Origin of the sequence: Blastococcus atacamensis, from assembly GCF_002938425.1 — a bacterium.
Taxonomy (GTDB): Bacteria; Actinomycetota; Actinomycetes; order Mycobacteriales; family Geodermatophilaceae; genus Blastococcus; species Blastococcus atacamensis.
In genome coordinates this window covers 1-45,519 of the sequence record NZ_POQU01000020.1, presented here as the reverse complement: position 1 = coordinate 45,519, position 45,519 = coordinate 1, and the positions used below count along the sequence as shown (strand labels likewise).

General features: G+C 73.8%; 44 protein-coding genes and 3 pseudogenes. 21 read left to right on the top strand and 26 right to left on the bottom strand.

Annotated elements, in window-relative coordinates; translation table 11 throughout:
- A partial coding sequence (locus tag C5508_RS07495; RefSeq protein WP_198597948.1) for a bifunctional hydroxymethylpyrimidine kinase/phosphomethylpyrimidine kinase occupies positions 1-325 on the top strand: 325 nt, incomplete at its 5' end.
- Between the two features lie 10 nt (positions 326-335).
- Here C5508_RS07495 and C5508_RS07490 read toward each other — a convergent pair.
- Positions 336-1,628: an Nramp family divalent metal transporter gene (locus tag C5508_RS07490; protein WP_104524311.1), complete on the bottom strand. Its 1,293-nt coding sequence runs from the start codon at positions 1,626-1,628 to the stop codon at positions 336-338.
- A 175-nt stretch (positions 1,629-1,803) separates the two neighbouring features.
- Here C5508_RS07490 and C5508_RS07485 point away from each other — a divergent pair, with 175 nt between their 5' ends.
- Positions 1,804-2,610: an SDR family NAD(P)-dependent oxidoreductase gene (locus C5508_RS07485; protein ID WP_104524310.1), complete on the top strand. Its 807-nt coding sequence runs from the start codon at positions 1,804-1,806 to the stop codon at positions 2,608-2,610.
- 23 nt (positions 2,611-2,633) lie between these two features.
- Positions 2,634-3,182 (top strand): GNAT family N-acetyltransferase, encoded by a 549-nt coding sequence (locus tag C5508_RS07480; RefSeq protein WP_232796985.1) that lies wholly within the window; start codon positions 2,634-2,636, stop codon positions 3,180-3,182.
- A gap of 2 nt (positions 3,183-3,184) precedes the next feature.
- Here C5508_RS07480 and C5508_RS07475 read toward each other — a convergent pair whose 3' ends face one another.
- The 3 genes from C5508_RS07475 to C5508_RS07465 are packed head-to-tail and all read right to left on the bottom strand — an operon-like array spanning position 3,185 to position 5,140.
- Entirely contained in the window at positions 3,185-3,871 is a 687-nt protein-coding gene (locus C5508_RS07475) for an alpha/beta fold hydrolase (RefSeq protein WP_104524309.1), read from the bottom strand.
- On the bottom strand, positions 3,868-4,077 hold the full coding sequence (locus tag C5508_RS07470) for a hypothetical protein (protein WP_104524308.1): 210 nt from the start codon (positions 4,075-4,077) through the stop codon (positions 3,868-3,870). Before C5508_RS07470 ends, C5508_RS07475 begins: the two co-directional genes overlap by 4 nt.
- Before the next feature lie 40 nt (positions 4,078-4,117).
- On the bottom strand, positions 4,118-5,140 hold the full coding sequence (locus tag C5508_RS07465) for an NADP-dependent oxidoreductase (RefSeq protein WP_198597947.1): 1,023 nt from the start codon (positions 5,138-5,140) through the stop codon (positions 4,118-4,120).
- A gap of 69 nt (positions 5,141-5,209) precedes the next feature.
- Here C5508_RS07465 and msrA point away from each other — a divergent pair, with 69 nt between their 5' ends.
- Together msrA and C5508_RS07455 are read left to right on the top strand one after the other, a co-directional pair.
- On the top strand, positions 5,210-5,872 hold the full coding sequence (msrA, locus tag C5508_RS07460) for a peptide-methionine (S)-S-oxide reductase MsrA (protein ID WP_104524307.1): 663 nt from the start codon (positions 5,210-5,212) through the stop codon (positions 5,870-5,872).
- Between the two features lie 48 nt (positions 5,873-5,920).
- Positions 5,921-7,039, top strand: a complete 1,119-nt coding sequence (locus C5508_RS07455; protein ID WP_104524306.1) for a class I SAM-dependent methyltransferase — start codon at positions 5,921-5,923, stop codon at positions 7,037-7,039.
- Positions 7,040-7,477: 438 nt separating this feature from the next.
- Here C5508_RS07455 and C5508_RS20580 read toward each other — a convergent pair.
- Positions 7,478-7,768: pseudogene (locus tag C5508_RS20580) on the bottom strand (phosphoribosyltransferase); the annotation flags it as partial.
- A 124-nt stretch (positions 7,769-7,892) separates the two neighbouring features.
- Here C5508_RS20580 and C5508_RS07445 point away from each other — a divergent pair.
- Positions 7,893-8,885, top strand: a complete 993-nt coding sequence (locus C5508_RS07445; protein ID WP_104524305.1) for a sensor histidine kinase — start codon at positions 7,893-7,895, stop codon at positions 8,883-8,885.
- A gap of 18 nt (positions 8,886-8,903) precedes the next feature.
- Here C5508_RS07445 and C5508_RS07440 read toward each other — a convergent pair whose 3' ends face one another.
- The 4 genes from C5508_RS07440 to C5508_RS07425 all read right to left on the bottom strand — a co-directional run bounded on the left by C5508_RS07440 (position 8,904) and on the right by C5508_RS07425 (position 13,769).
- Complete coding sequence (locus tag C5508_RS07440) at positions 8,904-10,745, bottom strand: sensor domain-containing diguanylate cyclase (protein ID WP_104524304.1); 1,842 nt, start codon at positions 10,743-10,745, stop codon at positions 8,904-8,906.
- 64 nt (positions 10,746-10,809) lie between these two features.
- Positions 10,810-11,823 carry an ATP-dependent DNA ligase gene (locus C5508_RS07435; RefSeq protein ID WP_104524303.1) on the bottom strand — a complete coding sequence of 338 codons (1,014 nt, stop codon included), beginning with the start codon at positions 11,821-11,823 and terminating at the stop codon, positions 10,810-10,812.
- Positions 11,824-11,910: 87 nt separating this feature from the next.
- Entirely contained in the window at positions 11,911-12,291 is a 381-nt protein-coding gene (locus tag C5508_RS07430; protein WP_104524302.1) for a MerR family transcriptional regulator, read from the bottom strand.
- Positions 12,291-13,769, bottom strand: coding sequence for a SulP family inorganic anion transporter (locus tag C5508_RS07425; RefSeq protein ID WP_104524301.1), 1,479 nt, complete (start codon positions 13,767-13,769; stop codon positions 12,291-12,293). Before C5508_RS07425 ends, C5508_RS07430 begins: the two co-directional genes overlap by 1 nt.
- A 138-nt stretch (positions 13,770-13,907) precedes the next feature.
- Here C5508_RS07425 and C5508_RS07420 point away from each other — a divergent pair, with 138 nt between their 5' ends.
- Positions 13,908-14,411 carry a DnaJ family domain-containing protein gene (locus tag C5508_RS07420; protein ID WP_104524300.1) on the top strand — a complete coding sequence of 168 codons (504 nt, stop codon included), beginning with the start codon at positions 13,908-13,910 and terminating at the stop codon, positions 14,409-14,411.
- A 4-nt stretch (positions 14,412-14,415) separates the two neighbouring features.
- Here C5508_RS07420 and C5508_RS20475 read toward each other — a convergent pair whose 3' ends face one another.
- From C5508_RS20475 to C5508_RS07405, 4 genes are read right to left on the bottom strand one after another with little or no spacing between them, the layout of a single operon-like run.
- Positions 14,416-14,541 carry a hypothetical protein gene (locus C5508_RS20475; protein ID WP_269801772.1) on the bottom strand — a complete coding sequence of 42 codons (126 nt, stop codon included), beginning with the start codon at positions 14,539-14,541 and terminating at the stop codon, positions 14,416-14,418.
- Between the two features lie 10 nt (positions 14,542-14,551).
- Positions 14,552-14,914: a hypothetical protein gene (locus C5508_RS07415; protein WP_104524299.1), complete on the bottom strand. Its 363-nt coding sequence runs from the start codon at positions 14,912-14,914 to the stop codon at positions 14,552-14,554.
- Between the two features lie 45 nt (positions 14,915-14,959).
- The gene (locus tag C5508_RS07410) at positions 14,960-16,057 is read right to left on the bottom strand and encodes a DNA glycosylase AlkZ-like family protein (protein ID WP_104524320.1); all 1,098 of its coding nucleotides are present in this window, start codon (positions 16,055-16,057) and stop codon (positions 14,960-14,962) included.
- Positions 16,058-16,089: 32 nt separating this feature from the next.
- Positions 16,090-16,506, bottom strand: a complete 417-nt coding sequence (locus C5508_RS07405; protein ID WP_198597945.1) for a MarR family winged helix-turn-helix transcriptional regulator — start codon at positions 16,504-16,506, stop codon at positions 16,090-16,092.
- 67 nt (positions 16,507-16,573) lie between these two features.
- Here C5508_RS07405 and C5508_RS07400 point away from each other — a divergent pair, with 67 nt between their 5' ends.
- From C5508_RS07400 to C5508_RS07390, 3 genes are all read left to right on the top strand, one after another.
- Entirely contained in the window at positions 16,574-18,415 is a 1,842-nt protein-coding gene (locus tag C5508_RS07400) for an ABC transporter ATP-binding protein (RefSeq protein WP_269801771.1), read from the top strand.
- Between the two features lie 121 nt (positions 18,416-18,536).
- Entirely contained in the window at positions 18,537-19,619 is a 1,083-nt protein-coding gene (locus C5508_RS07395; RefSeq protein WP_104524298.1) for an alkene reductase, read from the top strand.
- A gap of 159 nt (positions 19,620-19,778) precedes the next feature.
- On the top strand, positions 19,779-20,687 hold the full coding sequence (locus tag C5508_RS07390) for a GGDEF domain-containing protein (protein WP_104524297.1): 909 nt from the start codon (positions 19,779-19,781) through the stop codon (positions 20,685-20,687).
- Between the two features lie 7 nt (positions 20,688-20,694).
- Here the strand turns inward: C5508_RS07390 and C5508_RS20260 are convergent, their stop codons facing one another.
- The 3 genes and pseudogenes from C5508_RS20260 to C5508_RS07380 all read right to left on the bottom strand — a co-directional run bounded on the left by C5508_RS20260 (position 20,695) and on the right by C5508_RS07380 (position 23,122).
- Positions 20,695-21,381 (bottom strand): EAL domain-containing protein, encoded by a 687-nt coding sequence (locus tag C5508_RS20260; RefSeq protein ID WP_232796987.1) that lies wholly within the window; start codon positions 21,379-21,381, stop codon positions 20,695-20,697.
- Positions 21,382-21,541: 160 nt separating this feature from the next.
- A pseudogene (locus C5508_RS20255) lies at positions 21,542-21,952 on the bottom strand (GAF domain-containing protein); the annotation flags it as partial.
- 528 nt (positions 21,953-22,480) lie between these two features.
- The gene (locus C5508_RS07380; RefSeq protein WP_104524296.1) at positions 22,481-23,122 is read right to left on the bottom strand and encodes an NAD(P)-dependent oxidoreductase; all 642 of its coding nucleotides are present in this window, start codon (positions 23,120-23,122) and stop codon (positions 22,481-22,483) included.
- Positions 23,123-23,278: 156 nt separating this feature from the next.
- On the opposite strand from C5508_RS07380, the gene C5508_RS07375 reads away from it, so the two are divergent.
- Together C5508_RS07375 and C5508_RS07370 are read left to right on the top strand one after the other, a co-directional pair.
- Positions 23,279-24,412 (top strand): serine hydrolase domain-containing protein, encoded by a 1,134-nt coding sequence (locus tag C5508_RS07375; RefSeq protein WP_104524295.1) that lies wholly within the window; start codon positions 23,279-23,281, stop codon positions 24,410-24,412.
- A gap of 46 nt (positions 24,413-24,458) precedes the next feature.
- A complete protein-coding gene (locus tag C5508_RS07370; protein ID WP_232796984.1) occupies positions 24,459-25,016 on the top strand; it encodes a hypothetical protein in 558 nt (185 codons plus the stop codon).
- Between the two features lie 69 nt (positions 25,017-25,085).
- Here C5508_RS07370 and C5508_RS07365 read toward each other — a convergent pair whose 3' ends face one another.
- The 3 genes from C5508_RS07365 to C5508_RS07355 form a co-directional block, all read right to left on the bottom strand.
- Complete coding sequence (locus C5508_RS07365; RefSeq protein WP_104524294.1) at positions 25,086-26,015, bottom strand: oxidoreductase; 930 nt, start codon at positions 26,013-26,015, stop codon at positions 25,086-25,088.
- 54 nt (positions 26,016-26,069) lie between these two features.
- Positions 26,070-27,281, bottom strand: coding sequence for a sensor domain-containing phosphodiesterase (locus C5508_RS07360; RefSeq protein WP_232796983.1), 1,212 nt, complete (start codon positions 27,279-27,281; stop codon positions 26,070-26,072).
- 136 nt (positions 27,282-27,417) lie between these two features.
- Positions 27,418-27,816 (bottom strand): hypothetical protein, encoded by a 399-nt coding sequence (locus C5508_RS07355; RefSeq protein WP_104524292.1) that lies wholly within the window; start codon positions 27,814-27,816, stop codon positions 27,418-27,420.
- 170 nt (positions 27,817-27,986) lie between these two features.
- Between C5508_RS07355 and C5508_RS07350 the strand changes: the two are divergent.
- Positions 27,987-28,553 (top strand): annotated as a pseudogene (locus C5508_RS07350) (peroxiredoxin family protein); the annotation flags it as partial.
- A 161-nt stretch (positions 28,554-28,714) separates the two neighbouring features.
- Here the strand turns inward: C5508_RS07350 and C5508_RS07345 are convergent.
- From C5508_RS07345 to C5508_RS07335, 3 genes are all read right to left on the bottom strand, one after another.
- The gene (locus C5508_RS07345; RefSeq protein ID WP_104524316.1) at positions 28,715-30,208 is read right to left on the bottom strand and encodes a uracil-xanthine permease family protein; all 1,494 of its coding nucleotides are present in this window, start codon (positions 30,206-30,208) and stop codon (positions 28,715-28,717) included.
- Between the two features lie 71 nt (positions 30,209-30,279).
- Positions 30,280-30,690, bottom strand: coding sequence for a DUF4345 domain-containing protein (locus C5508_RS07340; protein WP_104524290.1), 411 nt, complete (start codon positions 30,688-30,690; stop codon positions 30,280-30,282).
- 46 nt (positions 30,691-30,736) lie between these two features.
- A complete protein-coding gene (locus C5508_RS07335; RefSeq protein WP_104524289.1) occupies positions 30,737-31,492 on the bottom strand; it encodes a DUF2470 domain-containing protein in 756 nt (251 codons plus the stop codon).
- A gap of 61 nt (positions 31,493-31,553) precedes the next feature.
- Here C5508_RS07335 and rpsD point away from each other — a divergent pair, with 61 nt between their 5' ends.
- From rpsD to C5508_RS07320, 3 genes are all read left to right on the top strand, one after another.
- The gene (gene rpsD / locus C5508_RS07330; RefSeq protein WP_104524288.1) at positions 31,554-32,156 is read left to right on the top strand and encodes a 30S ribosomal protein S4; all 603 of its coding nucleotides are present in this window, start codon (positions 31,554-31,556) and stop codon (positions 32,154-32,156) included.
- Positions 32,157-32,423: 267 nt separating this feature from the next.
- A complete protein-coding gene (locus tag C5508_RS07325; protein WP_104524287.1) occupies positions 32,424-34,109 on the top strand; it encodes a SpoIIE family protein phosphatase in 1,686 nt (561 codons plus the stop codon).
- A 19-nt stretch (positions 34,110-34,128) separates the two neighbouring features.
- Positions 34,129-34,650, top strand: a complete 522-nt coding sequence (locus C5508_RS07320) for an RNA 2'-phosphotransferase (RefSeq protein ID WP_104524286.1) — start codon at positions 34,129-34,131, stop codon at positions 34,648-34,650.
- 3 nt (positions 34,651-34,653) lie between these two features.
- On the opposite strand, the gene C5508_RS07315 is transcribed toward C5508_RS07320, so the two are convergent.
- Positions 34,654-35,742: a PP2C family protein-serine/threonine phosphatase gene (locus tag C5508_RS07315; RefSeq protein ID WP_232796982.1), complete on the bottom strand. Its 1,089-nt coding sequence runs from the start codon at positions 35,740-35,742 to the stop codon at positions 34,654-34,656.
- A gap of 98 nt (positions 35,743-35,840) precedes the next feature.
- Positions 35,841-37,082 (bottom strand): Cache 3/Cache 2 fusion domain-containing protein, encoded by a 1,242-nt coding sequence (locus tag C5508_RS07310; protein WP_232796981.1) that lies wholly within the window; start codon positions 37,080-37,082, stop codon positions 35,841-35,843.
- A gap of 325 nt (positions 37,083-37,407) precedes the next feature.
- Here C5508_RS07310 and C5508_RS07305 point away from each other — a divergent pair, with 325 nt between their 5' ends.
- Positions 37,408-37,818 (top strand): hypothetical protein, encoded by a 411-nt coding sequence (locus C5508_RS07305; protein WP_104524285.1) that lies wholly within the window; start codon positions 37,408-37,410, stop codon positions 37,816-37,818.
- Positions 37,819-37,881: 63 nt separating this feature from the next.
- On the top strand, positions 37,882-39,600 hold the full coding sequence (locus C5508_RS07300; protein WP_104524284.1) for a signal peptidase I: 1,719 nt from the start codon (positions 37,882-37,884) through the stop codon (positions 39,598-39,600).
- Between the two features lie 9 nt (positions 39,601-39,609).
- On the opposite strand, the gene C5508_RS07295 is transcribed toward C5508_RS07300, so the two are convergent.
- Positions 39,610-40,146 (bottom strand): GNAT family N-acetyltransferase, encoded by a 537-nt coding sequence (locus C5508_RS07295; RefSeq protein ID WP_104524313.1) that lies wholly within the window; start codon positions 40,144-40,146, stop codon positions 39,610-39,612.
- Positions 40,147-40,188: 42 nt separating this feature from the next.
- Here C5508_RS07295 and C5508_RS07290 point away from each other — a divergent pair, with 42 nt between their 5' ends.
- Positions 40,189-41,346 (top strand): benzoate/H(+) symporter BenE family transporter, encoded by a 1,158-nt coding sequence (locus C5508_RS07290; protein WP_104524283.1) that lies wholly within the window; start codon positions 40,189-40,191, stop codon positions 41,344-41,346.
- A 10-nt stretch (positions 41,347-41,356) separates the two neighbouring features.
- Here C5508_RS07290 and C5508_RS07285 read toward each other — a convergent pair whose 3' ends face one another.
- Positions 41,357-42,208, bottom strand: a complete 852-nt coding sequence (locus C5508_RS07285; protein WP_104524312.1) for a PHP domain-containing protein — start codon at positions 42,206-42,208, stop codon at positions 41,357-41,359.
- Between the two features lie 62 nt (positions 42,209-42,270).
- Here C5508_RS07285 and C5508_RS07280 point away from each other — a divergent pair, with 62 nt between their 5' ends.
- Both C5508_RS07280 and C5508_RS07275 read left to right on the top strand, forming a co-directional pair.
- The gene (locus tag C5508_RS07280) at positions 42,271-44,505 is read left to right on the top strand and encodes a RecQ family ATP-dependent DNA helicase (RefSeq protein ID WP_104524282.1); all 2,235 of its coding nucleotides are present in this window, start codon (positions 42,271-42,273) and stop codon (positions 44,503-44,505) included.
- Positions 44,506-44,616: 111 nt separating this feature from the next.
- Positions 44,617-45,243, top strand: a complete 627-nt coding sequence (locus C5508_RS07275; protein ID WP_104524281.1) for an alpha-ketoglutarate-dependent dioxygenase AlkB — start codon at positions 44,617-44,619, stop codon at positions 45,241-45,243.
- The last annotated feature ends 276 nt before the right edge of the window (positions 45,244-45,519 follow it).

Genomic DNA, 45,519 nt, shown 5'->3' with positions numbered 1-45,519 from the left:
TTTTGTATATTATGTTACCGGGACCCCCCGAGCTCTGCCCTACCCTTGTCTTCGGAAGCGCCAGGGTCTGGTCCGGACCGTCCGGCCCAGGATCGCGACGTCGGCCACGCACGGCACCGGCTGCACCCTCTCCGCCGCGATCGCGGCACTGCTGGCCCGGCGCCGGGCGGGTGTCGTGGCAGGAACGGCCGACGTTCCGGACTGGATGCCCGTGGTGGAGGCCGCCCGCGACTACCTGCAGGCGGCACTGGCCGGCGGCGAAGTGCTGGCGATCGGCTCCGGGCACGGGCCGGTGCACCACTTCGCCGGCACCTGGGACGTCTGAGCCGACGCGGTCAGCCGAGGGCGAGGCCCAGGATCAGGTGGGCGTTGAGCCCGATGATCAGAGCCGCGACACCGCAGCCCGCCAGGGTGGTTCCCCGCCGGTTCACCCAGCCGCCCATGAGGTCGCGGCGGCTGGTGAGCCACAGCAGCGGGACCAGCGCGAACGGGATGCCGAAGGAGAGCACCACCTGCGACCACACGAGCGCGGTGGTCGGGTCCCCGCCGAACACCAGGACGGCCAGCGCCGGGGTCAGCGTGACGAGCCGCCGGGCCAGGACCGGGATGTGCCGGCGCAGGAATCCGGCCATGACCACCTGGCCCGCGTGCGTGCCCACCGACGAGGACGCGAAGCCCGAGGCGAGCAGCGCCAGCGCGAAGGCGATCGCGGCACCCGAGCCCAGCTGGTCGCCCAGGCCGGTGTGCACGCCCTCCAGGGTGTCGGCCTGGCCGCCGCCGGTGAACAGCTGCGCGGCGATGATGAGCATCGCGGCGTTGACCAGACCCGCCAGGCCCATGGCCAGCACGACGTCGAGCCGCTGGGCCCGCAGCAGCCGCCGCCGTCCGCCCTGGGTCCGCCCAGCGGTGACGACGTCGCCGTAACGACCCGGCGTGAGGGCGGAGTGCACGTAGATGACGTGCGGCATGACCGTGGCGCCGAGGATGCCGGTGGCCAGGACGATGCTCTCCTGGCCCTCGAAGCTGGGCACCATGCCCCCGGCCACCCCGCCCAGGTCCACCCCGGCGCCGACGAGCGTGTAGCCGAAGCCGAGTCCGACGACGAGCAGCAGGCCGGTGATGACCCGCTCGAACGGGCGGTGGCCGCGGGACTGCGCGGCCAGGAGCGCGAACGCGACGACGGCGGTGATCAGCCCGCCGACGGGGAGCGGGACGCCGAACAGCAGGTGGAGCGCGACGGCGCCGCCGACGATCTCGGCCAGGTCGGTGGCGATGGCGACCGCCTCGGCCTGGAGCCACAGCACCCACGTCAGCCGGCGGGGAAGGCGCTCCCGGCAGAGCGTGGCGAGGTCGCGGCCGGTGGCCAGCCCGAGCTTCGCCGTCAGGGTCTGGATCAGCATCGCCATGAGGTTCGCCGCGACGATGACCCACAGCAGCGTGTAGCCGAAGGCCGCCCCACCCGAGAAGTTCGTGGCGAAGTTGCCGGGGTCGACGTAGGCGACCGCCGCCACGAACGCCGGGCCGAGCATCGGCCAGATCCGCCGCTTGGCCGCCGGGGGAGCGGGGGGCCGCGGGGCGGCGACGAGCGTCGTCGGCAGGACGGCGGCCTCGGTCTTCGACAGGTACACGGCAGCCTCGCAGGGTGGAGCGGGAGGTGGTCGCTCCTGTCCTGCCCGCGGGGGGTGTCACACCGGGGCCGACCCGTGGCCCCCGTGGGCCAAGGTCAGCCTGACCTCACGGCCAGGCGTGCATGGCAGGGGAACCGGGAAGGGACGGTCCGTCCGCCCCGACTCTGGAGGTCCCGTGACCGAAGCAGCACCGCCCCGTCCCCTCGCCCTCGTCACCGGTGCCTCCAGCGGCATCGGGCTGGAGCTCGCCAAGCAGTTCGCCGACAACGGCTTCGACCTCATCGTCGTGGCCGAGGACGACGAGCTGGACGCGGCGAAGCTCCAGCTCCAGCAGCGCGGCGCCGCCGTCTCCGACGTCCGGGCCGACCTCACGCAGCGGGCGGAGGTGGAGAGGGTCGTCGCGGCGGTACGCGGATCCGGCCGACCGCTGGCCGCAGCCGCGCTCAACGCGGGAGTCGGCGTGGCCGGGCGCTTCTCCGAGACCGACCTGGAGGCGGAGCTGGGCATCGTGGAGCTGAACTGCGCCTCCACCGTGCACCTCGCCAAGCGGGTGGTGCAGGACATGGTGGCCCGCGACGAGGGGCGGATCCTGTTCACCTCCTCGGTCGCCTCGCAGGCGCCGGAGCCCTTCCAGGCGGTCTACAGCGCGTCGAAGGCGTTCGTGCAGTTCCTCGCGCTCGGCATCCGCGAGGAGCTCAGCGACACCGGGGTCACCGTCACGGCGCTGCTCCCGGGGCCGACCGACACGGAGTTCTTCGACCGTGCCGACGCGACCGACACGAAGCTGGGCGCCAGCGACTCCAAGGACGACCCGGCCCAGGTCGCCCGGCAGGGCTTCGAGGGCCTGATGAAGGGCGAGGCGTCGGTGTTCGCGGGCTCGGTGACCAGCAAGCTCATGGGCAAGCTCTCGGCCGTCCTGCCCGACGCGATCGCCGGGAAGAGCCACAAGCCGATGACCGCGCCCGGGTCGGCGGAGAGCTGACCCGCGGAGGGCAGGATCGCGGGGTGCGGATCCCGCCCCTGGACCTCGGACCGCTGCTCCTGCGGCCCTGGCGGGATGAGGACGTCGACGCCGTCCTCGCCGGTCAGGGCAGGGACCCGGCTTCCCGGCTGTGGGCCGGGGGCGGCGCTCTCGACACCCGGGAGGACGCCGTCGCTCTGGTGGACCGGCTGCGCACCGAGGAGAACCGGGCGTCCTGGGCGGTGGTGGACGCCGCGACGGGCGAGCTTCTGGGCTCGGTGACCGTGCACTCCATCGACCTGCGGCAGGGCGACGCCCAGGTCGGCTACTGGACCGCGGCCCCGGCCCGGGGACGCGGAGTGGCGCCCCGGGCGGTGGACGCCGCGTGCCGCTGGGTGTTCGGAACGCTCGCCGTGGACCGGATCGGGCTGTGCCACGCGGTGGAGAACGCCACCTCTGGTCGGGTGGCGGAGAAGGCGGGCTTCACCTTGGAGGGCCGCCTGCGCCGCTCGTTCCGCTACGGCGACGGCGTCAAGCACGACGAGCTGCTGTGGTCCCGGCTGTCCGACGACCCCGCACCCGCGCTCGGCTGAGCTCAGAGCGGGACGTCGACCCGTTCGGCGGCGGGGCGGTCCAGCGCGCGGGCGACGTCGGCCGGGACCGGCGCGAGCCCGGCTCCGGCCAGGACGACGTCGCGGACGAAGCTGTGCCAGCGGTGCGCGTGGCGCAGCATGCTGTGCCCGCCGGCGACGGTGAACCGGGCGACGTGGGCGCCGGCGGCCACGGCCCGGCCGGCGAACTCCTCGGACAGGCTCGCCGGCACCCATCGGTCGCCGCGCCCGTGCAGGATCGTCACCGACCGGCCGCGCAGGTGCTCCACCGGTTCGCCCGGCGGCGTCCAGGGCGCCAGCGCGCACACCGCCGTCACGCCGTCGTGCCCGGCGGCCCGCAGCACCGCGCGGCCACCCATGGAGTGGCCGACCAGCACCACCGGTAGGTCGGGGTGCTCGGCGCGGATGGTGTCGAGCGCCCAGCGGACGTCGGCGTAGGCGTCCGCGGCGGCGCCGTTCCAGCCGGCCACGCGGTACCGGAGCAGGTGCGTGGTGAGCCCCGTGTCCGCGCCCGCCGCGGCGACGAACTGCTCGATCGCGCGCATCCGCACCAGCGAGAGCGCCCGTTCCTTGGGCGGCTCCACGCTGGCGACGGTCCCGCCGTGGCAGAACAGCGCGACGGCGCGGGCGGTCCCCGGCGCCGGACGGGTGTCGAGGACCGGGCCGGTCATCGCCGGCGTCCGCGGCGGCCGCCGCGCAGCGTGGCCCGTGCCCGGTCGCCGAGGTCGCCGGCCTTGAGCAGGGCGTTGCTCGCCGCCGACGGGCCGCGACGGCGCTGCAGTGCCAGGCCCAGCCGGCGCAGCAGACCGGTGGCCAACGGGACGACGACGGTGAGCAGCAGCCACGTGCGCAGCCGGCTGGTCAGGAAGAGCCACATGCGCCGCACCTTCCCCGACCGGCCGTCACGGAATCTTCGGTCATGCCGGGTCGTCGGCGAGGCGGACGATCATCTTCCCGGTGTTGCCGCCACGGAGCAGGTCGAGGAACGTGTCGACGGCGCTGTCGAGCCCCTCGCGCACGGTCTCGCGGACCACGAGCCGGCCGTCGCGCAGCCATCCGGAGACGGCCTCGGCGAAGGCCGGCTGCAGGTCGGCGTGGTCGCCGACGATGAAGCCCCGCAGGCTCAGCTTCTTGGTCACCATCATGAACATGTTGCGCGGTCCCGGAGCGGGCTCGGTGGCGTTGTAGCCGGAGATCGCCCCGCACAGCGCCCCCCGCCCGTGCTCGCGGAACGCGCCGATGGCGGCCTCAAGGTGCTCCCCGCCGACGTTGTCGAAGAAGACGTCGATGCCGTCGGGCGCCGCCTGACGCAGCAGTTCGGCCACCGGGCCGTCGTGGTAGTCGAAGGCCGCGGTGAACCCGAGCTCCTCGGTCACCCAGCGGACCTTGTCCGGTGTCCCGGCGCTGCCGATGACCGCCGAGGCGCCGCTGAGCCGGGCGAACTGCCCGACCAGGCTCCCCACCGCGCCGGCGGCGCCGGACACGAGGACGGCGTCGCCCTCGCGGAAGTCGGCGAGCCGGAAGAGGCCGGCCCAGGCGGTCAGCCCCGGCATCCCCAGGACGCCCAGGTGGTAGCTCGGCGGGATGCCCGGCAGGTCGGGCAGCACCCGCACCTGCCGGGCATCGAGGACGGCGACGTCGCGCCACGCGGCGTCGGCCAGGACCAGGGAGCCCTCGGGGACGTCGGGGGAGCGGGACTCGACCACCCGGCCGACCGCGCCACCCTTCATCGTCTCGCCGATCTCCCAAGCCGCGGCGTAGGACTTCCCGGCGTTCATCCGGCCCCGCATGTACGGGTCGACGGACATGACCAGCATGCGGACGACGACCTGCCCCTCGGTCGGATCGGGCCGGTCGAGCTCGACCAGCCGGAAGTCCTCGGGGGTGGGTTCGCCGACGGGGCGGGCGGCCAGCTGCCCTTCACGCGTGTGCACGGTCACGCCGCGATCATGCGCCCGACCAGGTGCATCGCGCCGCACCGGGTTGCGGGCCCGTCATACGCTCGCGGCATGTTCTTCTCCCGGTCCAAGATCCAGCCGGTCGCCCCCGAGGACGCGCTGCCCGGTCGTCCTGCCGCGCTGCCGCACGTGCCCGAGGTGCACGCGGTGAACGGCAACCGCATCCAGCCGCCGTTCCCCGACGGCATGCAGACCGCGGTCTTCGGCGCCGGCTGCTTCTGGGGCGTGGAGAAGGTCTTCTGGGAGACCCCGGGCATCTACTCGACCGCCGCGGGTTACGCCGGTGGGTACACCCCGAACCCGACCTACGACGAGGTCTGCTCGGCGCGCACCGGGCACACCGAGGTCGTGCTCGTGGTCTTCGACCCGTCGGTGATCAGCTACGAGCAGCTGCTCAAGGTCTTCTGGGAGGACCACGACCCGACGCAGGGGATGCGCCAGGGCAACGACATCGGCACGCAGTACCGCTCGGCGATCTACTACGCCTCGCCCGAGCAGGAGAAGGCCGCGCGGGCCACCCGGGACGCCTACCAGCAGCGGCTCTCGGCTGCCGGCTACGGCGAGATCACCACGGAGATCGAGCCGCTGGGCGACTTCTTCTACGCCGAGGACTACCACCAGCAGTACCTCTACAAGGTGCCGAACGGCTACTGCCCGGTGCACTCGACCGGCGTCTCCTGCCCGGTCGGCCTGGGCGTCGACAGCAGCGAGTAACCATCCGGGCCACGCCGGCTGCCGAGCGGCATCGGGCAGAGTGGGGGCATGTCCGGCCCCCCTCTTTTCGACCTGCTCCGCCGCGAGCCCGACATCGAGGCGCCGGACCTCGTCGCCGTCGACGCGACCGACCGGTTGCTGCTGGACGAGGCTGCGGCGGCCCTCGCCCTCGCCGGGCCGGGCGAGGTCGCGGTCGTCGATGACGCCTACGGCGCGCTCACCCTGGGTGCCGTCGCGCTGCACGGGGCCGGCGACGTCCGAGTGTCCCAGGACCTGCTGGTGGGGGAGCTCGCGCTGGCCGCGAACGCTGAGCGCGCCGGCCTGACCGGGCGCTACCGCTCGCTGCCGCTGGCCGAGGTGGCCACCGGGGCCCGGGTGGTGCTCGTGCAGGCGCCCAAGGCGCTGGAGGCCCTGCGGGAGATCGCCGAGTCCGTCGCCGCCGTGGCCGCACCCGACGTCACCCTGCTGGTCGGCGGGCGGGTCAAGCACATGACGCACGCGATGAACGACGTCCTGCGCGCCTCGTTCGACGACGTGTCGGCCACCCTCGCGCGGCAGAAGTCGCGGGTGCTCGTCGCCCGGGGGCCCCGGCCCGGCGTGCCGTCCTTCCCCCGCCGGCAGGAGCACGCCGACCTGGGGCTCACGGTCTGCGCGCACGGCGCCGCCTTCGCCGGCACCAAGGTCGACATCGGCACCCGGGCCCTGCTGGGCTGCCTGGACCGCATGCCCGACTCGGGCACGGCGCTTGACCTGGGCTGCGGAACCGGCGTCCTCGCGGCCGCGCTGGCCCGGAGCCGGCCCGGCCTCGAGGTGATCGCGGCCGACCAGTCGGCCGCCGCCGTCGCCTCGACGCAGGCGACCGCCGAGGCCAACGACCTGACCGAGCGCATCAGCGTCGTCCGGGACGACCGCGCCGGCTCGCTGCCCGACGCGAGCGTGGACCTCGTCGTCCTCAATCCCCCGTTCCACGTCGGCGCCTCCGTCGTGACCACCGCCGCCGATCGGCTGTTCGCCGCCGCGGCCCGGGTGCTCCGGCCGGGCGGTCAGCTGTGGACGGTCTACAACAGCGCGCTCCGCTACAAGCCGGCGCTCGCCCGCGTCGTGGGGCCCACCCGGCTGGCGGAGCAGACGCCGAAGTTCACGGTCACCGTCTCCACGCGACGCTGAACCGGAATTCCGGAACGAGGAAGGTTCAACGTTCGGGTGATTCTGCTGTAGTTCCTCCGTCCACATGTCGATGAAGGGGTCGACGGCACGGGGAACCCCGGTACCGCGAACTTGGTCGCGGGGCCCGGCGCAAGACGCGGCGCCGGGGCGACCTGGGGGGACGACGGCGGCAGGAGTGATCCTGCCGCCGTCGGTCTGTTCGGGGGGCGCCAAGGCCCCGGGGCGACCGCTCGCCGCGGGATCGGCGGCTCGGCCGACCAGGGGAAGTCGATCCACCGGTCGGTCCCGCGCCACACGTAGTCGCACCGCACCAGCGAGCCCGGCTTCTCGTGGACCACCGCCGTGCCGCACCTCGGCCACGTAGTCGGCGCAGAAGTTCCGGACCAGCTCCAGCGTCTTGCCGGTGTCGGCGACGTCGTCGGCGACGAGGACCTCCGCGCCGGTCAGGGCGACGACGTCCAGGGTGGATGGGAGCACCACCGGCAGGTCCAGCCGCTGGTCCACGCCGGTGTGGAACTCGATGCTCATCACGAAGAGGTTCTTCACGTCCAGCGCGTAGCCCAGAGCTCCGCCGAGGAACAGGCCGCTCCGGGCAATGCACAGCACCAGGTCGGGAACGAACCCGTCGTCGACCGCCTGGGAGGCCGGTGCGCGGGCGGCCGCTCCGAGAGCCTCGTACGTCAGCACCTCGCGGTCGTGGTCCGCATCGGGATGGTGCACGTGAAACATCGGGCGCGGGAGCCCGGGCCGCGGCGGTCGTTCGCGGGGCCGGTGGCGACACCGTCGCGAACATGTCCCACAATGTTCAACCAACCGGCCGGGAACGCTCTGGCCCGCGAAAGCAGAGGGCGGCATGGCTGAGGCGGCGGACGCGGGTGCACCCCCCGCCTCGCATTGCGCGCCCGGCGCGCGGGGCCACGAGCACGTCGGCCTGGTGGCCTCCTCCGACGAGGAGATCCTCGCCGGCGTCGTGCCCTATCTGGAAGACGGGCTCCGGGCGGGGGACACGGTGCTCCTCAGCTGTCCGGCGGAGACGGTCGCGCTGATCACCGCCGCGCTCGGGGAACACGCCTCCGACGTCGAGAGCGACGCCCGCATCTCCCTGGTCGACGCACGCATACCTGACGCGCTCACCGCCACCCGGGAGTGGGTGCGGCGGGCGGCGGCCGGCCGATCCGGCCGGCTGCGGCTCACCGGGCAGGTCCACTTCGGCGCGGAGCCCCGGGACTGGCGGGACGGACTGCGTTACGAGGCTGCCGCGAACGGGCTGCTCGCCGGGGACCCGATGTCGGTGATGTGCTTGTTCGATGCCCGCGTGCTGCCCGCCGAGGTCATCGCGGGGGTCGGCGCCACCCATCCGGAACTGCTCAGCCGGGGCGAGCTGGTGCGCAGCGAGACGTTCGCCGACCAGCGGGAGTACGCGCGCCTGCTCCCGCTGCCCCGTGAGCCGATGGAGGACGACCGGCCGGCGGTCACGATCGTCGATGCGCCGTCGCTGGCCGATCTCCGGGCCGAGCTGCGGACGGTGATCAACGCCCGGGTCGCCGACCCCGACCAGGCCGAGGACCTGCACTTCGCGGCCAGCGAGGTGGCCTCCAACGCGTTCCGGCACGGTGCGCGCCCGGTCTCGGCGCGGCTGTGGGTCGACGCCGACCGGCTGGTCTGCGCCATCACCGACAGCGGTCGCGGCTTCGACGACCCGTTCGCCGGCTTCTGCCCCGCCCACGGCGAGGACCTCGCGCGCGGTGGCATGGGGCTGTGGCTGGCTCGCAAGCTGTGGGATCACGTCGACGTGCTGCCGCAGCCGCGCGGTGTGACCGTCCGGTTGAGCGCCCGCCTGCGCTGAGACGCGAGGGCGGCGCCGTCAGGCGAGCACGGCCTCCGAGGCGTCGAGCAGGGCGCGGCTGTCCTTACCGGCGCGCTTCGCCGTGTACATGGCCGTGTCGGCCCGGTGCAGCAGCCGCTCGGCGGAGCACCCGGGCTCGGCCAGCGCGCCGCCGATGCTCGCCGTGACGGTGACCGCCCGCCCGGCGATCTCCAGCGGGGCGCGCATCGCGGTCAGCAGCCGGTCGGCGACGTCGCGCAGCCGCTCGCCGTCGGCACCGGTGAGCAGCAGGGCGAACTCGTCGCCGCCCAGGCGGGCGACGACGTCGCCGCCGCGGACCTGGGCCGACAGGCGGGACGCGACGACGAGCAGCAGCTCGTCCCCGGCCGCGTGGCCCAGCGTGTCGTTGATGTTCTTGAAGTCGTCGACGTCGACGAACAGCACCGCGGGGGGTGCGGCGGGGTCGACCTCGTTGGTCGCCGCGGCGAGCTGCTCGTTGAAAGCGGTGCGGTTGAGCAGCCCGGTCAGCGGATCGGTGCGGGCCTGACGGCGGAGTTCGTCCTCGAACAGCTTGCGGTCGGTGACCTCGCGGAAGTTGACGACCCAGCCCGCGATGCCGACGGCGTCCACCCGCCCGCTGATCCGCATCTCCACCCACCGCGTACCGCCCGAGCTGTGCTGGACGCGGATGTCGGTGTCGGCGACCCCACCGCTGGCGGCGTCACCGGCGGAGGCGACGACGGCGCGGAGCCGGGCCTGGTCGCGCGGGTCGGCGAGCTGGATGGCGGTGCGGCCCACGTAGTCGGACGCGGGCCGGCCGAGCAGCGACTCCACCGCCGGGCTCATGTAGGTGATGATGCCGTCGGCGTCGACGATCCCGATGACGTCGGCGGAGTTGGCCAGCAGCAGCTCCAGGCGCGTCTGGCTCTCGTCGAGCTCGGCACGGACGCGCTCGCGTTCCCGGTTCAGGGCGACCAGCCGCCACAGCGCCATGCCGGTGAGCAGGGCGCTCCCGGCGCCGACGAGGTAGCCGGCGCCGCCGTCGCGCACGCCCCAGAGGAGGAGCAGGGCGGGGCTGATCAGCAGGGCCGCACCGAGGCCCAGGACGCGGGAGGAGGCGGCGTCCTGGTCGGACTCGGGCCGCCGGCCCATGGAGGCGGCCGCTGGATGCCGGCCGGCGAGGACGAGTGCGGCGATGGCGAGCAGCGGGAGCGGATCGAGGAGAGCGGACTCTCGCAGGGGGGTGTCGGCCAGCAGGCGGCCGCCGTACCCGGCGACGGTGAGGACACCCGCGGCCAGCAGCGCCATCGTGCTGGCCGACCGGGCGCCCCGGGACATGGCCAGCGGCACGCAGACGATCAGGAGCACGACGGTGATCACCGGCGTGCCGAAGCCCATCTCCACCAGGTCCGCCGACATCGGGTCGGCCTGTCCGGCCCGCACGGCGACCAGGGCCAGGGCCGCGGCCAGCAGCAGCGTCGCGGTGTCGGTCCAGGACTCGCGGTCCCGCCGGCGACGGTCCCGTCGGACCACGCCGAGTGCGCCGGCCACCACCGCGGCGTAGGCGGCGATGTCCAGCGCGGATTCGACGGTGCCCGACACCTCGGGCGCGATGCCGGCGAGCTCGAGCACCTCCGCGAGGCAGCTCAGCGTGAAGAAGCCCAGGCCCAGACCCAGTCCGAGCCAGGCGGTGCGCAGCGGGGTCCCGTGGACGACCACCGCGGTCCGGACGGCGAGGATGCCCAGGAGGAAGAGGACGACCTCTGCCGCCGGCCGCCCGGGGCCCATCGGGACGACGGTGACGATCGCGCCCACCGCGAGCACGGCGAGTGCCGCGTGCAGCCAGGCGGCACGGGCGGTCGGGGCGGGTGAACCGGTCACGTACCCCCCATCGACACGGGCGCGGGAGCTCTTGACCGGTTTCTCCCTCGGATGGAGGGATCGCTCAGGGGAGGACGGGCAGGTCGGAGGCCTGCAGGTCCGGGCGCACCCGGACGAAGCGCAGCGGGTGCCGGAACACCCCGGCCTGGAGGGCCGCGTCGGCGGACACCTCGACGACGCTGGTCGGCTCCACCCGGGTGAGCGGCACCGACAGCCGGCCGCCGCCGAAGCGGCCGGTTCCGATGCGGTCGGGCCAGGGATGGTCGTCGCCCGCGGGCCGCAGGACGCCGGACAGTTCGGCGGACTGCTGGGGGGACAGCGGGCTGGTCCGGCCGACGACGACGAGCTCGCCGTCGCGGTAGCGGCCGGCCACGAGCTGACTGGGCCGGCCGATCGGCCCGATGACCCCGCCGGCCAGGACCTCGGTGGTCTCCCAGCTCTTCACCTTGAGCCAGTCCCGTCGGCCCGGGGCGTAGCGGGTGGCAGCACCCTTGACGACCAGCCCCTCGATGCCGGCGGGCCGGAAGTCGGCGAACCACTGCTCGGCCTCGGCGCGGTCGGCGGTGAGGGGCGAGATCTGCAGCGGCGGTGCCCAGCGATCGGCCAGGTCCTCCAGCCCGGCGCGGCGGCGGGTGAACGTGCGCCGACGCAGGTCCTCGCCGCCGGCGGCGAGGAGGTCGAACGCGACGTAGGAGGCCGGGGCCACGCTCACCTGGGCGGCGATCCGGCCCGCCGCGGTGATCATGCGGCGCTGCAGCAGGCCGAAGTCGAGGCGCTCGCCGTTCCAGATGACGACCTCGCCGTCGATCACCGACCCGGCCGGGATCTGGGCCAGCGCCGCGGCGGCGACGTCCGGAAAGCGGTCGGTGAGGTCCCGGCCCTGCTTCGACCACAGCCGGGTGGAGCTTCGGTCGCGCACGATGACCAGGCGGTAGCCGTCCCACTTGGGCTCGTACCGGCATCCGCCGGCCAGCGCCGCCGGCGGGGGGATGTCGCGGACCGGTTTCGCGAGCTGCACCGCCACGGGCCCGCTCAGTTCGGGCGGCAGCCCGGGCAGGCCGGGGGCGGACAGGGGCACCCCGACAGCCTGTCGTCCCGACGGCCCGCGTGCACCCCGGTCACGGCAGGTCACACCCGTTCGGGGCGTGGGTCGCGACGGCCGGCCTCAGCCGAGCCGCACGGCCAGGTCGGCGGCGAACCCCTCCGCGATCGACAGCTGCTCGCGCAGGGCGTGCACGCGGGCGGTGGTCGCCTCGTGGAACATGCGGAGCCGGTCCGCCAGCGCGGCGTCGCCGGGCCGCTCGGCCAGGCCGGAGAGCAGGGTGAGCAGCTCCTGCATCTCCTCCAGCGTGAAGCCGAGCGGCTTCATCCGCTTGATGACCTCCAGCCGGGCGACGTCGTCGTCGCTGTACAGCCGGAACCCGCCGTCGCTGCGCGAGGTGGGGCGGACCAGCCCGTGCTCCTCGTAGAAACGGATGGTCCGCAGGCTCAGCCCGGTCCGCTCGGCGACCTGTCCGATCTGCAGCAGACCGGTGCGGGCGGCCATCAGTGCGCCGCGCCCAGCTGACCGGTGTGCCGCTCGAACCGGTCGAAGGAGTGGTCGTCGAGCCCGACGATCGTCGCCGTCTTGCCCCGGGTCGAGTACTTGTGCGTGATGGCGTCCAGCGTGGCCACGGTCGAGGCGTCCCAGACCTGGGCGTTCGACAGGTCGATGACGACGTCCCGCGGGTCCTCGGCGTACTCGAACTGGGTGTAGAGGTCGTTGCTCGACGCGAAGAACAGCGCACCGGTCACGGAGTAGCGGGCGGTCCCGTCGGCCTCGACGACGCGTTCCACGTCGACCAGGTGCGCGATGCGCTGGGCGAACAGGACGCACGCGACGAGCACCCCGACGCCGACGCCGATCGCCAGGTTGTGCGTGACCAGGGTGACCACGACCGTCGAGAGCATCACGGTGGTCTCGCTCTTCGGCATCTTGTGGATGGTCTGCAGGCTGTGCCAGTCGAAGGTGGCGATCGACACGAAGATCATGACGGCGACCAGCGCGGCCATCGGGATGACGCTGACGATGTCGCCGAGGGCCACCACGAGGATCAGCAGGAAGACGCCGGACAGGAACGTGGAGAGGCGGGTCCGGGCACCGGAGGCCTTCACGTTGATCATCGTCTGGCCGATCATGGCGCAACCGCCCATGCCGCCGAAGAAGCCCGACGCCATGTTGGCCACGCCCTGGCCCCAGGACTCGCGGGTCTTGTCCGACTGGGTGTCGGTGATGTCGTCGACGAGCTTGGCCGTCATCAGCGACTCCATGAGCCCGACGAAGGCGACGCCGAGGGCGTAGGGGGCGATGATGCCCAGGGTTCCGGCGGTGAACGGCACGTCGGGCAGCAGGAAGAACGGAAGGCTGTCGGGCAGTTCGCCCTCGCCGCCCACGTCGGGCAGATCCCAGCCGACGGCCACCACGAGGGCCGTGAGCACGATGATCGCGACCAGCGGCGCCGGGATCGCCGAGGTGAGTCGGGGCAGCAGGAAGATGATCGCCAGTCCGGCGGCGACCAGCGGGTAGACCAGCCACGGGACGTCGGTCAGCTGCGGCAGCTGGGCGGTGAAGATGAGGATCGCCAGGGCGTTGACGAAGCCGACCATGACGCTGCGCGGGATGAAGCGCATGAGCCGGGCGAACCCCAACAGCCCCAGCAGCACCTGGAAGATGCCGCCGAGGATGACGGCGGCGAACAGGTACTGGACGCCGTACTCCAGGGCCAACGGGGCGACGACGAGGGCGATCGCGCCCGTCGCGGCGGTGATCATCGCCGGGCGGCCGCCGGTGAAGGCGATGACCACGGCCATGACGAAGGAGGAGAACAGGCCCACCTGCGGGTCGACCCCGGCGAGGATGGAGAAGCTGATCGCCTCCGGGATCAGCGCGAGGGCGACCACGAGGCCGGCCAGCACCTCCGTGCGGGCGACGCTCGGCTTCAGCCAGGTCGGGCGGGTGGGGCGGAGTGCAGGCAGGACGGACATGCTCCCGTTTCCGGACGAGGGTTGGTGGCGGCCCCGGCAGCAGTCACGGGAACGCGGGCTGCATCCAGTCTGCCCCAGACCTGACTCTCACGTAAGAGGAGAGTGCTGAGTCGCCGGTCACTCGTACCGTGGAGTGCGATGACCGAGCGGAAGCCGCCGGGGGTCTCGTTCGAGACCTGGGTGGACAACCAGATCGCCCGTGGGCAGGCGCGCGGCGATTTCGAGAACCTGCCGGGAGCCGGTCGGCCGTTGTCGCGCGAGGCCCTGTCCGGGAACGCCTACGACTGGGCGGTCGCCAAGGCCCGTCGCGAGGGTGTGGACACCGCCGCGATGCTGCCGCCGGGTCTGGCGCTGCGCCGGGAGCGGGACGAGCTGCCCGAGCGGGTGGCCCGGCTCGCCGCCGAGGCGGAGGTGCGGGCGGTGGCCGAGGACTACAACGCACGGGTCGAGGCGTTCTGGCGGCAGCCCCAGGAGAGCCGGTGGTCACCGGTGCCGGGGCTCGCCGACGTCGAGGCGCTCGTCGCCGGCTGGCACCTCGCGCGTCCGGTCGAGCCGCCCGCCCCAGCCCCGGCGGAAACGGAGGTGCGGCCCGGGCGCGCCGCCTGGCTCGCCGCCCGGTTCCGACGCCGCCGCGGCCGCTGAGGCCTCAGTCCTCCCGGTCGTCCCGCACGTGCGCGGCCACCTCGCGGGTGGCCATTCCTCCCTCGCCGCCCTCGTCGTGCTGCCCGGGCTGAAGGTTCGGCTCCTCGGCGCGGTGCGCGGGTTCGGTCACGGGCGCAAGCCTAGAAGCTGGTCGTGGCCACGGTGGTGGTGGCGACGAAGACCACCGCCGCGAGCGGCCCCAGCACCAGCGCGGCCCGGCGCACCACGGGCATTCGGACCCGCCGGGCGGCCAGGACCGCGAGGACGACGCCGGCTCCCAGCAGCACGCCCTGGGCGATCCAGCCGCCGGTCAGCCAGCTGGTGGCGGCGGCGCACGGCGAGCAGTCGGTCGAGGTGCAGCTGAACGTGTTCGTGCAGTCGGTCATGACGCCGAAGCCCGCGCCGGAGCTGCCGAACGTGGCGAGGAGCAGCGCGACGAGGAGGGAGCGCGCCAGCGGGACGCGGACCGACCGCGCGGTCTCGTCGTCCCTGGTGCCGGTCATGGGCCGACTGTGGCAGAACGACCCGCGGGTAGGGGCCTGGCGCGCTCAGTCGACGAGCTCGAGGGCCCGCAGCGACAGTCCTCGGAAGGCGGCCAGCCTTTCGGCCTGCTCGCCGATCCGCTCGCGCAGGCCGGGAGGCAGCGGCTGCCACGCCTGCACGGTCACCGTGAGCTGCCGGCCGGCCTTGCGCGCCCGCCAGGTGCCTGCGAGCTCGCTGTCGGCCAGCACCGCACCAGGCCGCCCGAGCGTCCGCCACAGGTCCTTCGCCCGCGCCGCGTCGGGCACCACGAGCGCCCGGTCCCGCCCCTGGAGGAACAGGTCGTAGGGGCCGAGCAGCCGCACTCCCTCGGGGACGTCGTCGTCGAGCCGGTCGGCGTCCTCGGCCAGCAGCCACCGCCGCTCCCCCTCGACGTCGACCTCCACCGCGTCGTGCGGCCAGCGCGCCTTCACGTCCGCGACCGGGGCGTCGAGGAGACCGGCCACGTGCTGCGGCGTCGCCGGTCCGAGCAGCTGCAGGGAGCCGTGAACGACGTCGAACCGGCGGGGCGCCGCACCCGCGGGCACGAGCCCGTCGACCGGCCGCAGCACCGGCGGGGAGGTGCCCTCCTCCAGCTCCAGACCCGCCCGGAGCGCAGCCAGCCGGAACGGCATCTCCCACGGGTGGACGGCCCCGCAGGGCACGCAGTCGCGCAGGTAGGGCGGCTCCAGCACCGCGGTGAGCCGGGCCGAGACCTCGCCCTTGACGGTCGGGGCGGAGACGATCTCGCGCATCCGGTCGGCGATTCGGTCCAACGCGTCGACGACGGATATCCCGGCGGCCCGCAGCGGCTTGGCGGCGTCGTAGATCCGCTTGCCGGCGTCGGCCTCGGAGAACGGGGCGGTCGCGGCGGCGACGGCGGGCAGGTCGGCGCGGCGGTAGAGGTGCGGCGCTCCGCGCAGGGTCCAGGCCAGCGCGAGCTCGTCCCGGCCCACGGTCGCAGGGTCCACGCCGCGCAGGGCCAGCGCCCACCGTGCCCCGTCGGTGCCGGTGTCCTGCACGCCCTGGTCGAGGACGGCGGTGTCGGCGACGGTGCCGGCCCGGCGGTCCAGCTGCTGGGCGCGCACACGGGACCCCAGCACCTGACGTCGGCTGACCGGACGCACGACGGGCACGCTAGCGCCGGCCGGGGACGGTGTCAGTCGGCGAGCGTGCGCAGGATGCGGGCCAGCGTCTCGCGGTCCCCGGCGGGCAGCCGGCCGTACAGCTCGGCGGAGTCCGCGGTCCGGGCGGCGGAGATCTCCGCGCGGATCCGCCGTCCCTCGGGGGTTGCCCGCAGGAGGACCGCCCGGCGGTCGCCCGGGTCGGGCATGCGCTCGATCAGTCCGCGCTCCTGCAGGGCGTCGGCCACCTCGGTGGCCGATCGCGGCGCGATGCGCAGCCGTTCGGCGAGATCGGAGAGCCGGACGTCGTCGCCGGCACAGATGACCGCGAGCGCGCGGGCGTGGGACGGGGAGAGGTCCCAGGGCTCGAGCAGCTCGCGGAAGCGCCGACGCTGGACGCGGGCGACGCGCATGAGGAGGTCCCCCAGGTCCGTCGTCCCGTCGGTGTGCACCCAGGAATGGTAGCGGGGAAGCTGTGGTTACCACACGGTGAGGTAACCTCAGCAATGGACCGAGGAGGTGGTCGGCATCGATCCCCTGGCGATGAGCGGCGGTGGCGGTCGGTCCGGCCGCCGGACCAACCCGGCCGACGCAGCCCAGCTGGAGCGCTCGCCGGTGCGGTGGAGCCGCGTGGCCGCGCTGTTCCGGCCCTACCGGTGGCAGCTCGGGGTGGTCGTCGCCCTGATCGTGGCGTCCTCCACGGTCGCGCTGGCCACTCCCTTCCTGATCCGCCTCGTCCTCGACGAGGCGATCCCCCGGCAGGACGTGCCGCTGCTGCTCCGGGCGGTCGGCGGCATGCTCGCCGTCACCGTGGCGACGGCCATCTTCGGCGTCGTGCAGACGTGGCTGTCCACCACCGTCGGCCAGCGGGTCATGCACGGCTTGCGGACGGCGGTCTTCACCCATCTGCAGCGCCAGTCCCTGGGTTTCTTCACCCGCACCCGGGGAGGGGAGGTGCAGTCCCGGCTGAGCAACGACATCGGCGGCATGCAGTCGGTGGTCACCTCGACCGCGACGTCCTTCGCCTCGAACGCCACCACGGTGATCGGCACCGTCGTCGCCATGGCCGCGCTGAGCTGGCGGTTGTCGCTGCTCTCGCTGATCGTCCTGCCGCCGGCGGTCGTGCTCACCCGCCGGGTCGCCCGGATGCGCCGCACGATCACCGCGCAGCGTCAGCGGTCGCTGGCCGACCTGCACTCCCAGGTCGAGGAGGGGCTCTCGGTCAGCGGCGTCCTGCTGGGCAAGACCCTGGGTGCCGGGCCGGCCCAGTCCCACCGCTTCGCCGGCACGTCGGAGGATCTGGTCGCCCTCGAGGTCCGCTCCCAGCTCGCCGGCCGCTGGCGGATGGCGACGATGAGCATCGTCTTCGCCGGCATCCCCGCGCTGATCTACCTGGCCGCAGGCCTGCCGGCGACCTCGGGTGGGATGACGATCGGCACCCTGGTCGCCTTCACCACGCTGCAGGGCGCGCTCTTCCGGCCGCTGATGCAGCTGCTGGACATCGGTGTCTCGCTGACCGCCTCCATGGCCCTGTTCAGCCGGGTCTTCGAGTACCTCGACCTGGCGGTCGAGATCGACGACCCGGTCTCCCCGGTCCGGATGGACCCGGCGGCCGTGCGGGGCGAGGTCCGGTTCGAGGGCGTGGGCTTCACCTACCCCGACGGCGTCCGGGCGGCCCTGACCGGAATCGACCTCACCGTGCCCGCCGGCAGCACGCTGGCCCTGGTCGGCGAGACCGGCTCGGGCAAGAGCACGCTCGCCTCGCTGGTCGCCCGGCTGAACGACCCGACGGAGGGCCGGGTGAGCATCGACGGCGTCGACGTCCGGGACCTGACGCTGGCCGACCTGGCCCGCGTCGTCGGCGTCGTGTCGCAGGAGACCTACCTGCTGCACGGGACGATCCGGGAGAACCTGCAGCACGCCAGGCCCGGGGCGACCGACGCCGAGATGGCCGACGCCGCCCGGCGTGCGCAGGTGCACGACCTGATCACCGCGCTCCCGCTGGGTTACGACACCGTGGTCGGTGCCCGCGGCCACCGGTTCTCCGGTGGCGAGAAGCAGCGGCTGGCCATCGCCCGCACGCTGCTGCGCGACCCGCGGATCCTGGTGCTCGACGAGGCGACCAGCGCCCTGGACAACGAGACCGAGCGTGCGGTGCAGGCGGCGCTGGACGAGGCGGCCCGCGGCCGGACGACGATCACCGTCGCGCACCGGCTCTCCACGGTCCGCGACGCCGACTCGATCGCCGTCCTCGACACGGGGCAGGTCGTGGAGCGGGGCACGCACGAGGAGCTGCTCGCCCGGGGCGGGCGCTACGCCCGGCTGGTCGGGGCGGCCGAACGGGCGGCCGAGCTCGTCTGAAGAAGGAACCCGGTGCCCCCGCCGCTCGCGAGCTCGCGCGGGACCCTGCAGCGGGGCCGTTCCGGCCGTGACGGGCGCCTCAACGCGGAATCCATCCGGCTGCCGGCCTGGTTGCCCGGATATGGATCTGTTCTCCCCCGTGCACCTCGGCGACCTGCAGCTGGCCAACCGCATCGTCATGGCGCCCCTCACCCGCATGCGTTCGGGTCGGGCCGGCATTCCACGCGACATCGTCGTCGAGCACTACGAGCAGCGGGCGGGAACGGGCCTGATCATCACCGAGGGGACCTTCCCGAACGAGGAGTCCCGCGCCTTCGCCGGGCAGCCGGGCATCGTGACCGAGGAGCAGGCCGTCGGCTGGAAGCGGGTGGCCGACGCCGTGCACGAGCGTGGCGGGCGGATCGTGATGCAGGTGATGCACGGCGGCCGGGTGTCCCACCCCGAGCTGACCGGCACCCGCGTGGTCGCGCCGAGCGCGGTCGCCGTCGACGGCGAGGTGCATGTGGGTGGCGGTCGCAAGCTGCCCTTCCCGGTGCCGCACGCGCTGACGACAGAGGAGGCCCGGACCACGCTCGAGGACTTCGTCGCCGCGTCCGAGCGTGCTGTGGCTGCCGGGCTGGACGGTGTGGAGCTGCACGCCGCCAACGGCTACCTGCTGCACGAGTTCCTCTCGCCGGCGTCCAACCAGCGCGAGGACGTCTACGGCGGCAGCCCTGAGAACCGCGCCCGCTTCGTGGTCGAGGTGGTGACGGCGGTGGCCGAGCGGGTCGGCGCCGGCAGGGTCGGCCTGCGCATCTCCCCCGAGCACAACATCCAGGGCGCGCTGGAGACCGACCGCGCCGACGTGCTGGCGACTTACGGCGCGCTCGTCGACCAGCTGCGCCCCCTCGGCCTGGCCTACCTCAGCGTGTTGCACGTGGAACCAACCGGCGATCTGGTGCAGGAGCTGCGCCGTCGCTTCGGCGGACCACTGATCGCCAACAGCGGCTTCGGGACGGTCACCACCCGCGAGGAGGCGGTGCGGCTGATCGACGACGCCCATGCCGAGGCCGTGGCGGTCGGTCGCGCGCTCATCGCCAACCCCGACCTGGTGGCGCGGTGGCAGGGCGAACACCCGGAGAACCAGCCCGACGCGAGCACCTTCTACGCGTCGGGGCCCGAGGGCTACACCGACTACCCCCTCCTCGGCGCCGTGCAGCAGTGACCGCCGCGCCGGCGGGTCGGCGGTGAACCGCCGGCCCGCCGGCCCGCCGGCGTCCGGAGCCGCCGGTCGCTCCTGTCCCCGCAGCAGGGGGTTTCCGACGTATGTTCGCGCCCCCCGATCCCCATCCGACCGAACGCCCGAGGACGAGGAGCCGCCCCGATGTCTGCGCAGGAAGGCGCCGGCCCGCCCACCGTCGCCGAGGCCGCGCAGGTGCACCTGGCGCACGTGTTCGTGGAGGCGGTCGAGGCACTGTTGTGCATCGTGGACGCCGACGGCCGGATCCTGCTCACCAACCCGGCCCTGCAGCGGTTCACGGGGCAGAGTGCCGAGGCGCTGCTCGGCCGGCCCTTCTGGGACGTCTGGGTGGCTCCCGAGGACGTCGCGCTCGCCGAGCAGGCGGTGCGCCTGGCCGTCGAGAGCGGCCGGGCCCATCCCCAGGAGGGCGACTGGCTCACCGGTGCCGGCGAGCGGCGGCGCGTGACGATGCGCAACACGGTGCTCCGCGACGAGGACGGCGTCCCGTTCGCGGTCGCGAGCGTGGGCCTGGACGTGACCGACGACCGGGCCCGCGAGGCCAGGCTCCACAAGCAGACGCGCACCGATCTGCTCACCGGCGTCGCCAGCCGGGGGGCGCTGTTCGACGCCCTGAACGCGCGCCTCGGGAGTGGGGGGGACGGCGTCGGCCTGCTGTTCTGCGACCTGGACCGGTTCAAGTCGGTCAACGACGAGTACGGGCACGGCATGGGTGACCGGGTGCTGGCCGAGGCCGCGGCCCGCCTGTCGGAGGTCGCCGGGCCCGACCACCTCGTGGCCCGGCTCGGCGGCGACGAGTTCGTGATCCTGTGCCAGCACCGCGACGAGGAGTGCCTCCGGCGCCTGTCGGAGGGCGTCGTCGCGCACCTGGCCCGGCCCTACGACGGGCCGGAGGGACCGCTCGTCGTCGGCGTCAGCGTGGGCTTGGGCGTCGGTTCGCCGGGCGACGCGGCCGACGAGGTCATCGCGCGCGCCGACCGGGCGATGTACGGCGCCAAGAGCCACCAGCGCCGTCGGCAGCCGCGGCCGTCCTGACGACCGGTCAGACCTTCGCGGGGACGGCGAGCTCGCGGCGGGGGACCGGGACGGACAGGACCGCCGTCGTGCCGAGGGCCTCGGGCGGGCCGGGCCGGCCGTAGAGCCAGCCCTGTCCGTGGTCCACGCCCAGGTCGCGCAGCACCGCGTGCTCCGCGGCGGTCTCGACACCCTCGGCGACGACCTGCACCTCGCAGCCGTGCGCGAACTCGACGAGGGAGGCGACCAGCTTGCTGAGCACGGGGTCGGCGTCAAGGCCGGCCACGATGCTGCGGTCGACCTTGATGACGTCGGGGGCGGTGACGACGATGTGCCGCAGCGAGGAGAACCCCGCGCCGACGTCGTCGATGGCCAGCCGCAGCCCGGCGGCGCGCAGCGGCGCCAGCACGGCGGTCAGCGCTGCGTAGTCCTCGACCGGGTCGTGCTCGGAGAGCTCCAGAAGGATCCGGTCGAGCGGCAGCCGGCCGAGCAGCTCGCCGCACTCGGAGGTGAGCAGCGTGGCGGGAGAGACGTTCATCGAGACGTAACCCTCGACCCGGCCCAGCAGGGTCGCGGCGCGCTCCAGGGCGAGCACCTCCAGCCGGTGGCCGGAACCGATGCTGTGCGCCTCGGCGAAGCAGACGTCGGGCGGCATCCCCCAGTCCCCGGGAAAACGGCTCAGCGCCTCGGCGCCCACGCGGTGGCCGGTGCCGATGGCGACGATCGGCTGGAGGACGACGGTGGGATCGCCCGCCGCGATCAGCGGGTCCAGGCGCGTGGAGATCTCGTCGCCGTTCCTGCGAGCGGACCTCCGGCTCGATGATCACGGCGGCCGCCGAGGCCAGCACGTCCATGAGGGCCTTGTCGCGCTGGGTGAGGTTCTTGTCGGTGGTGAGCCCGGCGGCGCAGAAGGTGCCGTACAGGGAGCCGTCGCTCAGGGTCACCGGAACCGACACATAGCTGCGCAGGCGGGGCAAGCGTGCGGCCGGAAGCTCCATGGCCTCCGGGAAGTCCTTCAGGTCGGGGATGACCTGCGGGATCTTCTTGTCCAGGATCGCCTGGCAGAGGGTGACCTCCTGGCGCTGCCGGTAGCCCTCCTGGAAGAGGAACGGCACCGAGGTGTCGACGACCTCGAGGTGCTGCGTCGTGCCGTCGAGCCGGCTCAGGAAGGCGACGCTGAGCCGCAGCGACGTGCGGGCCGTGTGCAGCAGATCCGCGACCGCTGCTCGGCCGCCGAGCGATCCCTGCCCACGTGCGTTCCCTCTGCCGGGACGATTCCCTCCCATCGGCCGGTCCCCGCCGGTGCTGGAGCGGTGTCACCCGCCCGGGTCGCCCGTTCCGGTCAGCAGCCGTGGTCGACGACCAGGCGTCGCCCAGCCGCACCACCCGGTCGGCGAAGGGGAGTCGTTGCGGAGTCGTCGCCCCGGCTCAGGGCCAGCGGTCGATCGGGAGGTCGCGGCCCCGCGCGGTCGGGACCGGGACCACCCCGTCCGCCGTCTCATCGGTCCAGCGCTCGGGACCGGCGAGCAGGGCGCGGGCCCGGTCGGGCGGGATCAGGGGCAGTCGGCTCCAGGGGGTGCCGTCGTCGACGAAGCCGCCGTCGGGGATGTCGAAGAGCAGGCGTCGTCCAGCACCGCGGGGTGCATCCTCGCCCGCACCGCCGGGTCCGGTCCGGCGAGCTGCTCCGCGCGCCGTCGTCCTCGCCCGGAGGCCACCATCCCCGGGATCGCCGGCTCGTCCTCGCGCCCGCGTCGCTTCAACGGTCGAACACCGTCGGCACCTCGTGGCGGGCCATCCTGCCCGAGGCGCCGGCCTCAGTACGCGACGGTGAAGCGCGCCCGGCGGTGCGCCGGCCGCTCGATCTCGTCGACCAGCGCGAGGGCGAAGTCCGCTCCGCCGATGAACGAGTTGCCCTGGTCGTCGGTGAGCAGCAGGTCGTCGCCGGTCCGGTAGGTGCCGAGCGCCTCGCCCGGCGCGAATCCGCCGTACGCGGCGGGCGGGCAGACGTAGAACCAGTCCAGCGTCGTGGTCTCGCGCAGGTCGTCGAGTGCGGCGGCCATCTCGAGGCTCTCCGGGCGGTACTCGGCCGGGAAGTCGGGGGTGTCGAAGAGCCGGGGGCCACCCTCGGCGACGTGCAGCGACCCGGCGCCACCGACCACGCCGATGCGCACGCCGGCCTGCTCGGCGTCGGCGGCGAGGGCCCTGATGCCGTCGCGGACGGAGCCGGCCATGTCACCGCGCGGGGCGACGGCGACCACGACGACGTCGGCGGCCTCGAGCGCCGCGCGCCGGTTCCCCTCGTCGAGCAGCGAGCCCTGGACGTACCGGACGCCCTCGACCTGCTGCTCGGGCAGCGAGCGGCTGTAGGACGTGACCTCGTGGCCGCGCCGCGCCGCCTCGGCGACCAGATGGCCTCCGGTGTACCCCGTTCCGCCGAACACGCCGATCCGTGCCATGTCTGGTTCCTCCGAACTCGTGGACCTGTCTCGGCCCGGAGAAACCACGGCAAGTGGTTGAGCATTCCACCACTTGCACCGTCCGGGCAGCGCCGGTGTGGCCGTGATCTCATGCTCGGAAGGCGACGACGGGTCGTCGGCGGCGGGGAGGGCTCGATGGCGGAGGTCCACGGACGGTGCGACGAGCGGTTCGCCGGGGTGCGCGAGGCGCTCGCGCAGCAGCTGCACGGCGAGGAGCTCGGCGCATCGGTCGCCGTCGACCTGGACGGCGAGACCGTCGTGGACCTGTGGGGCGGCTACCGGGACCAGGCACGCACCGAGCCGTGGTCGGAGCACACGATCGTCAACGTCTGGTCGACGACGAAGTGCGTGCTGGCGCTGGCCGCGCTGATGCTGGTCGAGCGGGGCGAGCTGGACCTCTCCGCGCCCGTGGGTGACTACTGGCCGGAGTTCTGCGTCAAGGGCAAGAAGCACGTCCAGGTACGGCACCTGCTCGCGCACACCTCCGGCGTCTCGGGCTGGGAGCAGCCGTTTTCGATCCGCGACATGTACGACTGGCCCACGGCCACCGAGCGGCTGGCGCAGCAGCGGCCGTGGTGGGAGCCGGGCACGGCGTCGGGCTACCACGCGAACAACCAGGGACACCTGGTCGGCGAGGTCATCCGGCGCATCACCAACACGACGTTCAAGCGATTCGTGGCCGACTCCATCGCCGGTCCGCTGGGCGCTGACTTCCAGATCGGTGCCCGGGAGTCGGAGGTGTCCCGGATCGCGCCCGTGGTGCCGCCGCCCCCGCCCGACGTCGACCCGCGGACGCTGGACCCCGAGTCGGTGAGCGTGAAGACCTTCACCGGGCCCAAGGCGTCGGCCAAGGCGGCCAACTCGCCGGAGTGGCGGGCGGCGGACCTCGGGGCGCTGAACGGGCACTCGAACGCGCGCGGCGTGATGAAGGTGCTGCGGACGCTCTCCCTCGGTGGTGAGGCCGGCGGGGTCCGGCTGCTGTCGCCCTCGACGGTGGAGAAGATCTTCGAGCAGCAGTCCGACGGCGTGGACCTGGTGCTGGGTGCGCCGTTCCGCTGGGGCATGGGCTTCTGCCTGGGGTCACCGACGGTGCCGTACGTGCCGGCCGGACGCACCTTCTTCTGGGGCGGCTGGGGTGGCTCGCTCGCCGTCATGGACCTGGACCGGCGGCTGACGATCACCTACATGATGAACAGGATGGGCGACGGGCTGATCGGGTCGTCGCGGAGCGAGGCCTACGTGCGGGCCGTCTACGACGCCCTGGGGTGATCGCGGCCGGTCGGCGGAGATCGACGGCGTGCGGTAGGCCTGTCCCGTGATCACCGACCTGGACGCCGTGCTGCCGCGGCCGGAGCACGTCACCCGGCAGGCGCGGTGGATCGCCGCCCCGCCGGACGCGGTGTGGGCGGCGCTGCACGCCGTGCGGCTCTCGGAGCTGCCGGTGACCCTGGCCCTGTCGGCCGCGCGCTTCCTTCCGGTGGTGCTCTCGGGCCGCGGGGCCAGGGAGCTGCACGACCGGCCATTCCTCGACGCGCTGCCGGTGCCCCCGCTGGCCTCCGAGGAGCCGACGGCGGTGGTGTTCGGCGGGGCGCTGGAGGCGTGGAAGCTCTCCGGCGGCGACAGCGGGCCGGAGCTGGACGCCGCGGCGTTCCGCCGGTTCACGCAGCGCGGCTGGGTCAAGGCGGCGATGGACTTCCGGCTCACCCCGCAGCGGGGCGGCACGGAGCTGAGCTCGGAGACCCGGGTGATGTCGACCGACGCGGAGACCCGGCGGCGGTTCGACCGCTACTGGCGGCTGGTCCGCCCCGGCAGCACCGCGATCCGCTGGGAGGTCCTGACCGCGGTCGAGCTCAAGGCGACCGGCCGCCTCTGACCCGGGCCGTTGCGCCCAGGAGCACCCCTCCGGGCGCCGGATGAGGTCATTCCTGGCGCAGTGGCCGGGTCAGGTGCGGGCGACGTCCAGGACGACGCCGGTCTCGCGCTCCGAGAGCGCCCACAGCTCCGCGATCCGCCGCTCGAGGTCCCACCGGCGCAGGACCGGACGGCGGACGGCGGCGCCGTTGGAGGCGAACCGGGGCGCGTAGAGCTCCCCACCCCGCGATGACGGGTCGGTGGCGGCGCGCAGCTGCGGGCGGGCGCCGAGGGCCGCGGGCATGCCGCTGCGCTTGGCCAGCACCTCGGAGCCGGCGCCCAGCCAGCCCGCGCCCCCCTCGCGGACGGTGCGCGACTGCAGGTCGGTGTTCGACAGCCCCGGGTGGGCGATGTTGCTCTGCGCGCGCAGCCCGGCCCGCTCGAACTGCCGCTGCAGGCCCAGCCCGAAGTGGTAGTTGGCCCACTTGGCGCGGGCGTAGGCGCGCCAGGGACCGTAGCCGCGGGTGAGGTGCGGATCGGCCGGGTCCACCGGGCCGCCGCCGAAGCGGGCGGTGCTGGTGACGGTGACGACGCGGGCCGCCGGCGTGCGCAGCAGCGCGGGCAGCAGCTGTGCGGTGAGGGCGAAGTGGCCCAGGTGGTCGATGCCGAACTGCATCTCGAACCCGTCCTCGGTCGTCCGCCTGGGCATCGCCATCACGCCGGCGTTGTTGATCAGCAGGTCGACGCGCGGGTGTGCCTGCTGGATCGCCGCCGCCGCCGACGCAACCGAGGCCAGCGAGCCGAGATCGAGGGCGGTGATCCCGGTGGACGCCTGCGGGTTGCGGGCCCGGACCTGCTCCTCGGCGACCCGCGCCTTGTCCTGGTCGCGGGCGGCCATGACGACGTGCGCGCCCGCCCTGGCCAGCTCGTGCACGCAGACCAGCCCCAGCCCACCGTTGCCGCCGGTCACGACGGCGACGCGGCCGGTCAGGTCGGGGATGTCGTCCGGGGTCCAGGCCATGGGATCGAGTCTGGTGTGCGCGCCGTCGTCCCGCCGGGCGGGTCGGCCACCGGCTCAGGCAGGCAGCGAGGCGTGCGGGGGAGTGGCGAGGACGACGCCCAGGTCGACCAGCGCGGTCGCGGGGGCAGGCGGTCCGAACAACCAGCCCTGACCGCCGTCGACCCCGAGGCTGCGGAGCAGCGCGTACTCATCCGGGGTCTCGACGCCTTCGGCGATGACGCAGGCGCCGAAGCTGTGCGCGAACTCGACCAGGGACTGGGCCAGCTTGGCGAGGACCGGATCGGAGTCGACGCCGCTGATGATGCTGCGGTCGAGCTTGATCACGTCCGGGGCCGCCATGACGATGTGCCGCAGCGACGAGAAGCCGGCACCGACGTCGTCGATGGCCAGCCGCATGCCCCGCTCGCGCAGCGGGGCCAGGACGCCGGCGAGCGCGACGTAATCGTGCACCGGGTCGTGCTCGGAGAGCTCCAGCAGCACCCGCTCCAGGGGGAGGGCCGCCAGCAGCTCACCGCACTCCGGCGTCTGCAGGGTCTGCGGCGAGACGTTCATCGAGACGTAGCCGGAGACCCGGTCCAGCAGGGCGGCCGCCCGGGACAGCGCCAGCAGCTCGAGCCGGTCGCCCTGGCCGATCCGGTGCGCCTCGTCGAAGACGACGTCGGGAGCGCGGTCCCACCCGGCCGGGAACCGGCTGAGCGCCTCGGCGCCGATGCGGCCACCGGTGCACAGGCTGACGATGGGCTGCAGGACGACGGCCGGACCGCCGGCGGCCAGCACCGGTGCCAGCCGGTCGCTGATGGCGGCGTGCTGCTGGTCGAGGCGGAACTGCGGTTCGACCACGAGGGCCGCGGCCTCCGCGAGGATCTCCACGAGCAGTACGTCGCGGGCGGCGACCTCGGGGTCGGTGGTCAGCCCGAAGGCGCAGAAGGTGCCGTAGACCTCGCCGTTGCTGAGCACCACCGGCACGCTGACGTGTGCGCGGATCTGTGGCAGGTCGGCGGGGTGCAGGCGCACGGCCTCGGGGTGGTCGCGGGCGTCGGGCATGACGTGGGGGAGGCGGCCCTCGACCACGGCCAGGCAGAACCCGCTGTCCCGCGGGCCGGTGTAGCCGGCCTGAATGCCCGGCAGGGCGGAGTCCACCACCTGCAACGTGCGGCTGGTCTCGTCGATCCGGCTGAGGAAGGCGACGCTGAGGCCGAGCTTGCGGCGGGCAGTCTGGAGGAGCGCAGCGATCTGCCGCTCCGCCTCCGAGCCGTACTCGTGCACGCGCCCTCCCCCGTGGACCATCGTGCAGACGCATCGGCGCCGGCCGGCGATGGCTGTAGCCCGCGGCCGAACAAGTTCCGATTCTGCCCCCGACGGGTGAACGGGGGCCGGTCATCCGTCGGCGGGTCGTCCCGGTTCAGATCCAGGCGGCATCGGGGCCCATGCCGGCGTCGCTCGGGCAGAGCCGGAGGAAGCCGATCTCGGAGGTCCCGTCCCACCGGGAGGGGTCAGCCAGGACGGCGCGCGCGACGTCGCGGTCGGGCAGCAGGCGGTAGCGGCCGTCGTTCCAGGCCCGCCACTCGCGGACGTTCTGCGGGCGCGGGGCGTCGTCCGGCGGGTCGGCGTAGAGCTCGACGAGCCCGGCGTCGAACCAGGCGAGCAGTTGGCGGGAGCATTCCGCCGGCGCCCACGGGCCGTGCTCGTAGCCGCCGAGGCCGTCGGTGACCCCGAGCGGCACCTCCCACAGCCACGACTCCTCGACGACGGCGAGGTACATCTGCTCGACGAACTCCGACGGCGCGTCGTCGGTCTCCACGCGCCGGAGGCTACGGCCGGATCCGCTTTCCAGCAGCCCGGCCTGCGGTCGGCGGGGATCGTCCGTAGGGTCGGGGGATGGACGCCGCCGATCTCCTCGCCCTGCGCTCGGACGAGCGCGCCGCCCTGCTGCTGGTCGGGCTGCGGGGCGACTGGTAGCCGTACTGCTGCGCCCAGGCGGTCCGCCTGGCCCGATCCCTGTCCCGCCTCGCCGACGCCGGCACCGAGGTCGTGCTCGCCTCCGTCGACCCGCCGGAGGTACAGCTGGCGATGAACCGGACGTGGCACCTGCCCTTCCGCTGGGTCAGCGACCCCGACGGGGAACGCCTCGCCAAGCCGCTCGGCGCCTGGGACGAGGACGCGTCGATCTTCCGGCCGATCATCGTCGCGGTGGCCCCGGACGGACGCCAGGTCTTCCGCGAGCTGTCCCGGGACTTCACCGACCGGACGGACGACGAACCGGTGCTCGGCGCGCTCGAGGGCATCGCACTCGACCCGGTGCCCGCCGTCGAGTGGGCGCCCGAGGGCGTCGAGCCCCATCCCTCGAAGCGGGCGTTCACGCCGGCGTCGTTCATTCCCTACTTCCGCGCCATCCGGTTCAACATGATGGCGCTGAGCGAGCGGATGGTGGACGACCGGGACCGCGAGCAGCTGGTCGCCGAGAAGGAGATGGCGGAGTCCTTCCTCGCCGCCTTCGACGAGTGGCGCGCCGAGCACCCGCCACCGGACCGCTCCTGAGCCTCCTGGAAGGCGAGAAGACGACGGTCCGAGAGCTCGGTCAGTGCCAGCGCCAGGGAGTCGAGCTGCTCGTCGACGGCGGCCTCGGGGTCCGTCAGGTCCAGCCCGGCGCGGGAGGCGTCGACCAGGGGCCAGAAGGCCTCGACGTCCACGGGTGGAGGCTACGGACGGTCCCGCTCCCCGAACGAGGCCATGGCCTCCTCGCCGTGCACGGAGCCGAAGGTGGAGCCGGCGGCCGGGTGCGGTCCCTCGCGGAGCAGTGACGCCTTCATCTCCGCCGGCGCCAGCGCGCGGGCCACGTGCCAGCCGACCACCGCGACGATCGTCCCCAGCGCGATCCCGCCGAGGGAGAAGTCCTCGCTGAAGCGCAGCAGCGGGGCGTCGCTGCCCGAGTTCCCGATCGCGATGACGATGCCGGCGGCCAGCGGCACCAGGTTGATCGGGTTGGCGAAGTCGACGCGGTTCTCCTTCCAGATCTTCGCGCCGAGCAGACCGATCATCCCGTAGAGGACGACGGTGATCCCGCCGAGGACGCCGCCCGGGATGGCGTTGATCAACGCCCCGAACTTCGGCACCAGGCCCAGCACGATCGCGACCACGGCCGCCACGTAGTACGCCGCCGTCGAGTACACCCGGGTCGCCGCCATCACGCCGATGTTCTCCGCGTACGTGGTGGTGGGGGAGCCGCCGACCGCGGTGGCGACCACCGTCGTCACGCCGTCGGCGAGGACCGCCCGGCCGATCATCGGGTCGAGGTCGCGCCGGGTCATCTCGGCCACCGCCTTCACGTGCCCGGCGTTCTCCGCGACCAGCGCGATCACCGCGGGCAGCACCAGCAGCGCGAAGTTGACGGAGAAGCTCGGGCCGGTGAACGACGGCAGGCCGAACCACGGCGCATCGCCGACGGCGTCGAAGCCGACCCGGTCGTGCGGGAACGCCGTCGCCAGGCAGTACGGGCCCTCCTTCTCGCACAGGGCGCCGGCGGCGTCCCGCAGGTTCTGGCCCGGCAGCACCGAGGTGATCGGCCCGGCGGTCAGGTCGAGGAGGATCGAGAGCAGGTAGCCGAAGACCAGGCCCAGCAGGATCGAGATCCGGCCGAGGAACCCGCGCAGCAGCAGCGAGGCCACGATGACGAAGGACATGGTCGCCAGGGCCACCCACTGGTCCTGCATCCAGTAGGTCGCCGTGGCCACCGGTGCCAGGTTGAAGCCGATGAGCATGACGACGGCGCCCGTCACCGCCGGCGGCAGGACGCGGTTGACCACCCGCACCCCCACCAGGTGGATTCCCAGGCCGACCAGCGCGAGCACCACGCCCGACACCAGGAGCGCGCCGAGCACCTCGGCGTCCGACCCCCCGGCCGCGCGGACGGCGACGACGCCGCCGACGAACGAGGCGGAGCTGCCCAGGTAGCTGGGCACCTTTCCCTGCACGATCAGCAGGAACAGGATCGTCGCGATCCCGCTCATCATGATCGCCAGGTTCGCGTCCAGCCCCATGAGCAGCGGGAAGACGAACGTCGCCCCGAACATGGCGACGACGTGCTGCGCGCCGATGCCCACCGTGCGCGGCCAGGAGAGCCGTTCGTCCGGCGCGACGGCCTCCCCCAGGGGTGGGGTCTTCCCGTCTCCGTACAGCTTCCAGCCGAACGCCATGGGTGCCTCCTCGAGCTGCACGGGTGCTGGCGCGCATCGTTCCAGAGGCGGCGGGCGGGCCGGAGCAGGTGTCAGGCGCTGCCCGCCCGGGTGGCGACCCGATGCTGCCAGGCCACCAGCAGCGGTGTCCCGAGCAGTTCGAGCGCCGCGCCACCGACGAGGGCGAGGTGCGGCTGCCCGGCCTTCCGCCACGCCAGGAGGCGGGCCGCCCCACCGAGGAAGAGGGCGCCGGAGACAACGCGCACGAGGGTGCCCTCCCGTTCCACGCGGGGCAGGGCCGACCAGATCAGCGGGGCCACCGCGGCGTAGATGGCGTGGGTGTAGCGGTACTCGCTCTCCACGTCCGGGTGTGCGGGGCGGCCGGTCGTGTCCAGCGACGCCGGGCCGAGCAGTGCTCCGGTGAGCCCGGATGCCAGGGGGATGGCCGCGAGCGCGCCCATGGTGATCTGCAGGCCTCGCCGGCCGCCGTCGGAGGTGGTCATGCCAGGACCGTGGCACGGCGGCGGGTTCCGGTCCACCGCGGACCGCTCAGGCGGGACCGCAGGTCAGCAGGTCGTCGACGGCGCCGGCGAACCCGTCTGGTCCGGCCAGCGGCGCGGCGAAGGGCACCCCCAGGTCGTAGCAGCCCTGCTCACTCTGCACCCGGAACCGCACACCGAAGCGGTTCAGCCCCAGCAGTCGGACGTCGTCGCGGCGTCCGGCCCAGCGCTGCACCCGCGCGCGCAGCCGGCCCAGCGGCGCCTCCTGGGCGGCCATCAGCTCCGTCTCGACCCGGCTCACGGGGTCCGGCGCGGCCGCGCGGAAGTCGTCGGGGTCGACGTCGACGATCGTTCCGGACTCCTCCAGCTCGACGTCGGCCAGGTCCATCCGCACCAGAACGGCGCTGAGCCCCACCTCGAACAGCGCCTCGGCGGGCGTGGTCTCGGCGAAGTCGAGCACCAGCCCGGCGATGTCCTGCTCCGGCACCGCCGTCAGCCAGCCCGAGAGGTTCACGAGCGCGCGCACCGGGTGGCGCACCGGCAGCGGCGCACGGTCGGTGACGGTCAGCCGGGCCGGGACGTCGCCCAGCGGCGAGCCCCGGAGCGCCGCGACGGCCCCGTCGGAGGTGGGGACGACGAGCAGCACGTCGCCGTCGGCCGTCGTCGTGGCGGCCAGCACGGAGGAGGAGCCGAGGTCGGCGACGTGCAGTGCTGCCGCGGGTCGCAGCGCGACGGTGCGGGCGCGCTCGGCGGCCGGCGGCTGCCGGTCGACGGCTGCGGACGAGTGGATCGGGCCGGCCGTCATGGACCACCTCGGGGAGTTCGGGATGCGTTATAAGGTGAGCCTAACCAAACCGGAGGTACCCGTGAACACGCCCCGCCCCAAGGTCCGGCTCAGTCGCGCGCTGGGCATCCCGCTCACGCCGAAGTGCGTCCAGTACTTTGAGCGCCGTCCGTACCCGCCGGGTGAGCACGGCCGGAAGCGCCGCAAGGACAGCGACTACTCCACCCGTCTCAAGGAGAAGCAGCGGCTGCGCGCGCAGTACGACATCTCCGAGACCCAGCTGCGGGCGGCGTTCGACCGGGCCAGGCGCGCCGGCGGCAAGACCGGCGAGGCGCTGATCCAGGACCTGGAGTCGCGGCTGGACGCCACCGTGCTGCGCGCCGGCTTCGCGCGGACCATCTACCAGGCCCGCCAGTTCGTCACCCACCAGCACGTGCTGGTCAACGGCACGCGCGTCGACCGCCCCTCCTACCGGCTGCGGCCCGGCGACTTCGTGCAGATCGCGGAGAAGTCGCGCGCGAAGGAGCCGTTCGTCGTCGCCGCCTCGGGCGCGCACGCCGAGGCCCCGCAGTACCTCGAGGTGCGGCTGGCCGAGCTCCTCGCCCGCTACGAGCGGACGCCGAACCGCGACGAGGTGCCGGTCGTCTGCGAGGAGCAGCTGGTCGTGGAGTACTACTCGCGCTGATCGCCGGGCGGGATCTGCACACCCGCCGCCATCAGCCGCTCGACGGGGGCGACCGTGCAGCTTTCGCCGGGGCCGAGGCGATTCAGCCGATCGGGATAGGTCGTGCCCAATGCACTCGCGCGTGGCGGGATGGAACAATGCGGCCGGAGCACGCGTGCACGGTCGCCGGATGGGCGGGCCAGGGCGTGCCGGGCGGTGGGGAGAGCGGCACTGAACAGGCATCTGGCAGAGCTCGTCCCGGGCGCGCCCTGGACCGAGCTCCAGCGGATGATCCTGGAGCACGACTGGGGGACCACCGCCCTCGGCCCGCAGGACGACTGGTCGCCCACGCTCCGGACCGCCGTCAGCACCGCCCTCAACTCGCGGTTCCCGTTCCTCCTCATGTGGGGGCCGGAGCTCGTCATGGTCTACAACGACGACTACGCCCCCATGCTCGGCGCCCGTCATCCCGCCGCGCTGGGCCGCTCGGCCCGTGAGGTGTGGTCCGACATCTGGGACGCGCTGGACCCCATGGTCGAGGAGGTGATGGCCGGGCGGGCCACCTACTCCGAGGACCTGCTGCTGGTCATGACCCGCCACGGCTGGGAGGAGGAGACCTACTTCTCCTTCTCCTTCAGCCCCGTGGTCGAGCCGGGCGGCCGCGTCGTCGGGCTGCTCGACACGGTCGTGGAGACCACGCACCGCGTGCTCGCCGCCCGGCGGCTCGGCATCCTGCAGCGGCTGGGGAGCCTGCCGCGCGCCGCGCACGGGAACACGAGGGAGGCGGTGTCCACCGCCCTGGGGATCCTGGCCGACGCCCGCAGCGACTGCCCCTTCGGCATCGTGTACCTGACCGAGGACGACGGCGAGCAGCCGCGGCTCGTGGCCGCGCAGGGTCTGAGCGCGCAGGGTGACCTCGTGACGGGTCCCATCCCCGAGCAGGTGCGCCAGGCGATGGTGACCGGGCAGACCCGGACCGTCACGGGGCTGGCCTCGCAGTTGCCGGGCCTGTCGACCGCCGGCGCCGGCCCCATCGGAGGAACGGACGTCGACACCGCGGTCGTCCTGCCGCTCACGGCGGCCGGTGCGGAGCGGCCGGTGGGGGCGCTGGTGCTCGGGGCCAGCCCGCACCTCGCCCTCGACGAGGACTACCGCATCTTCATGTCGCTGGCCGCCGGCCAGGTCGCCGCCACCGTCACCGACGCGCAGGCGGTCGCGGCGGAGCGGCGGCGGGCGGAGGAGCGGGCGCAGTCCGAGCGGGCACGCGCCCAGTTCTTCAGCGACGTGGCCGTCACGCTGCAGCGAGCGGTGCTCGGCCCGACCGTGCTGCCCGAGGGTTTCGCGGTCCACTACGGGCCGGCCACCGGCACTCTCGAGGTGGGCGGCGACTGGTACGACGTCGTCGACCTGCCCGACGGCCGCTACGGCGTGGTGGTCGGCGACGTCGTGGGCCGTGGGCTGCCCGCCGCGGCGGTGATGGGGCAGCTGCGCAGCGCCGGCCGGGCGCTGCTGCTGGAGAGCCGTTCACCGGCGCACGTCCTGTCCGCCCTGGACCGGTTCGCGGCGCTGGTTCCCGGTGCTGCCGTGAGCACCGTGTTCTGCGCGGTCATCGACGGCACCACCGGCAGCGTGCGGTACAGCAGCGCCGGTCATCTGCCTGCCCTCCTCGTGGCGGCCGACGGCACGGTCCGGCACCTGGAGGAGGGCCGCGCCCTCCCGCTGGCCGTCGTCGACGGGTGCGAGCGCCCCGAGGTGGAGGTGGAGGTGTCGGCCGGCTCGACCCTGCTGCTCTACACCGACGGCCTGGTCGAACGGCGCGACGAGGCCCTGGACGAGGGGATCGGGCGAGCCGCCGACGCGCTGGTCGAGGGCCGCCACCTGGGCCCCGCACAGCTGGGCGCCCTGCTGACCGAGCGGCTGCTGAGCGACGCCCCCGACGACGACGTCGCCTTCGTGCTCTTCCGCTGCGGCTGATCCTGCGGGGCACCGGCACGTGGACGTCGTCCGGACCAGCAAGCGGCTGTCCTTCGTCCTCCGCCATCGGCCGGACTCCGTCGGGCTGGTGCTCGACCCGGCCGGATGGGTGGACGTCGACCAGCTGCTCGCCGCGCTGCGGCTGACCCGGGAGCAGCTCGAGCGGGTCGTGGCCACCAACGACAAGCGCCGGTTCGAGATCGCCGGCGACCGGATCCGCGCCGTCCAGGGCCACAGCGTCGCCGTCGAGCTCGGCTACGCCCCGGAGCGTCCGCCCGCGCAGCTGTTCCACGGCACGGTCGAGCGGTTCCTCCCGGCCATCCTCGCCGAGGGCCTCCGACCGCAGCGGCGGCACGCCGTCCACCTCAGCCCCGACGTCGCGACCGCCCGGACGGTGGGCGCCCGCCGCGGCCGCCCGGTGGTGCTGCGGGTCGACGCCGTCCGCCTGGCCGACGACGGCGCCGTCTTCTCCCGGTCGGCGAACGGGGTGTGGCTGGTCGACGCCGTTCCGCCGTCGTACCTGACGGTTCTCGACGACTGAGGCTCAGCGGGGCAGCCGCACCGCCAGCAGGGCGATGTCGTCGTCGCCGCGGGTGCCCAGGGCGCCGAGCAGTCCGTCGCAGACCCGGTCCAGGGGCTCCTGCCCGATGCGGGACAGCGCCCGCACCAGCCACGCGGTCCCGTCGTCGAGCGTCATGCCGCGTCGCTCCACCAGGCCGTCGGTGTAGAAGAGCACCGAGTCCCCCCGGTGCAGCTCGATCGCGTGCTCGCTGCGGGGGGAGCCCTCCGGCGAGGCGCCCAGCAGCCGCTCCGGAGTCCGCTCCAGCAGGCGCGCGGTGCCGTCGGCACGCACCAGGACCGGCGGCAGGTGCCCGGCGTTGGACCAGCACAGGGGCGCCGTCGCGCCGGCCCCACGGACGTCGAGGGTCGCGATCGTCACGGTGACCAGCGTGTCCAGGCCCAGCCCACCCAGGACGTCGTCCAGCGTGCTCAGCAGCGCCGCGGGGGAGGTGTGCCCCGACCTCGCGAGCGCACGGACCATGCCCCGGGTCTGCGCCATCGTGGCGGCGGCCGGTGCGTCGTGGCCGGCGACGTCGCCGATGACGAGCATGATCCGGCCGTCGCCGAGTGGGAACGCGTCGTACCAGTCACCGCCCACCTGGGCACCCTGCTCGCCGGGCAGGTAGCGGGCCGCGGTCTCCATGCCCGGCACCTGGGGCGGCGAGCCGAGCAGCGCCCTCTGCAGCATCTCGCCGGTGCGCACCGCGGCGCGCGTGGCGGCGGCCTCGGCGCTGAGCCGGGCGACGTGCGCCTCGTGCCGCAGTCGGAGGTCGCAGGCGCCCACGGCGATGACGCCGGCGAGTACCACGGCGATCATCCGGACGGTCTGGGCGACGGCCGTGTCCGAGGTGTACTGCTGCTCGTAGAGCCCCAGCAGCGTCGCGACGACGAAGGCGGCCGATCCGTACGCGACGGTCGCGCGACGGCTCAGCCAGGTGGCGGCCACCAGCGGGGCCATCACGGTGAGCCCGAGCACGACCTGGCCGCGCCCGCTGACGACCTCGCCCAGCACGACGAGCGCCAGGACGACGGCGGGCAGCACCGCGTCGATCCGGCCTGACCGGTTCACCACGTCCCCCTCGTGCGGTCCGGCGCCCCGGCTGCTGTTGGAACCCGGGTCCTCAACCTAGACGACGGCGCCGGCTCCTCCCCGCACTCCCGGGTGGGGCCTCAGCTGCTGGAGCCGGGCATCGCATCCAGGGGCAGGCCGACGTAGAGCATGCCGATCAGCACGCCGGCGTCGTCGTGCAGGCCCGCGTAGGCGGTGAAGTACTGCCGGCCGGCGACGGTCGCCTCGCCGGTGTAGACCTTGCCGGCCAGGACGGCGGCCAGCACCGGGTTGGGGGTGCCGTCGGCGCCGAGGCGGGGGATGTAGGTGCCGACGTTGCGGCGGCCAGCGGGGTTGAGCACCGTCGTCGCCGCGCGGACCATGCTGCCCTGGTCGTCGAGGCGCTGGAACAGCGTGCAGCTGCCGCCGACCTGGCGGACGACCTCGTCGACCAGCAGGGCCGGACGGCGGGGGTCGTCGCTGCGGTCCAGCGGGAGGTCGCCGACGAGGACGTCGGCCAGCTGGGTGGTGTGCGCGGCGCCGCTGACCTGGTCGCGCACGCTGAGGGTGGAGCGGTTCGTGCCGAGCCGGGCGCCGCCCAGCTCCGCCAGGTGCTGCTCGGCGACGGTGAGCGCACGCCGCACGTAGACGACCCGCTGGCTCTCGGCCAGCTGCGCGACGGCATCGGTGATGCGGGCCGAGCCGCTCGCCGCCCGGTCCACGTTCTCGACCACGCGCTCGGTCGCGGCCCGCTGCTGCTCGACGGCGGCGGAGATGGAGTCCTGCGCCTCGGCGATCGCTCCCAGGGTGCCGGTGATGCGCTGGATCACCGCGACGGCCTGCTCGGTCTCCTTCTGCACCGCCTTGATCTGCAGGTCGATGTCCTGCGCGGCCTGCGCGGTGCGTCCCGCGAGCTCCTTGACCTCGTCGGCGACGACGGCGAAGCCACGGCCGAGGTCGCCGGCGCGCGTCGCCTCGACGGAGGCGTTCAGCGCCAGGAACCGGCTCTGCTGGCTGATCGCGGTGATCATGCGGACGAACTCGGTGATGGCCGCGCTGGCCGCCTGCAGGGCGGTGATCCGCTCGTCGACGGCCTGCGCGTCGCGCACCGCCTCCTCGGCGACCGACGAGGCCCGGACGGTGCTCGCCGAGATGTCGCCGATCGCGGCGCGCAACTCGGAGAGCGACGCCGCGGCCTCGCGGGAGGTGTCGGAGACCTCGCGGGAGGCCTGGGCGAGCACGCCCGCCTGCTGTGCGGCCGCCTCCATGCTCGTGTCGCGCTCGACGCCGCGCCGGGGAGCGGACGCCCGGGGGGCCGCGGGCTGCCCGGGTGCGACCGGTCCCTGCGACATCGACGAGCGCACGACGCACCACCTCCTGCTGACACCTCGGGAACCGCATCCGGCGGGTTCGCGTGCGAGGGGTTCCGGAACACCGTAGGGCGCTCCTCCGGCGATCCCGGAAGGCACGCCGCGGACCGTCCCAGAGGTGGCTCGTGCTTCACCGGAATGGTGTCGGGTCACCGCCTTTCAATTGTCGACTCGGAGATAGGAGTTTCTTCTGAGAATGGAGTTAAGAATGGGCCGCGCGTTGCCGAAGACCTGGTTGTCGAACGACAGGCCAGTGCCGATGCGCCCGGATGACCAGCATCCGGGCGGGCCAGGCCGCTGAGAGAACAGGACACAGGCAATGCGCAAGTCGCGCGTTCTGCTCGCCGGAGTCGCGGTTGCCGCTGCCGGCCTCACCACCTCTGCCTTCACCGCCGGCAACAACTTCAGCACCGTCGACAACAACGTCGCCGGTTACGGCGAGCTGACGGCGACGGGTGTCTCGGTCAGCAACATCGCCTACACCCCGGCCACCGCTGACAGCGGCCGCCTGCAGACCGTGGCCTTCACCGTCGGCCAGGCCGTCGCGTCGCCCGGGATGTCCGCGCGGATGACCCTCTACAGCGGCACGACTCCCATCCCCGACGGCGCCAACACCTGCAGCTACGCGCCGGACGGCGCGGCGCACATCGTCACGTGCACCCTGACGACCACGCCGCTGCCGCTCATCTCCTCGTTCGACAAGACCTCCCTGACGGTCACCTCGAACTAAGCAGTCCCGCTGGGCGAGGCGGCCTCCGTGGCCGCCTCGCCCTAACCCTTGATCGGTGCCTCCATGACAGCCGCATCACGAGTCGCGAGCACCAGCGCCGCCGTCGCGCTGGTGCTCGCGACCATGTGGCTGTTCTGGCCCGCCTCGCTGGGAGGTGGGACGACGTACCTCAGCACCTACGGCATCAGCATGGAGCCGCAGTTCTCCGCCGGGGACCTGGCCGTCCTGAGCGAGGCCGGAACCTACTCGGTGGGCGACGTCGTCGCCTACCGCAGCGAGTCGCTCGACACGGTCGTCATGCACCGCATCGTCGCCGCGGACGCCGACGGATTCATCACCCAGGGCGACAACAACGACTTCCTGGACCAGGACCGGCCGACGCAGGACGAGATGCTCGGCTCGCTGTTCTTCCGGATCCCCAACGGTGGCCACGTGCTCGGCACGCTCACCTCGCCCGGGACCCTCGTGGTCGTCGGGCTGGCGTCGGTGCTGGTCCTGGGGGCGGCCAAGGCGGACAGGCAGCGCAGGGTGCGCCGGTCCCGTCGCCGGCGCGCGCCGTCGCTTCAGCTGCCGTCCCTCCAGCTGCCGTCGCTGCGGCTGCCCTCCTTCTCCGTGCCCTCGCTGCGCATGCCGGTGCCCTCGATCTCGCGGCTGGAGCCGGGTGGCGTTCCGATGCTCGTGCGCGCGAAGGCCCGCCAGGTGGCGCTCGCCGCCGGAGCCGTGGCGCTCGTGGCCGCCCTCGGTGCCGGTGCTCTCCTCCTCGTGCCCTCGACCGAGGACTCCGCCGAGACCGTCGCGGTGACCGAGCGGGGGCAGTTCTCCTACGGGGGCACTGCCGCCCGTGGCACCACCTACCCGACCGGCGTCATCGAGACCGGTGACACCGTCTGGACCAAGCTCGCCACCGGCCTGACCGTCTCCTACGCGAGCACCGTCACGGGTCCGGAGCTGAGCGCCCTGCAGGGTGCGCTGCGCCTGGACGTCTCGGTCGAGGCACCGGACGGTTGGGGTGCCTATCTCACCAGCGGGCCCGTCGCCCGCCTGCAGGACGGCACGGCCACGGCGAGCGTCGCCGTCGACACCGCCCTCGCCGCGTCCGTCCTCGCGAAGCACTACGCCGAGGTCGGCGGGGCAGGCGGCGGCGCGACCCTCCGGATCACGCCCACGACGGCCACCACCGGCACCGTGCGGGGCATCGCGTTCGAGGCGAAGGCGCCGGAGACCCTGGCGTTCTCGCTCGAACCGACGTCGCTGCGGCTGACGGGCGAGGCCGACACCGTGCTGAAGACGCTGACGGAGACCGAGGTGGAGACCGGCGAGACCGTCGCGCGCACCTTCGAGCTCGCCGGCGTCGGCGTCCCCATCGGCGTGGCCCGCGCCCTCGCCGTCGTCGTGCTGGCCGTGGCGCTGCTCGTCGCCGGCGTCGGAGCGTGGCTCGGGCGGGCCGGCCGGAACGACCCCGCCGACGACTTCGTGCTGCGGCACGCCGACCGGATCGTGCCGGTCACCGCCTTCGCGGCGGGGGGAACGGTCATCGACGTCTCCGACGCCGAGTCCCTGCACCGGGTCGCGGAGCGGTTCGACACCGTCGTCCTCCACCACGCCGGGCCCGACGAGGACACCTTCGCCGTCCGGGACGTGGACGCGACCTACCGGTTCGTCGTCCCCGGTGCCGCCGAGCGCCGGCGCGGCAAGCCCCCGGTCCCCGGGGCGCACGCCTACGAGCCGGACCTCACGACGCCGCTTCCCAGGGTTGGCGCCCTGCGCGGCCGCATGGCCTGATCGGGCGACTCAGACCGGTTCGACCGGGTCCGCGTCATAGGACCCCAGCGCCCGCTGCGTCCACAGCACGTCGCGCCACATGCCCTGCTTGAAGCCGATCCGCCGGTAGGTGCCGATCGGCTCGAAGCCCATCGCGGTGTGCAGGCCCACGCTCGGCTCGTTCGGCAGGGTGATCCCGGCGACCGCGGTGCGGAACCCGCGGTCGGCCAGCCGGGCGAAGAGCGCCTCGTACAGCGTCCGCCCGTCGCCGCCGCGGCGACGCCGCCCGCCGTCCAGGTAGACGCTCACCTCGCAGGACCACCGGTAGGCAGCGCGCTCCTTGTACGGGCCGGCGTAGGCGTAGCCGACGACGACGCCCTCGTCCGCCAGGACCAGCCAGGCGTGCGCGCGCTGCGCGGCGGCGATGCGCCCGGCCATCTGCGCCTCGGACGGCGGCTCGAGCTCGAAGGTGATCGCCGTGTCGGTGACGTAGGGCGTGTAGATCGCAGCGCACACGGCGGCGTCGTCCGCGGTGGCGTCCCGGACGACCGGAGCTGAGGCACCCATGATCACCGACGGTAGAGGGGCGCTCCGCTAGCGTCGCGCGCCGTGCCCGCCGCTCCGTCGTCGACGACCGTCGCCGGCCTGGTAACCGCCCTCGTCGGGTTCCTCAGCTCCTTCGCGGTGGTGCTCATCGGCCTGCGCGCGGTGGGGGCGTCGCCGGCACAGGCCGCCTCCGGCCTGGTCGTCCTGTCGGTCGCCATGGGGCTCGCCACGGTGCTGCTGGCGCAGCGGACCCGGATGCCGATCACCGTGGCGTGGTCCACGCCGGGTGCGGCGCTGCTGGCGACGGCGTCCGCGCCGTCCTGGCCGGTGGCCGTCGGGGCCTTCGTCCTGGTCGGTGCCCTCGTCCTGCTGGCCGCCGCCTGGCCCCGGCTGGGCACCGTCATCGCGGCCATCCCGCCGGTGCTCGCGCAGGCCATGCTGGCCGGCGTCCTCGTTCCGCTGTGCCTCGAGCCGGTCCGGGCGGCGCTGGAGATCCCCCGGCTGGTGGTGCCGGTCGTCCTCGTCTGGGCGGTGCTGCTGCGGTTCTCCCCGCGCTGGGCGGTACCGGCCGCCTTCGCGCTGACCCTCGGCACCATCGGCTGGCTGTCCGCGTGCGAGGGCGGTGTCCCGGCCGCCGCGCTGCTGCCCGCGTTGGAGTGGACCACCCCGGACCTCGGCTCGGCCGCCGTGATCGGGCTCGGGTTGCCGTTGTTCCTGGTGACGATGGCCTCCCAGAACGTGCCGGGCATGGCGGTGCTGGCGGCGTACGGCTACCGCGCACCGTGGCGGGCGGCCATGGCGGTCACCGGCGCCGGAACGCTGCTCGGCGCCCCCTTCGGTGGTCACGCGATCAACCTGGCCGCGATCAGCGCAGCGCTGGCGGCGGGTCCCGAGGCCGACGCCGACCCGGCCCGTCGCTACCTCGCCGCGCGCACCGCGGGCGTTGCCTACGTCGGCATCGCGCTCGTGTCGGCCGCCGTCGCCGCCCTGGTCGCCACCGCGCCCGCCGGCTTCGTCGCCGCGGCGGCCGGGCTGGCGCTGTGGCCGGTGCTGGCGTCGTCGCTGAGCGGCGCGCTGGCGCGGCCGGAGGACCGCATCCCCGTCGTCGCCACCTTCCTGGTGGCGATCAGCGGCGTCGCCGTGGGCGGAATCGGGTCGGCGTTCTGGTCGCTGGTCGTCGGGCTGGCGTTCTGGGCCTGGTACCGGCCCTCTCGCGCCTGACCTACGCGGCTCAGCGGCGCCAGAAGTCGAACCGGTCGCGTCCCGGGCGGAAGCCGGCCGCCTCGGCGACGGCGACGGCGAGGTCGAACTTCTGCCCGACGGCGGTGGGCGCGTGGGCGTCGCTGCCGAAGCTGACGGCCTCGCCGCCCTCCTCGTGGAACCAGCGCACCTGGTCGGCCGACGCCAGCGGGCTGCTGGTGTTGATCTCCAGCGCCCGGCCGCTGCGGGCCAGGGCCCGGAACACCGCCCGGTACTCCTCCTCGTAGTCCTTCTCCACGTACCGGTCGCTACCGCCGGGCCAGTACCGCCGGGGGAAGTCCACGTGCGCCAGGACCTGGAAGACGTCGCTGCTCTCGATCATCCCCACCATCTCGCCGAGGTAGCGGCGCATGGTGGCGTCGGCGCCGTCGTGCAGCAGCCTCCCCACGCCGACCAGCCGGCCGTCGTCGGAGAGGGAGTGCAGCGAGCCGAGGACGCGGTCGACCGGGGAGTCCTCGAGGTGGCGGGCGATGCTCGCGGCGAACAGGTGCGGCTCGCCGGTCTCGATGCCCGACCAGATGCGCAGCTCCGGGAACCGGTCGCGGCACTCGGCGAGCTCGGCGAAGTAGCCCTCGACGTCGATGGGCAGCTGGTGGGCGGGGTGGCGGTCGACCAGCCCCTCCTCGGTCGCCCGGTCCTCGGCCTGCCAGACGGTGAAGTCGAGGTGCTCGGTGAAGGCGATGGCCGGCAGGCCCTTCGCGATCGCCCGCTCGCATGCCCTGCGCATCGTCGACGAGTCCGGCGTGTCCCACGACCAGTGGGTGTGGACGTGGTTGTCGGCCGGAAGCTGCCCCTGGGATGCCATCGCCTGTGGATTCTCCACCGCCGTCCCCACCTCGCGCGCGGGCACCCGTTCTGTCGGCCGGGATGCTTACTGTCGTCCCCATGAGCACCGCTGCCCCGCCGTCGGAGATCGCCGGTTCCGTCGCCGCCGAGGCCCTGGAGATCCTGCGCGAGCTCACCGGCCGTCCCGACGCGGTCTTCCGCGAGGGCCAGGACGCCGCTGTCGCGGCGCTGGTCGAGCGCTCCGCCCGCGCCCTGGTGGTCCAGCGCACCGGCTGGGGCAAGTCGGCGGTCTACTTCGTCTCCACCGCTCTGCTGCGCCGCCGCGGCGCGGGCCCGACGCTGCTGGTCAGCCCGCTGCTCGCCCTGATGCGCGATCAGGTGGCCGCGGCCGCTCGCGCCGGCATCCGGGCGGTGGAGATCTCCAGCGCCAACATGACCGAGTGGGATGACATCGCCGCCCGCCTGGCCGCCGACGACGTCGACGTCCTCCTGGTCTCCCCGGAGCGGCTCACCAACCCCCGGTTCCGGGAGGAGCAGCTGCCCGGGCTCGTCGCCCGGTGCGGGCTCGTGGTGGTCGACGAGGCGCACTGCGTCTCCGACTGGGGGCACGACTTCCGCCCCGACTACCGCCGCATCCGCGACCTGCTCGGCACGCTGCCCGCAGGCACCCCGGTGCTGGCGACGACGGCGACGGCCAACGAGCGCGTGGTCGACGACGTCGCCGAGCAGCTCGGGGCCGGCGGCGTCGAGGTGACGACGGTCCGCGGTCCGCTGTCCCGCGACTCCCTTCGGCTGGGCGTGCTGCGGCTGCCGTCGGACCGGGCCCGACTGGCCTGGCTGGCCTCGTACATCGGGGATCTGCCGGGCAGCGGCATCGTCTACACGCTGACCGTGGCCGCCGCGGAGGAGACGGCCAACCTCCTGCGCGACGCCGGACACGAGGTGCGCGCCTACACCGGCCGCCTCGACGACGCCGACCGCAAGGACGCCGAGGAGGCGCTGCGGGAGAACCGCGTGAAGGCGCTGGTCGCCACCTCCGCCCTGGGCATGGGCTTCGACAAGCCCGACCTGGGCTTCGTCGTCCACCTGGGGGCGCCGTCGTCGCCGGTCAGCTACTACCAGCAGGTGGGTCGTGCCGGCCGCGCCGTCGAGCACGCCGACGTCCTGCTCCTGCCCGGGCCCGAGGACATCGCGATCTGGCAGTGGTTCGCCACCTCCTCGATGCCGCGCGAGGACCACGCGGCAGCAGTGCTGACGGCGATGGCCGACGGGAAGGCGTGGTCGGTGGCCCGCCTCGAAACCGTCGCCGACGTCCGCCGGTCCCGCCTGGAGCTGCTGCTCAAGGTTCTCGCCGTCGACGGCGCAGTCGAGCGGGTGCAGGGCGGATGGCGCTCCACCGGCCGGCCGTGGGTCTACGACGCCGACCGCTATGCCCGGGTGACCCGCACCCGCGAGGCCGAGCAGCGGGCGATGCTCAGCTACGCCAAGCCGGTCGACGAGGCCGAGTGCCGCATGGCCTTCCTGCAGTCCGCGCTGGACGACCCGACCGCCGCGCCCTGCGGCCGGTGCGACGTCTGCGCCGGCCCCTGGTACGCGACCGACGTCCCCGAGGCCGCCGCGGAGAAGGCGTCGGCCGCGCTCGACCGGCCCGGGGTGGAGCTCTCCCCCCGGGCGATGTGGCCCACCGGCGCCGACCGCCTCGGCGTGGACGTGAAGGGCAAGATCGCGCCGTCCGAGCAGCTGGCCACCGGCCGGGCGGTCGCGCGGCTCACGGACCTCGGCTGGGGTCAGCGCCTGCGCTCCCTCCTCGGCGACGACGGCATCGGCGGCGTCGTGGAGCTCGACCTCGAGGCACCCGGCATCGAGGAGGACCCGGACGCCGCCTTCGAGGTGCCGGTGCGCCGGTCGGTCTCCGACGTCCCGCCGGACGAGGAACTGCTGCGAGCCTGCGGACGGGTGCTCGCCGCGTGGGACTGGGCAGAGCGACCGGCAGCCGTGGTCTCGATCCCGTCCCGGCGACGTCCTCAGCTGGTCAGCGGTGTGGCGCAGGGGCTGTCCCGCATGGGACGGCTGCCCTACCTCGGGGAGCTCTCGCTCGCCCACGGTGGGCCGACCGGTCAGCCGGGGGGCAACAGCGCCTTCCGGCTCGCCGCGGTGTGGGACCGCATCGTCGTCGGGCCCGAACTGCGCGACCGCCTGGCCGAGGTGACGGGCCCGGTGCTGCTGGTCGACGACCTCGCCGACTCCCGCTGGACCATGACGGTGGCCGGTCGGGAGCTGCGTCGGGCCGGCGCCTCCTCGGTGCTGCCCTTCGCCCTCGCGCTCACCGCGTAGGGGGATGACGACGGCCTCCTCGAGGGCTCGGGTCGGGCCGCGGGGTGAAGGCCGCACGTTATGCACAGCTTTTCGCACACATGTGCGAAAGGTCCGGGTAGCGTCCTCCCCATGACGCTGGCGCACCAGCCCTCGATGTGGGACCTCGCCGATGCTGCGACGCTCGGCCGGCTCGACGCGGTCGTGCGGCACGAGCTCGGCCGCAGGGCGTGGGTGGACCACCTCCCGGGGTGGGTGACCGGATCCGACGAGGTGCTCGACGTCCTGCTCGGGGACATCGGCTGGCGGGAGGACCGCCGGCAGATGTACGAGCGCGAGGTCGCGGTCCCGCGTCTGCTGCGGTGGTACGGCGGCGGGGAACGGCTGCCGCACGCTCTGCTCACCGAGGCGCGCGACGAACTGAACCGCCACTACGGGCCCGAGCTCGGGGAGCACTTCGTCTCCGCGGGCATGTGCCTCTACCGGGACGGTCGCGACAGCGTCGCCTGGCACGGCGACCGCATCGGCCGCGGACGCTCGACCGACACGATGGTTGCGATCGTGTCCTTCGGCTCGCCCCGACCGCTTCTCCTCCGCCCGGTCGGGGGCGGGGAGTCACTGCGCTTCCCTCTGGGACATGGCGACCTCGTGGTCATGGGTGGCTCGTGCCAGCGGACCTGGGAGCACTGCATCCCTAAGACCGCCAAGCCGGTCGGCCCCCGGGTGAGCGTGCAGTTCCGCCCCCGCGGAGTCGCCTGACCAGGCCTTTCGCCGCCGCGGGGGCTCTGCAGGAGGGCCCAGGGGACCCCCCCTGCAGAGCCCCCTCAGGACGGTGTACTGTTCTCTCTGCGCCCCACGGAAGCCCGCAAGGGCCACCGAGGAGCCCCCCACCGGGGAAGCTCTGGAAGCGGCGTAGAGTTGGACATCCAGCCAGGGACGGAGCCCGGAAGGGTCGAGTTTCTGCGCGTCCGCTCCTTGAGAACTCAACAGCGTGCCGAAAGTCAGTGCCAAGTAATACCCCGTGTCAGGGCTTTG

Bases quoted from the DNA above. Each gene is read 5' to 3' on its own strand.
- C5508_RS07475 (WP_104524309.1), bottom strand. From the start codon at position 3,871: ATGACCGGCCCGGTCCTCGACACCCGTCCGGCGCCGGGGACCGCCCGC.
- C5508_RS07470 (WP_104524308.1), bottom strand. From the start codon at position 4,077: ATGTGGCTCTTCCTGACCAGCCGGCTGCGCACGTGGCTGCTGCTCACC.
- msrA (WP_104524307.1), top strand. From the start codon at position 5,210: ATGTTCTTCTCCCGGTCCAAGATCCAGCCGGTCGCCCCCGAGGACGCG.
- C5508_RS07455 (WP_104524306.1), top strand. From the start codon at position 5,921: ATGTCCGGCCCCCCTCTTTTCGACCTGCTCCGCCGCGAGCCCGACATC.
- C5508_RS07445 (WP_104524305.1), top strand. From the start codon at position 7,893: ATGGCTGAGGCGGCGGACGCGGGTGCACCCCCCGCCTCGCATTGCGCG.
- C5508_RS07430 (WP_104524302.1), bottom strand. From the start codon at position 12,291: ATGGCCGCCCGCACCGGTCTGCTGCAGATCGGACAGGTCGCCGAGCGG.
- C5508_RS07425 (WP_104524301.1), bottom strand. From the start codon at position 13,769: ATGTCCGTCCTGCCTGCACTCCGCCCCACCCGCCCGACCTGGCTGAAG.
- C5508_RS07420 (WP_104524300.1), top strand. From the start codon at position 13,908: ATGACCGAGCGGAAGCCGCCGGGGGTCTCGTTCGAGACCTGGGTGGAC.
- C5508_RS07415 (WP_104524299.1), bottom strand. From the start codon at position 14,914: ATGACCGGCACCAGGGACGACGAGACCGCGCGGTCGGTCCGCGTCCCG.
- C5508_RS07395 (WP_104524298.1), top strand. From the start codon at position 18,537: ATGGATCTGTTCTCCCCCGTGCACCTCGGCGACCTGCAGCTGGCCAAC.
- C5508_RS07390 (WP_104524297.1), top strand. From the start codon at position 19,779: ATGTCTGCGCAGGAAGGCGCCGGCCCGCCCACCGTCGCCGAGGCCGCG.
- C5508_RS07380 (WP_104524296.1), bottom strand. From the start codon at position 23,122: ATGGCACGGATCGGCGTGTTCGGCGGAACGGGGTACACCGGAGGCCAT.
- C5508_RS07375 (WP_104524295.1), top strand. From the start codon at position 23,279: ATGGCGGAGGTCCACGGACGGTGCGACGAGCGGTTCGCCGGGGTGCGC.
- C5508_RS07365 (WP_104524294.1), bottom strand. From the start codon at position 26,015: ATGGCCTGGACCCCGGACGACATCCCCGACCTGACCGGCCGCGTCGCC.
- C5508_RS07345 (WP_104524316.1), bottom strand. From the start codon at position 30,208: ATGGCGTTCGGCTGGAAGCTGTACGGAGACGGGAAGACCCCACCCCTG.
- C5508_RS07340 (WP_104524290.1), bottom strand. From the start codon at position 30,690: ATGACCACCTCCGACGGCGGCCGGCGAGGCCTGCAGATCACCATGGGC.
- C5508_RS07335 (WP_104524289.1), bottom strand. From the start codon at position 31,492: ATGACGGCCGGCCCGATCCACTCGTCCGCAGCCGTCGACCGGCAGCCG.
- C5508_RS07325 (WP_104524287.1), top strand. From the start codon at position 32,424: ATGATCCTGGAGCACGACTGGGGGACCACCGCCCTCGGCCCGCAGGAC.
- C5508_RS07305 (WP_104524285.1), top strand. From the start codon at position 37,408: ATGCGCAAGTCGCGCGTTCTGCTCGCCGGAGTCGCGGTTGCCGCTGCC.
- C5508_RS07300 (WP_104524284.1), top strand. From the start codon at position 37,882: ATGACAGCCGCATCACGAGTCGCGAGCACCAGCGCCGCCGTCGCGCTG.
- C5508_RS07295 (WP_104524313.1), bottom strand. From the start codon at position 40,146: ATGGGTGCCTCAGCTCCGGTCGTCCGGGACGCCACCGCGGACGACGCC.
- C5508_RS07280 (WP_104524282.1), top strand. From the start codon at position 42,271: ATGAGCACCGCTGCCCCGCCGTCGGAGATCGCCGGTTCCGTCGCCGCC.
- C5508_RS07275 (WP_104524281.1), top strand. From the start codon at position 44,617: ATGACGCTGGCGCACCAGCCCTCGATGTGGGACCTCGCCGATGCTGCG.